51 protein-coding genes and 1 pseudogene (2 of these 52 cut by a window edge) are annotated in these 57,671 nt (G+C 43.2%); 23 read left to right on the forward strand and 29 right to left on the reverse strand.

Going from position 1 to position 57,671, the window contains the following annotated elements; genetic code table 11:
- Window positions 1-979 carry the 5' portion of a S9 family peptidase gene (locus tag L1286_RS00210; RefSeq protein ID WP_235404876.1) on the reverse strand. Its footprint begins 1,082 nt before the window's first position, so 979 of the gene's 2,061 nt are visible here — the first part of the coding sequence; it begins with the start codon at window positions 977-979; its stop codon lies off the left edge, out of view.
- Between the two features lie 38 nt (window positions 980-1,017).
- Between L1286_RS00210 and L1286_RS00215 the strand changes: the two genes are divergently transcribed.
- Together L1286_RS00215 and L1286_RS00220 are read left to right on the forward strand one after the other, a co-directional pair.
- The gene (locus L1286_RS00215; RefSeq protein WP_235404877.1) at window positions 1,018-1,632 is read left to right on the forward strand and encodes a DUF2975 domain-containing protein; all 615 of its coding nucleotides are present in this window, start codon (window positions 1,018-1,020) and stop codon (window positions 1,630-1,632) included.
- Window positions 1,633-1,634: 2 nt separating this feature from the next.
- The gene (locus L1286_RS00220; protein ID WP_235404878.1) at window positions 1,635-1,844 is read left to right on the forward strand and encodes a helix-turn-helix domain-containing protein; all 210 of its coding nucleotides are present in this window, start codon (window positions 1,635-1,637) and stop codon (window positions 1,842-1,844) included.
- 81 nt (window positions 1,845-1,925) lie between these two features.
- Here the strand turns inward: L1286_RS00220 and L1286_RS00225 are convergent, their stop codons facing one another.
- The gene (locus tag L1286_RS00225) at window positions 1,926-5,195 is read right to left on the reverse strand and encodes a two-component regulator propeller domain-containing protein (protein WP_235404879.1); all 3,270 of its coding nucleotides are present in this window, start codon (window positions 5,193-5,195) and stop codon (window positions 1,926-1,928) included.
- Window positions 5,196-5,647: 452 nt separating this feature from the next.
- Here L1286_RS00225 and L1286_RS00230 point away from each other — a divergent pair, with 452 nt between their 5' ends.
- The 9 genes from L1286_RS00230 (at window position 5,648) to L1286_RS00270 (ending at window position 16,330) form a co-directional block, all read left to right on the forward strand.
- Window positions 5,648-6,391 carry a MipA/OmpV family protein gene (locus L1286_RS00230; RefSeq protein WP_235404880.1) on the forward strand — a complete coding sequence of 248 codons (744 nt, stop codon included), beginning with the start codon at window positions 5,648-5,650 and terminating at the stop codon, window positions 6,389-6,391.
- Entirely contained in the window at window positions 6,381-7,472 is a 1,092-nt protein-coding gene (locus L1286_RS00235) for an efflux RND transporter periplasmic adaptor subunit (RefSeq protein ID WP_235404881.1), read from the forward strand. The genes L1286_RS00230 and L1286_RS00235 overlap by 11 nt, the downstream gene beginning before the upstream one ends.
- On the forward strand, window positions 7,462-10,500 hold the full coding sequence (locus L1286_RS00240) for an efflux RND transporter permease subunit (protein ID WP_235404882.1): 3,039 nt from the start codon (window positions 7,462-7,464) through the stop codon (window positions 10,498-10,500). The genes L1286_RS00235 and L1286_RS00240 overlap by 11 nt, the downstream gene beginning before the upstream one ends.
- A gap of 17 nt (window positions 10,501-10,517) precedes the next feature.
- On the forward strand, window positions 10,518-11,183 hold the full coding sequence (locus L1286_RS00245; RefSeq protein ID WP_235404883.1) for a response regulator: 666 nt from the start codon (window positions 10,518-10,520) through the stop codon (window positions 11,181-11,183).
- Entirely contained in the window at window positions 11,180-12,556 is a 1,377-nt protein-coding gene (locus tag L1286_RS00250; RefSeq protein ID WP_235404884.1) for a sensor histidine kinase, read from the forward strand. The genes L1286_RS00245 and L1286_RS00250 overlap by 4 nt, the downstream gene beginning before the upstream one ends.
- A gap of 36 nt (window positions 12,557-12,592) precedes the next feature.
- On the forward strand, window positions 12,593-13,051 hold the full coding sequence (locus tag L1286_RS00255) for a GNAT family N-acetyltransferase (RefSeq protein ID WP_235404885.1): 459 nt from the start codon (window positions 12,593-12,595) through the stop codon (window positions 13,049-13,051).
- Window positions 13,052-13,234: 183 nt separating this feature from the next.
- Complete coding sequence (locus L1286_RS00260) at window positions 13,235-14,362, forward strand: glycosyltransferase family 4 protein (RefSeq protein ID WP_235404886.1); 1,128 nt, start codon at window positions 13,235-13,237, stop codon at window positions 14,360-14,362.
- A 124-nt stretch (window positions 14,363-14,486) separates the two neighbouring features.
- Entirely contained in the window at window positions 14,487-15,164 is a 678-nt protein-coding gene (locus L1286_RS00265) for a hypothetical protein (RefSeq protein WP_235404887.1), read from the forward strand.
- A 170-nt stretch (window positions 15,165-15,334) separates the two neighbouring features.
- Complete coding sequence (locus L1286_RS00270; protein WP_235404888.1) at window positions 15,335-16,330, forward strand: substrate-binding domain-containing protein; 996 nt, start codon at window positions 15,335-15,337, stop codon at window positions 16,328-16,330.
- 63 nt (window positions 16,331-16,393) lie between these two features.
- Here L1286_RS00270 and L1286_RS00275 read toward each other — a convergent pair whose 3' ends face one another.
- The 8 genes from L1286_RS00275 to L1286_RS00310 form a co-directional block, all read right to left on the reverse strand.
- Window positions 16,394-17,254, reverse strand: a complete 861-nt coding sequence (locus tag L1286_RS00275) for a 2-phospho-L-lactate transferase CofD family protein (protein ID WP_235404889.1) — start codon at window positions 17,252-17,254, stop codon at window positions 16,394-16,396.
- Between the two features lie 215 nt (window positions 17,255-17,469).
- Window positions 17,470-18,792: a Na+/H+ antiporter family protein gene (locus L1286_RS00280; RefSeq protein WP_235404890.1), complete on the reverse strand. Its 1,323-nt coding sequence runs from the start codon at window positions 18,790-18,792 to the stop codon at window positions 17,470-17,472.
- Window position 18,793: 1 nt separating this feature from the next.
- Window positions 18,794-20,743: a transglutaminase family protein gene (locus L1286_RS00285; RefSeq protein WP_235404891.1), complete on the reverse strand. Its 1,950-nt coding sequence runs from the start codon at window positions 20,741-20,743 to the stop codon at window positions 18,794-18,796.
- On the reverse strand, window positions 20,733-21,683 hold the full coding sequence (locus L1286_RS00290; RefSeq protein WP_235404892.1) for a DUF58 domain-containing protein: 951 nt from the start codon (window positions 21,681-21,683) through the stop codon (window positions 20,733-20,735). The genes L1286_RS00285 and L1286_RS00290 overlap by 11 nt, the downstream gene beginning before the upstream one ends.
- Window positions 21,683-22,594 carry an AAA family ATPase gene (locus L1286_RS00295; RefSeq protein WP_235404893.1) on the reverse strand — a complete coding sequence of 304 codons (912 nt, stop codon included), beginning with the start codon at window positions 22,592-22,594 and terminating at the stop codon, window positions 21,683-21,685. Before L1286_RS00295 ends, L1286_RS00290 begins: the two co-directional genes overlap by 1 nt.
- On the reverse strand, window positions 22,591-22,974 hold the full coding sequence (locus tag L1286_RS00300; RefSeq protein WP_235404894.1) for a response regulator: 384 nt from the start codon (window positions 22,972-22,974) through the stop codon (window positions 22,591-22,593). The genes L1286_RS00295 and L1286_RS00300 overlap by 4 nt, the downstream gene beginning before the upstream one ends.
- Window positions 22,975-23,174: 200 nt before the next feature.
- Window positions 23,175-24,065, reverse strand: coding sequence for a hypothetical protein (locus L1286_RS00305; RefSeq protein ID WP_235404895.1), 891 nt, complete (start codon window positions 24,063-24,065; stop codon window positions 23,175-23,177).
- A gap of 103 nt (window positions 24,066-24,168) precedes the next feature.
- Window positions 24,169-25,482, reverse strand: coding sequence for a dicarboxylate/amino acid:cation symporter (locus L1286_RS00310; RefSeq protein ID WP_235404896.1), 1,314 nt, complete (start codon window positions 25,480-25,482; stop codon window positions 24,169-24,171).
- A 199-nt stretch (window positions 25,483-25,681) separates the two neighbouring features.
- Between L1286_RS00310 and L1286_RS00315 the strand changes: the two genes are divergently transcribed.
- From L1286_RS00315 to L1286_RS24275, 5 genes and pseudogenes are all read left to right on the forward strand, one after another.
- The gene (locus L1286_RS00315) at window positions 25,682-26,197 is read left to right on the forward strand and encodes a hypothetical protein (RefSeq protein ID WP_235404897.1); all 516 of its coding nucleotides are present in this window, start codon (window positions 25,682-25,684) and stop codon (window positions 26,195-26,197) included.
- A 202-nt stretch (window positions 26,198-26,399) separates the two neighbouring features.
- Window positions 26,400-26,591 carry a hypothetical protein gene (locus L1286_RS00320; protein ID WP_235404898.1) on the forward strand — a complete coding sequence of 64 codons (192 nt, stop codon included), beginning with the start codon at window positions 26,400-26,402 and terminating at the stop codon, window positions 26,589-26,591.
- Window positions 26,592-27,015: 424 nt separating this feature from the next.
- Complete coding sequence (locus L1286_RS00325) at window positions 27,016-27,591, forward strand: hypothetical protein (RefSeq protein ID WP_235404899.1); 576 nt, start codon at window positions 27,016-27,018, stop codon at window positions 27,589-27,591.
- Window positions 27,592-27,837: 246 nt separating this feature from the next.
- Window positions 27,838-28,392, forward strand: a complete 555-nt coding sequence (locus L1286_RS00330; RefSeq protein ID WP_235404900.1) for a hypothetical protein — start codon at window positions 27,838-27,840, stop codon at window positions 28,390-28,392.
- 83 nt (window positions 28,393-28,475) lie between these two features.
- A pseudogene (locus L1286_RS24275) lies at window positions 28,476-28,691 on the forward strand (Mor transcription activator family protein); the annotation flags it as partial.
- A gap of 181 nt (window positions 28,692-28,872) precedes the next feature.
- Here L1286_RS24275 and L1286_RS00335 read toward each other — a convergent pair.
- The 3 genes from L1286_RS00335 to L1286_RS00345 form a co-directional block, all read right to left on the reverse strand.
- Entirely contained in the window at window positions 28,873-29,169 is a 297-nt protein-coding gene (locus L1286_RS00335) for a hypothetical protein (RefSeq protein ID WP_235404901.1), read from the reverse strand.
- Between the two features lie 602 nt (window positions 29,170-29,771).
- On the reverse strand, window positions 29,772-30,080 hold the full coding sequence (locus tag L1286_RS00340; RefSeq protein ID WP_235404902.1) for a hypothetical protein: 309 nt from the start codon (window positions 30,078-30,080) through the stop codon (window positions 29,772-29,774).
- Window positions 30,081-30,518: 438 nt separating this feature from the next.
- Window positions 30,519-31,418: a LysR family transcriptional regulator gene (locus L1286_RS00345; RefSeq protein ID WP_235404903.1), complete on the reverse strand. Its 900-nt coding sequence runs from the start codon at window positions 31,416-31,418 to the stop codon at window positions 30,519-30,521.
- Window positions 31,419-31,527: 109 nt separating this feature from the next.
- Between L1286_RS00345 and L1286_RS00350 the strand changes: the two genes are divergently transcribed.
- The gene (locus L1286_RS00350) at window positions 31,528-31,836 is read left to right on the forward strand and encodes a monooxygenase (protein WP_235404904.1); all 309 of its coding nucleotides are present in this window, start codon (window positions 31,528-31,530) and stop codon (window positions 31,834-31,836) included.
- 4 nt (window positions 31,837-31,840) lie between these two features.
- Entirely contained in the window at window positions 31,841-32,212 is a 372-nt protein-coding gene (locus L1286_RS00355) for a hypothetical protein (protein WP_235404905.1), read from the forward strand.
- An 840-nt stretch (window positions 32,213-33,052) separates the two neighbouring features.
- On the opposite strand, the gene L1286_RS00360 is transcribed toward L1286_RS00355, so the two are convergent.
- From L1286_RS00360 to L1286_RS00380, 5 genes are read right to left on the reverse strand one after another with little or no spacing between them, the layout of a single operon-like run.
- Window positions 33,053-35,863 (reverse strand): hypothetical protein, encoded by a 2,811-nt coding sequence (locus L1286_RS00360; RefSeq protein ID WP_235404906.1) that lies wholly within the window; start codon window positions 35,861-35,863, stop codon window positions 33,053-33,055.
- A gap of 5 nt (window positions 35,864-35,868) precedes the next feature.
- Complete coding sequence (locus tag L1286_RS00365) at window positions 35,869-42,321, reverse strand: phage tail protein (RefSeq protein WP_235404907.1); 6,453 nt, start codon at window positions 42,319-42,321, stop codon at window positions 35,869-35,871.
- Window positions 42,314-42,781 (reverse strand): DUF6950 family protein, encoded by a 468-nt coding sequence (locus L1286_RS00370; protein WP_235405213.1) that lies wholly within the window; start codon window positions 42,779-42,781, stop codon window positions 42,314-42,316. The genes L1286_RS00365 and L1286_RS00370 overlap by 8 nt, the downstream gene beginning before the upstream one ends.
- Window positions 42,762-43,349: a hypothetical protein gene (locus L1286_RS00375; RefSeq protein WP_235404908.1), complete on the reverse strand. Its 588-nt coding sequence runs from the start codon at window positions 43,347-43,349 to the stop codon at window positions 42,762-42,764. Before L1286_RS00375 ends, L1286_RS00370 begins: the two co-directional genes overlap by 20 nt.
- The gene (locus tag L1286_RS00380) at window positions 43,349-43,882 is read right to left on the reverse strand and encodes a hypothetical protein (RefSeq protein WP_235404909.1); all 534 of its coding nucleotides are present in this window, start codon (window positions 43,880-43,882) and stop codon (window positions 43,349-43,351) included. Before L1286_RS00380 ends, L1286_RS00375 begins: the two co-directional genes overlap by 1 nt.
- Before the next feature lie 393 nt (window positions 43,883-44,275).
- Between L1286_RS00380 and L1286_RS00385 the strand changes: the two genes are divergently transcribed.
- Both L1286_RS00385 and L1286_RS00390 read left to right on the forward strand, forming a co-directional pair.
- Window positions 44,276-44,962: a hypothetical protein gene (locus L1286_RS00385; RefSeq protein WP_235404910.1), complete on the forward strand. Its 687-nt coding sequence runs from the start codon at window positions 44,276-44,278 to the stop codon at window positions 44,960-44,962.
- 21 nt (window positions 44,963-44,983) lie between these two features.
- Window positions 44,984-46,444, forward strand: a complete 1,461-nt coding sequence (locus L1286_RS00390) for a HEPN domain-containing protein (RefSeq protein ID WP_235404911.1) — start codon at window positions 44,984-44,986, stop codon at window positions 46,442-46,444.
- A gap of 54 nt (window positions 46,445-46,498) precedes the next feature.
- Here L1286_RS00390 and L1286_RS00395 read toward each other — a convergent pair whose 3' ends face one another.
- The 11 genes from L1286_RS00395 to L1286_RS00445 are packed head-to-tail and all read right to left on the reverse strand — an operon-like array spanning window position 46,499 to window position 55,029.
- The gene (locus tag L1286_RS00395; RefSeq protein ID WP_235404912.1) at window positions 46,499-49,441 is read right to left on the reverse strand and encodes a tape measure protein; all 2,943 of its coding nucleotides are present in this window, start codon (window positions 49,439-49,441) and stop codon (window positions 46,499-46,501) included.
- Window positions 49,401-49,802: a DUF1799 domain-containing protein gene (locus L1286_RS00400; protein WP_235404913.1), complete on the reverse strand. Its 402-nt coding sequence runs from the start codon at window positions 49,800-49,802 to the stop codon at window positions 49,401-49,403. The genes L1286_RS00395 and L1286_RS00400 overlap by 41 nt, the downstream gene beginning before the upstream one ends.
- On the reverse strand, window positions 49,763-50,089 hold the full coding sequence (locus tag L1286_RS00405) for a hypothetical protein (RefSeq protein WP_235404914.1): 327 nt from the start codon (window positions 50,087-50,089) through the stop codon (window positions 49,763-49,765). Before L1286_RS00405 ends, L1286_RS00400 begins: the two co-directional genes overlap by 40 nt.
- Before the next feature lie 5 nt (window positions 50,090-50,094).
- Complete coding sequence (locus L1286_RS00410; RefSeq protein ID WP_235404915.1) at window positions 50,095-50,991, reverse strand: hypothetical protein; 897 nt, start codon at window positions 50,989-50,991, stop codon at window positions 50,095-50,097.
- The gene (locus L1286_RS00415; protein ID WP_235404916.1) at window positions 50,988-51,149 is read right to left on the reverse strand and encodes a hypothetical protein; all 162 of its coding nucleotides are present in this window, start codon (window positions 51,147-51,149) and stop codon (window positions 50,988-50,990) included. Before L1286_RS00415 ends, L1286_RS00410 begins: the two co-directional genes overlap by 4 nt.
- The gene (locus L1286_RS00420) at window positions 51,146-51,583 is read right to left on the reverse strand and encodes a phage tail terminator protein (RefSeq protein ID WP_235404917.1); all 438 of its coding nucleotides are present in this window, start codon (window positions 51,581-51,583) and stop codon (window positions 51,146-51,148) included. The genes L1286_RS00415 and L1286_RS00420 overlap by 4 nt, the downstream gene beginning before the upstream one ends.
- 14 nt (window positions 51,584-51,597) lie before the next feature.
- The gene (locus L1286_RS00425; protein ID WP_235404918.1) at window positions 51,598-52,020 is read right to left on the reverse strand and encodes a phage virion morphogenesis protein; all 423 of its coding nucleotides are present in this window, start codon (window positions 52,018-52,020) and stop codon (window positions 51,598-51,600) included.
- Window positions 52,021-52,023: 3 nt separating this feature from the next.
- Entirely contained in the window at window positions 52,024-52,494 is a 471-nt protein-coding gene (locus L1286_RS00430; RefSeq protein ID WP_235404919.1) for a phage protein Gp36 family protein, read from the reverse strand.
- Window positions 52,495-52,550: 56 nt separating this feature from the next.
- Window positions 52,551-53,483: a capsid protein gene (locus L1286_RS00435; protein WP_235404920.1), complete on the reverse strand. Its 933-nt coding sequence runs from the start codon at window positions 53,481-53,483 to the stop codon at window positions 52,551-52,553.
- A gap of 11 nt (window positions 53,484-53,494) precedes the next feature.
- Entirely contained in the window at window positions 53,495-53,875 is a 381-nt protein-coding gene (locus L1286_RS00440; RefSeq protein WP_235404921.1) for a hypothetical protein, read from the reverse strand.
- Complete coding sequence (locus L1286_RS00445) at window positions 53,875-55,029, reverse strand: hypothetical protein (RefSeq protein WP_235404922.1); 1,155 nt, start codon at window positions 55,027-55,029, stop codon at window positions 53,875-53,877. Before L1286_RS00445 ends, L1286_RS00440 begins: the two co-directional genes overlap by 1 nt.
- 147 nt (window positions 55,030-55,176) lie before the next feature.
- Between L1286_RS00445 and L1286_RS00450 the strand changes: the two genes are divergently transcribed.
- The 3 genes from L1286_RS00450 to L1286_RS00460 form a co-directional block, all read left to right on the forward strand.
- Window positions 55,177-55,629: a hypothetical protein gene (locus L1286_RS00450; RefSeq protein ID WP_235404923.1), complete on the forward strand. Its 453-nt coding sequence runs from the start codon at window positions 55,177-55,179 to the stop codon at window positions 55,627-55,629.
- 284 nt (window positions 55,630-55,913) lie between these two features.
- Window positions 55,914-56,264 carry a hypothetical protein gene (locus L1286_RS00455; RefSeq protein WP_235404924.1) on the forward strand — a complete coding sequence of 117 codons (351 nt, stop codon included), beginning with the start codon at window positions 55,914-55,916 and terminating at the stop codon, window positions 56,262-56,264.
- Window positions 56,265-56,398: 134 nt separating this feature from the next.
- Window positions 56,399-57,671, forward strand: the 5' portion of a protein-coding gene (locus L1286_RS00460) for an ATP-dependent nuclease (RefSeq protein WP_235404925.1). Its footprint extends 425 nt past the window's final position; 1,273 of the gene's 1,698 nt are visible here — the first part of the coding sequence; its start codon is at window positions 56,399-56,401; its stop codon lies off the right edge, out of view.

Genomic DNA, 57,671 nt, shown 5'->3' on the forward strand with positions numbered 1-57,671 from the left:
TTTCTGTCAATGAGTAGTTTCTTAATCGGCCCCCATAGTAAGAAACAATGAGTGGCTGATTGTCTTTTCCAAAAACCACATGATGTAAGTCAGATTGCGCAAGAGGATCTGTGTGTGCCGTGCTTATTGCATTGGTATTCAAGTCAATCAACAGCAATTCTTGCTTATCTCTACCTTGAATATCTGCACTGATGTAGGCTGTATTGGCAGCTTTATCATAATGATAAAACTCAAACGTTTCACCTGGCTTTGTCGTCATGACTTCAAGCCACTTTTCATCTGAGGATTTTAACAATGTACTTGTGTTATCACGATTTAAATTTGCCCCCAGCACAACTAACCCATCATCACTTACCAGTTGCTCATTGAACCCAAATTCATTAACAAACACATTAACCATATTTTTGGTCGTCATATCCAAATGGAATAAGTCGATACGACCTCTATCTTGATGGTTTGCTGCAACAACTAATATATCGGGGTTACTGTTAAGTTGCGATTCAAAGCCGTAGTTCACATCATCGTAAGCTGTTAACTTGTCGATAGAAGGGGCTATGCTTAGATCGTGTTGGAAACTTAGCCTAAAAATTTGATTGTTTTCATTGCCTTCATGATCTCTAAAAATAAACACCTCATTTCTATTTTTAGACCAACGAAAACCATCAATACCATCCGCGTAATTCGTCAGTGGTAATGCCTGCTCCAACGAACCGTCACGTGGAACAACAAATAGATTCTGTGCCCCCTTATGAACCTTCATAAACGCAATCCATTGGTTGTCTTGTGATATTGACACACCATAAATTTCACTTTTATCAAATATTGCTTCAACTGGCACAAGTGCATGGGAATCAACAGGCGTTTGCGTCACGACTTGCTGAGTTGCATTTATAGGTGTGCCACAGCCTGAAAGTAATAGCCCTGAGCACATACCGATGCTAATAATCGACTTTTTAAACAATGAATATTTATTCGTCATAGTGAGATACTCCATAATCAACTTGAAAACATCATTACATGGATATTTATTATTGTAAAACGATAATTTTATATTTTTTTGCAGAAATTATTTTATGTGTTACCATTCCACTATCAGATTTAAGGAGTAAACAGGCCATGTCGCCGTATGCATATAAAGTTCAAAAGCTTAGTAAAACTACACGTCTGTTAATGCTGGCTATATCAGCCATCATACTAAGCTTCATGGGGTTTCAGCTGCTTGTTAACCAGCAAGTAAGCTACATTGATAGCAGACCATTTTTAGCGTTATGGGCAAGTGGAGAGGTTAGCCAACTTGTTCTTTTTCTTGCTTCTGTACCTGCGTTGCTTTTAGTAATCTTAAGCGTTTATTGGATGAACAAGCTGCTGCTGGAATTTCAAAGCGGCGATTTTTTTAGTCATACGTCTTTTCGTTGTTACATAGGGTTTGTCTGGACTAAGATTGGCGCTATCCTTTACGCGGCATTGCTTAATTTTGCTATGGGCATGTGGCATTCAGCACTTTACGAGTCTACGGAGCTCATTGTAAAAATAGAATTTGGTTATCTAACAACCCTGATTTTACTCGCCATTGTTGCCCATTTACTTAAAGCAGCAAAGGAAATCGAAGACGAAAACAAAGAGTTTATTTAAGCATGGAAATTATTGTGAACCTTGATGTGATGATGGCCATGCGTAAAGTATCTTCAAAAGAACTCGCCAAAGCCATAGGCATCACTGAAGCAAACCTATCTTTACTAAAACGCGGTAAAGTAAAAGGGGTTCGGTTTGAAACACTGGCAGCAATTTGTAACTACTTAGATTGCCAACCAGGAGATATCTTGGCCTTCAAGGCTGAGACGTAAATTGCGCTTTAACCCTTCCTCGTTCGAGCAATGGCGTGCCGTATGACACTAACATAGTCTGCGGCTTTTGCTAAACGTACTTCAAGGCAAAATAGGCAGAGTAATCGATACTTTTACGCCCCCCAATTCACTGTGTGTTGCAATAATATCTCCACCATGTCTCGCCACCAAGTCTTGACAAATTGCCAAGCCAAGTCCGGTACCTCCTTTATAGAGCGATTTGTTTTGCTCACTTTGATACATACGCTCAAAAATTGTCTTTAACTCACTCTCCAATACACCAGGCGCACTGTCCGAAATCGACAATACAAGCGCATTTCTACAGGATTTAGCGCGAAAATGTATGTTAGCCGGGCAGGCCGAATAGCGAATACTATTAGACAGCAAGTTTGTTAACACTTGCGTTAACCGGTCTATATCTGCATTTATCTTTAAGGTGTCTGCAACATCTATTTCGTATTCGAAGGTATAGCCACGACGCTGTGTAATACGCCCGTTAGCATCGGCTATCCATGCAAGTAACCATGATTTTACTGGCACGGGCGCTAGATTAAGGATCCGCTCTTCCAACTCTGTGCGCGCCAGTTGGTCAATATCAGCAACCAGTAAGTTAATGTCCCCAATGCGCCTATGTAATAACTCGTAGGTTTTTTCTGTGTCTGTTGTCAAATTGTATTCTAACCCTTCAATTGACATTTTAAGAACACTTAAAGGCGTGCGGATTTCGTGTGATACCTCTGCCAGCAATTGTTTTTTACGTTCCAGCAATGCTTCAGAAAATTCGGCGCGGTCTTTTATCCTTTGCTGTTTTGCTAAGAAGCTAAATCGCCATTTTATAGCCTGATACATCAACATTAGAATGGTGAATAAGGCGATGGTATACGCCCACCAAGTTCGCCACCAGGGAGACAAAACAGTAAACGGATAACTGATGTGATCACCCACACTCCCTGAGGCAAATGAACGCACCTGAAATACGTAGTGACCAGGCGCTAGTTGATTGTACGTAATTTCGCTTGACGTAGAAGGTTCGCTCCAATACTCACTGCTGCCAAGCAATCGAGACTGATACATCACACGCTCTGGGTTTGCCCAGTCACTATGACTGACCCGAAACACAATTTGTTGTGTTTCGGGTGAGAATTCAACGTCGCCATTGAGCGGCGCATGATGGTGTTCACCCGTGTGGCTCAAAGAGGCTACTTCCAAAATACTCGTGCTTAAATTAGGCTCTAGCGTAATTTCGTTGGGATCAAAATAGATTACACCACTACCAGAACCCCAGAAAAAAGTATCGTCGATAAACTCAGCTGTATTAAGGGTAGCATCCACTGCCAAGTAACCGTTGTCATAGACGAACGAATCCATTTCAATTGGATACTGAAGATCAAACAAGTGCGCTGTACGTATTCGGTTATTACCATGCTCAGTGCCGACCCATAACTCCCCGTGTAAGATTTTTAACCCAAGTACGATATGACTACTTAGCCCATCATCTGTGTTGATGTGTCGACCTAACCACGTATCTTCTTGCCTTTTAAGTGCAAACACACCGTTTCGGGTACCTAGGTACATTGTTGTATCCTTGCCTTGCTCGATACTATATGCCCAGTCACTGGGTAATCCATCAGACTGATTGAATCTGTACACAACATGGTTTTCAATAAAATAACTGCCGCCACCGTTAGTGACAAACCACACGTTGTCCGTATGGTCAATGAATACGTCAATCACATATTCGGCTGTATTCAACTCTAAAAATTGCAACTTGCCGGCACAGCTTCGATACAACCCGGCTTCTGTGGCCAAATACATACACCCATCGCGCGCACGCGCGATTTGATGAATAATGTTCGCTGCTAAGCCATTGTGTCGCCAAATATGTAAGCTCTCTTGATTTCCTAAAATGCTGACTCCCTGCCTAGTGCCTACCCATACTCGGCCTTCGCTGTCCTGAGCTAAAGCATGGACATATGAGTTAAACAGACGCTGTGCCACAGTCAGCCACTGGCCTTCGTCAAACACTTGAATACCAGTCCCGTACTGGCCGAGCCATAATTGACCCTCTATATTTGCCATTGCACTAATTCGTTCGCGATGTAACCCACTACGTTTAGTCAGTAAACGAAAGCCACCATCTTTAATGCGATTTAACCCAGCGCCATAAGTCGAGGCCCAAATATGCCCCTGCCCATCTTGCATTAAACCGCGTATGTGTTGGTCACTTAGCCCGTTCTTTTTATTAAATGTACTAACGCGGTCACGATCGATTTTGAAAACCCCTTTACTATCATCGCCAACCCAAACGGCGTTATCCATTTCGTCAATGAGCAATGCGGTGACATTCAATGACGCTATTCCTGTCTTTAGGTAAGCGCGCTGCTGGGTTTTATCGACCATACAGATACCAGAACCAACAATAGAAAAAGCAATCATTTCTTTTGAACTGGTGACAGAGGATGCTTGACCTTGGCAATGTGTATCGAAATTAAATAAGGTGAGTGCGCCAGCATAAAACTTGTATAAGCCTGTCTGTGTCGCAATCAACAGTGTATCTTGGTCGCCATGCATATCATTTATTGAACCGACACGCTCGCTGAGCGACAATTTTTCCAGTGTTTCGTGGTGATAACGATACAGCGCAAGGCCCGTTGAGAAATACAAAACATCAGATACAATCGCGATATTGCTGACTTTATCCTCAAACTTCTCGCCTTTTATGGTGAGGGTTTTAAACATATCACCATTGAACAGATTTACTCCTTTATCTGTTGCCAAAGCAAATTCACCACTGGCCATTTGTTCAATGTCCCAAACACGATTATTACTCAGACCATGTCGATCATTAAAGCACCTAAAATGTTCTGCGATATACTGACAAAGACCTTCGCCATTTGTAGCTAGCCATAGATGGCCTTTGACATCCTGAACGACCTCGTAAACGGACCCTGTGGGAAGGCCTTGCCGCGGAGAAAAATGCCTGATATCGGACAATGTATTTAGCTCGTATTGAGTCGGTTTTACACGGCGCCAATGGCTAAACTGTGGGTTGACAGTTTGGTGTTCAAAACTTGCTTCTAAAATGTGTTCATAAGACAACGGCAGGTTAATTTCGTCAAAACTTATTGCTTCTGTCGTGTCGATAGGCCTCGACATATCGGGGTTCACTTGCGTTGACTGAAGTAATGCTGGTTGACCGATTGGCAATCTCAATTGGGAGACATTTTGCCAGTTTGCAGATTGTATTTGCTTGGCTTGAATCTCGACCAAAACACGCTCAGGTGAAAGTTCATTACTGTGTGACTCGAATACAAGCGCGAGTGTCAAAAAATAAAAGATTATTCGAACCAAAGACAGAGTTCCTAACGAAGAGTTTGGGGGAGTGCGCCTGTGAAACAGCCACGCCTTTACACTTAATTTTAGTTTTAAATTCTTAGCGCATACCTGTACGCAATTCAAACGTATGATAATGTTACTATCAATCGCAAGTGATAGTTTATCGCAGTCGATTTTAACACACTTTGTAAGTAAGGAAACGATAAGGCAGAGGAGCATGTTACTCGCAAACGGTGAGTATCAAAATGTTCAGAATAAACCAAATACATAGCATCACGTTCGCCCTTTAGTTTTCTCTAACAGCCTTATATTAATAAACAACACCTATCCAATTACTTAGCTTATTTTCTGATGATTGCTCTAATAATTTACAACCTTGTAAGTTTCGAGAAAGTTTGTCCCCTTAATATTTAAACCATACACAGAATTAGTCGACAACAAGACCGAAAAATAACGAAGGAAAATTCATGAGAAAATCAATTATCGCTTTGGCTTCAATCTTTGCATTCAGTGTTTCGGCAACGGAAAAAGACCAAGATGAGCTCAAGTTTGGCCTAGGTGGCGCACTCATTACGCAAGATGAAGGTTACAAAGACGTTGGCAGTGAAACACAATTTGTACCGGCAATTGCGATTGAGTATGGCAACTTTAGACTTCTTGGCCCTTACGCATCCTACACCTTTTTCAAAACCGAGCGAATCGAACTTGCTGCAACGGGGATGCTGCGCCTTGATGGGTACGAGCAAGACGACAGTGATATTTTTAAGGGGATGGAAGACAGAAACATGAGCTTTGATTTTGGTATTGAAGCTGAGGTAGATACTGATATTGGTGAGTTCGGATTAAAATACATCCAAGACGTCACCAATACACATGATGGATATGAGGCGACGCTGTCATACGGCATTCCACTGCGCGTAGAGAAAGGGCAGGTCGTCCCTTATGTTGCTGTGAGTTTAGCAAGTGAAGATCTCGCCAACTATTACTATGGTGTCAAAGCCGGTGAAGCGACAGCAGATCGCTCCTTTTACCAAGTAGACAGCGCAACCAACTTTGAAATCGGTATTAAAAGCGACTGGTTTTTCGGTAAAAACCATATGATTAAAGCGGATGCAAGCTACACATCGTTTGACAGTGCAATTAAAGATTCACCACTAGTTGATAAATCCGGCTCTTTTCAGTTGCTTTTAGGATATGTGTATGTCTTTTAATTACCCTCTAAAAAACAGGCTGAACTTACTATACTGCGTACTTTTGACCGGATTGATCTCAGGCTGTGAGGACACATCTCTCGTCACGCCACAAAAAGCGCTCGTGACACAGACAAAAGCGATAACTTACGCAGTACCTGTATCGCCTCCTAGTAAGGTATTTTACGGCAAAGTTCAGAGTATTACTGGTTATGATATGGCGAGCTTTAATGATGGACGAGTGGCGACTGTAGCGGTTAAGGAAGGGCAAATAGTTGAAAAAGGCCAACTACTTGCAACTCTATATTCTCCGTCTTTGGATACAATGGTTTTGCAAACTAAAGCCAAACTGAACGCTGCAATTGCAGCGTCAGAGGAGGCTGAAGCAGAGCGAAAACGTATTGCTAACTTGTACATTCAAAACCTCGCGTCTATATCGTTGTTAGATAACGCGCAAAAAAATGCGAAAATTTCTGCTGAGAACGTTCGCCAAGCAAACGCGCAGCTAATAAAAGCAAAAAACGACTTAAAAGACATCTCAATATATGCACCTGAGGCAGGGTTAGTTGCCAAGCTCTATGCAAGAACAGGACTATTTGTCGCGGCCAGCGAACCAATATTGAGATTCGAGCAAATGGGCAACCAAAAAATTACTTTTTCTATACCAGAACAAGATGCCATAAAGTTAAATATCGGCGAAAAGGTAGAGATTTTTTTGCGTGCCTTGAACCAACATTTACAGGGTCGTATAAGTGAAAAGGCGCTGCCAGATATCACCGGTCCGTCTTTATTTACCGTCACCGTTGACCTAGACAAAAATGCGCCATCACTACTTGGTTTAACTGCCCAAATGCGACTCCCACTCACTAACCAACCTGTGTTTGCCATAGATTCAGATGCGGTACGTTATTCCACCAAAGGCAAGAGCTATTTACTAGATAACCAATACCAGCACTACTCGGTAACATTATTGGCATCGCGTCAAGACAAACTCCTTGTCAGTGCCGAAACCAATTTAGAGAACATCGCGTTTAGCACGACGCCTGAGCCAACGATTAATTTGAATCTAATGACAGCAAACGAGGGTGTATATGACCAGTAAGCGTGATTTCGACGTACCTTGGCATCAAAACCCAAGGCTCATTTTAGGGATTACCTGTCTATTTGTTTTGGTCGGTATCGCTGGGTGGTTCAGCGCCAGTGAACAAGAAGACCCCCAGTTTCCTTATCGAAATGGTTTCATATCTCTACATGCACAAGGCTTAACGATTGAGCAAATAAAAGACAAAGCGATTATTCCCATTGAACGAGTGCTCAGTAAAATTGACGAAGTCAGTACCTTTCAAGCGAGAATAAACAATGGCCATGCAACCGTTGATATCGAACTCAACGAGCAAATTTATAACACAGACACCGTTTGGCAAAGAATAAAAAGTGACGTGTCAGCGATACTCCCGCAAATAGCGCCCATTGAAGCACTGATTAATGATCGCGCCCAGGATACACAGGGGATCGTCATTGCAATCACGCAGCCATATCGCTTAAGTGAAAAAAGAAATATTGCGCTAAAGCTACGAACCAAATTAGAACAAATCCCTGAGATCAGGTCGGTCAGCTTAGTTGGCGATCCGCAGGAACAAATCGTCATAGATTATCGACACGAGCGTTTACGAGAATTTGGCGTCTCACCATCTGCTATCGCTGATTTGTTTACTAACCCTGATGGAACCGCGACAACATTGCGCGCAAGCGGTTTATCTACCCATGTCAGCCCAATTGGAAAAATAGACCATATTGATAAAGTCAAAGATACACAAATCGCGCTTGCCGGTGGTAAATCCGTACCGATATCGAGCATTGCACAAGTGTATTACCGTACAAACCCTGCTGCTGAAGAACACTTCATTTTAAATGGTGAACAGGTTGTAGGGCTCGCAATCTCGTTGCCGGCGAATACTGTGAGGGTCACGGATGTAGGTAACGACATTAAAAACGTAGTGGCACAATTTAATCAAGGATATGCATCTGCCCCTGCCGAAATCGTCTTATTTCAACCTAAATGGACCGCACAAAGAAAGTCCGGACTACTGCGTTCACTCGCGACTGGTTGCCTCGGTGTTGCATTGGTATTAATGGTCATGATGTCGATCAGAACAGCATTTGTCGTGGTTTTGTCAATTCCAGCTATCGCATTGAGTGCACTCGGATTTTTTACTGCTGGGGCAGGTGTGATACATCAAATGACCATCGCTGGGCTCGTCCTGTCCCTTGGTTTGATGGTAGACAACAGCATTGTCATGGCTGAAAAGATCATTCAGTTAATAGAATCAGGGCAATCTAAATTTAGTGCCAGTAAAAACGCTGTAAAGGGGCTGTACAAACCGCTCGCGACAGCCACTCTGACCACCATTGCCGCTTTTTTACCTATGCTTCTTGCAAAGGGAAATGTGGCTGACTTTATTGCATCTATTCCTGTTTTAGTTATTTTGTGTATCAGCTTAAGCTATATCATTGCGCTAACATTGATACCAGTATTAGCTAAATTTGCATTTACCACTGAGCAATCTAAAAGGTCTTCAAGCAGTCGATTTAATACTTTGGGCCTAAAGCTAACTTCATACTCACTTAAAAGGCCCAAAACGGTCATGCTGCTATTTGTGTTAGGTTGCATTGCCACCCTTTTATTGCCGGCACAGAGCGGCGAGTTTTTCCCTAAAACGAGTAGAAATCAAGCATACGTGGATATTCAGCTACCTTATGGTAGCGACATAGAAAATACATCAAAAGTCACCAAAGAAATAGCAAGGCGCTTATCGACATTCACAGGCGTCACCCGCACATTTGCATTCAGTGGCTCCTCTGGCCCGAGATTTTATTACAATTTAGTTCAACAACCAGGGGAAAGTCACATTGCCAGGGTTGTATTCGAAGTTGACATGGGTACCGACTTGCTTGCGTTGACCCAGCACATGAATAGCTCCTTGAGCGATCTGTACCCTCAAGTGTTAATTACGGCCAGAGAATTAGGTCAAGGTCCTCCGATCGAAAGTCCTATCGTACTGAGAGTGATAGGAGATGAACAAGCAAACATGTACAACGCGGCTGAAAAAATGCTGGCTGTATTACAATCCGCTCATGGCACACAAAACGTTAGACGTGCATACAGCTATGGCACCCCTCAATTAAAACTGAACATCAATGAACAAGCGTTAAAAATAGCTAACCTTAATAAAGAACAAATCAGTGACTATATTGCTTGGCAAGGGAAGGGACTGCATGCCAGCACCTTGCGCTATAAAACGGAGCCAATCGAGCTGGTTGTTCAGGACTCAGCGTCAACACAAGATATGGAACGGGTTTTATCGTTAGAAATATTGAATGAAAGCAATTCATTTGTCCCGCTATCCTATGTCGCACAAAGTGAACTAGTTGGTATGAAAGGCGTCGAAATGAGGCGTAATGGTCGAACTGAAATAAGTGTACTCGCGGATGTTAGACCTGGCCAAGACGAGGAGGCTATATTGCGGTCTTTAATGGCTGAACTCATACTTATCGCAGGGCAACATAATGTAGTGCTTGAATTTGGCGGGGAGTTTGAGGAATCCCAAGAAGCAAATGGTGCATTATTACTGGCGTTACCAGCAGGCATTATTTTGCTGTTTATCGCCTTGATATTGCAATTTAACTCTTATCGATTAACGCTGTTGGTGATGTTCAGTTTGCCGTTCGGTGCTTTGGGGTCACCAGCACTGCTCGCAATCGTTGGCGTACCATTTGGCTTTATGTCATTACTTGGTGTACTTGCACTCACAGGCATTGTCGTTAACACAGCAATATTACTCATTGATAGTGCCATTGAAGCGATAAAAAATGGTCAATTAAAAGAAGCCGCGATTCAATATGCAGTTGAATCTCGGTTTAGAGCCATTGTATTAACCACAGTGACCACCATCGTCGGAATGCTGCCATTGACGTCATCCCAAAGTCCACTTTGGCCACCGCTTGCCTGGGCTGTCATTGGCGGTTTAATAACATCAACCCTGTTGATGCTGATTGCTATGCCAATCTGGATGAACTGGATAATTGATCCAAATCGGTATATTAAACGAATTAATGACTGCAAAAAATAAAAGGACAGCAATAACTAATGCGTATATTAATCACAGAAGATAACAATCAACTTGCGCTTTTTATTCAACAAGCCATATTACAAGACGGTCACGCAGCTGACATTGCCCACAGCGCTGAACAAATGCAAAGTTTGCTCACTGGGTGGCAATATGATGCCATGATACTCGATTTGGGCCTACCTGACACTGACGGAATTGACGTCATCAGTGCACTGCGTGCAAAAAACAACCCAATTCCTATTTTGATATTGACCGCACGTGGCGGTGTTGAAGATAGGATAAAAGGTCTTGATTTAGGTGCTGACGACTATCTAAACAAGCCTTTTGCCATTGAAGAACTTAAAGCGCGTCTGCGCGCAATCCTGAGAAGGCCGGCGGAATACGCGGGTAACACACTATCTCGCGCGAACCTCTCATTGGACACTAAATCAAGACGCGTGCTGGTGGATGAAAAAAATATCAATATGGGTAAAACCGAGGTTGCCATACTCGAATACATGATCAAGCACGCCAGTTTAACTGTCAGCAAAGAAGCTATTTATGACGCCATTTATGCATTGGGGTTTGAAGTCACAGATAACGCGATCCAAGTTGCGATGCATCGGATCCGAAAAAAGCTAGAACAAGCAGGTGCACAAACAGAGATCAAAACAATTCGTGGGATAGGGTATATTTTGTCATGAAAAATGCAACGTTAACAAATAACAACTCTCTTGCTAGAAAATTGTTCGCACTCTTTAGTTTTTTGGGCTGCGGTGTTTTCGCGTTAATCGCAGGTATTTTGTTTTTGTTTTCGATTAATTTTGCCAACATCGCGGTAGAAAAAAGCATGCATGGCATGGCGGAAGACATACCCGATACTTTGCATTTTAACAAACACGGTACGCTCATCTATTCAGCGACAAACATGGCAAAAAAATGGGGCTATGATGCATTGTTTAATAACCTTGCATTTAAGGTGACTGACAGCGAAACGAAAGAAGTGTTGCTGACTTCAAATCCACATAGAGCAACTTCAGCAGCCCTATTAGCACTACCTACAGATATGCCTCAAGGGTACTCATTTTTGAACGGGATCGATAGATACCGACTCACTGCCGACATTGATGGCAGGAGACTGTATGTTGACCTTGCCCGCGATGATATGATTGGCGAGCTTGCGAATGAAGCCGTCCTGCCTATGCTCGGTCAAGTACTGACACTGACCATGGTATCGGCATTTCTGATTTTTATTTTTGTCGGCTATATCTCAATCAAAGCCGTCGTAAAGCCAGTCAATAATGTGGCATCGCAGCTTGAAAGTATTAAGCCGTCGCAACTCGATAGACGACTTGATAAAACAGGTGTCCCAAGCGAAATGCTACCTTTAGTCAGTGCCTTGAATGAAACTATGGACCGTGTCGAGACGGGCTTTAACGAACAAAAACGGTTTGTAGCTAACGCAGCACATGAATTAAAAACCCCACTTGCAGTATTAAGAACACGGCTAGAGCTCGCCGAACTGCCCGATAAAATCGGTTGTGAGTTGATGGGAGATATCAACTACATGACGCGTGTTGTTGAGCAGCTCCTCGATTTGTCGCGAGCGCAAAATCAGAATAGTTATCTACACAAACCAGTCAATATTTCCGACATTGCTAAAGACGTTTGCATGCTCTTGGGGCCTCTTACTTTAACGTATAAAAAAGACCTCGCACTGGAAGAAATAGACCAAAACTCGACGGTAATAGGCGATCAAGCCGCACTGATAATTATGCTCAAAAACCTCTTAGAAAACGCCTTGAAACATGCAGATGAAGGCGCTCAAGTCATCGTTGAAGTTGCCAAAGATCGATTGTCCGTCAAAGATTCAGGGCCTGGTATTGACGAAGAGGATAGGGTCAAGTTATTCGAGCGCTTTTGGCGCAAAGAGCAATCAACATTGACAGGGAGTGGTTTGGGGCTGGCCATCGTCAATGAAGTGGTGCTTGCGCATAACGCTCGGATCGATGTAGAGTCTTGTAATGAATTGGGAGGCGCCACATTCCATATTTATTTTTATGACAAACCGAGTTAATTCAATTCGCATCAATCAGTAGTAAAGGAAATTAAAATGGAAATTAGATTAGCAAATCACGGAGACATTGCGCTAATAACAGATTTGATTTCAGCAGTATCATCAATAGACGTACTTCCACATTTTGGCGCTGCCGGAAAGCACGAATACATGCGAAGAGTACTTCCAGATATAGAGAGCACATTGAATACGACTTTATTCGATGCCTTTATTGCCTTAAAAAATGGCCAGATAATTGGGTTTGCAGCGCTCCGTGAAAAAAACTACATCACCCACCTTTTTGTTGCTAAATCAACTCAAAGACAGGGGGTAGGTAAAATATTACTGAATACATTGCTCGCTCAAACCCGCGCCGCTCATATCTCCCTTCGTGCATCCGTCAATGCGCGATGTTTTTACGAAAAAGCGGGGTTCAAAGCAACTGAACCTGAAGGCCAGTTTTGTGGAATCCGATTTATTCCGATGGCGTTAGAGCGCGGCCAATTAGTAGGTTAATGATGTGCTTACGCAGCGAGTCTTTTTTAAATTTTCGTCCCAAATTTACAAATCATAATGCAATGCAATGTGCAAATCACGCGCCTTTGTAGATTGCCCACCTTATAACCTATTGATTTTAAATAAAGTATAACTGGTGTGATTCTTGATTAGTCTACTTTGATATAATCAGGAGCATTTTCTATGAAACACATCGCTATTTATACAGACAGTAAGGATTTACAAGAAGTCGCCATTTTAATCAGTGAAGCGAATGCCCTCGCAGACGTCGGGCATCAAGTGACAATCATAAGCCACGTTAAGTACAAAAATGTCCGAAATCTCAAGCCGGCTGTTTCGATTAAATATATAGACTCAAATGCGATGTTAGGTTTGTTGGGTCTCGCCTCCAACTTTCGAAGTTTTATTAAATGCTTATCTATTTGGTACAAATACAAAGCCGTTAACTTATATACTCTCATAACGAACGGTTTAGCACTTGCGAATATGCTCAGGCAAGCAAACGTAGAGCATGTTCACACAGGCTTTAAAGAAACGATGTACCCAGTTAGTCTAGCCAGCGCGACTTGCGTAGGGGCATCCATCTCTCACTTTTGTAATAATCGTATTACAAAAAGTAGTGCAAAGTGTATTGCTGAAACATGCAACGTGTCTTTTCTAGAATTAGATCGCGTTCCTTCTGCAAAAAACTCAAATACGATTGTATTAAAGCGAGGCTTAGACTTAACACAATACAAACCCACCATCAAAAACAAACGTTTTGTCAAACTGGTGTTTGTCGGTAATATTGTAGAAGGCGCAGGGCTATTCACTCTGTTGAAGGCTCTGGCTGCATTGCCATCACGCGCTGAAATTCAACTAGACGTTGTGGGAACTGGCCCTATTAAAAAGAAGCTGGTCAATGAGTTAATCAAGTTGCGCCTAAACCAAAAGGTACACTTTTTGGGAGAAAAACCAAGAAAGTGGATCGTACAAAACCTGTCAAAATACAATGCCATGATTTCTCCATACAACTCTGACAGTGCCGTGATGGAAGTAAACAACATCAATTACATCAAAGAAGCCATGGCCTGTAGTTTACCGATACTGACCTCAAACATAGAGACATGCGAAGAACTGACAAGTTTAGGCACAGGTATGAGATGTCCCCCAGACAGTGTTGACGCACTAAAAAATATGCTCTTGGCATTTGTTAAGTTAGGGCCATATAACCAGCATTTACTTGGCGAAAGTGCCCGAAAATACGCAGAGAAGCATTATAACGTAAAGCATCAAGCCAGAGCGCTGTCTGACTGTATTCAAGCGTTATAACATGAGTTTTGGACTACACTTAGTATGAACGCATTTTCAAGATAAATGGGTATGGGTCACAACCGTTTCCCTTACACAGCGCATCAGCAGTAAAGGAATTGCTATCTCATAACAAGGAGAGCCTATGTCCGACTCTATATATCGTGCGTTAAAAGGTCTAAGCAGAAAAGAGCACATTAACCACAACACGCATTCAAACTTACCCAATCAATTTGAAATCAAGGTCTATTGCACCTATTTAACAAGCATAATTGTGGCCATTATTGTCGCATTTTTATGGCAGATCACCCAATTAGAGCCATTTAAACTGACTTCTTTGATATTGCTCATGCTTGGGTATATTGGAATTATCATTCATCCCGCAATTGTGTTTTTTCTTCGCCGAAGAGAGATTAAAGACAGCATCAAAAATCCCTTAGCTGTGTTGTATAACAATGCCAAAATGAATGATTGTTATGATAAAAAATACATGGGCTTTTTACACTCAAAAAGTTTAGACGATTTAGAATTTACTTTGCTGGAAGTAAAAGCTGAAAAAATCGCATTTGAAAAGCGGACAGCCTTGTTAGTTGGATCAATTGAGCGAGTGGGGTTTGCCCCCGGTGTCTTAGCACTGCTCATATCACTCGACAAACTTAACGAAATTGAACTGGATTGGGTCTTGTCCATAGCGTACGCCATACCAATTCTTTATTTTTTTGGTGCATTCAGCCATATACTTGCGACCAAAATGAGTCGACATATTGCGATTCTTGAATTGGTGATCGAAAAGAAAAGACATAAACACGCTGACACCATCTAATTTAAAAAGAAAGCGACCAAGATATAAGGTGCTGAACGTATTATGATAATAAACAATCACCGCTAGAAACTTGATGTTATAAGAACAGTTTTTAATTGCCTTAGTCCCAGAAAGAGTTAAACTCAATACACATGACGCAAGCTTATTGCAAACTTGTCAAGGACTTAGCTTTGAACTTTTGGTTTACTCATCTACCTGGTTGGTGTGCACTAGCTGTGCTAACTTACAGTGCTAATGTCAGTGCTCAGCTTAAATTCGCTTTAATTGGAAAGACTAAAAACGACTCTTTTTATCAACAGTCGCTCAAAGGGTGTCAAGCGTTCTCTCGTACCATTCCTGATTTAACCTGTGTCTATGATGGAGCAGACGACTATCAGGATGTGCGAACGCAAGTGCTCATCGTTAAGGAGTATATAAATAAGGGCATTGACGGACTGTTAATTTCCACAACAGATTCTCGCTTTTTGGTTTCTGGGGCATTACAGCTGGCAAAAGAAAAAAATATTCCTGTTATTACTTTTGATTCCGATTTATTAGAGCAACATCAAACTTATCGGCTTGCCTATGTAGGAACTAACAACTTCGATTTTGGCGTCGCACTAGGTAAAGCCGCACTTAAATACAAAACGTTTGACCCACAACCTTTTTGCATTCAGTCTGGTCACCAAACTACACCAAATTTAAATAAGCGGATAGAAGGGGTTCGGTACGCACTTTCTGGCAGTGCCTCAACTCGATTAAATGGACAATCTGGCTGGATTGAGTACGACCGATGCCCACTTTATACAATGGGAAGGCGTGATGATTCACTAAACCAACTTTTGACAATACTAGATTACAAGCAACCTCCGATATTCCTAGCAGTCGCAGGCTTTGCCCAATTTAACCCAGAATATTCGATTAAACTTCTAGACTACAAACAGCGTATTAAGGCTGGGGATATTACAATCATCTCAGCGGACACAGAACAAATTCAACTACAAGCGCTAAGCAATGGACTTTCAAGCATTAATATTGGTCAAAACCCCCACGAAATGGGCAGATTAAGTGCTGAGTTGCTTTATCGTTATGTTAAATCAGGAGAAAAGCCTAAAAAGAGTACGTACTATCTTGATTTTCACTATTGTAATCAAGAAAACGTTGCAACCTGTACCGTCAACTATTGAAAAACGGCTAACCCAATAAGATCAGCCGCACACGCACGCACCATAAAATTCAATGGACTTTAATTACGGCGCCAAATTAATTCCCGATTGCTTGACCGCATTCAATGTTGCGAGGGTAGGCACTTTAAACAACTCATCCATCATATCAAGTGTGTTATTAGTGCTTATATCCTTTGGAGAGTCAGATTTACTCTCTCTGTAGTGGAAACTTAGTATGTCCGTAAATTGATTGGAAATTGCAACATCGAAAAACTGATACCCTATTTGTGACTTCATCCACTCTAAATACCTAGACGCGCTGCACCCTTTGAGTAGCAAACTCCCAACAATAGGGGTTTCAATGAGTAAGCGACTGGCTGATGTCTCTAATACAGCATGCTTGATGTCGTCAATTAAGAGTAGCGGCAACAAATCCGTCACCGGATTACATGGACCAAAAATGAGCAAATCAGCGTTTGCAATCGCTTTAATCGCGCCGGCAGGTGAAGATACGTCTTTCGACAAGAACACTTCTTGTGGCAAGTCCGCCAATTCATCAATATTTTTCGTGCCTACTACGGTACTTCCACATTGCGTAATTGCCACCAAATCTGTCGCGTAATCGGACATAGGGAAAATACAGCTTGTACTGTCGATTGACTTGTTAAAAATGCTAATGGCTTCTGATGGCGTATTGCACATGAGAGACAATAGTGCCAAATTCGCTGTGTGGCGCTCTTGTAGCCGTTCTTTGTTCGAGCAAAGTGATAGGCTCATGTTCTGTAAAGTTTCTAGCTGCGCATAAGACAATAACGCGCACTTGTTATCTATGTCAAAGCTCGCCTCAGGCGTTGCACAAATTGCGCTCATAGATTGGCATAAGGGTTTTAGCTTTTTCATTATTCCTAACATCTCTTGGCCTGCGCCAATAAAAACGACATTCATAGAGTCACCTTCGGTTAAAATTAACTTACCTCCGAAGAGCATGATGTGTGCCAAATCATATGTCGTTGATTTAATGTATTTTAAAGTTTTATAAGGGTAAGCTTATCGCAAAGTGCATAGCAATTTGAAAATGTTTTTTTCAGTTTTAAAAAACCACAACGAGGTCGTTAGAGGTAAGGCATAGTAAAAACAGAAAGAGCCCAAGCGGGCTCCTTTTAAAGTACCATTGCAGCTATCCAACCAAAAATAAGCAACGGAATATTGAAGTGAATAAATGTCGGCACTACAGAGTCCCAAATATGGTCATGCTGACCATCTGTATTGAGACCGGAGGTTGGCCCAAGTGTCGAGTCTGAAGCTGGCGAGCCTGCGTCGCCGAGTGCGCCAGCGGTTCCAACCAACGCCACCGTGGCCATTGCAGAGAAACCAACTTCCAAAGAAAGCGGCACAAACAAAGTCGCAATAATTGGAACAGTGGAGAAAGAACTTCCTATACCCATTGTGATGAGGAGACCAACAATCAAGATAACAGCGGCTGCAACCGGCTTGCTATCACCAATTATACCTGCACAGGCAGCGACTAAAGACGCAACATCACCGGTCTCTTTCATAACGGATGCAAAGCCCTGAGCCGAGATCATAATAAACCCGATCATTGCCATCATGGCTACGCCTTTGGTGAACACATCAGAGCTTTGATCCCATTTGATAAGCCCAAACATCGCAAACATCATCACGCCTACCAAGCCACCTAAAATCATAGAGCCACTCACGTTTTGCGCCAACAACGAGCAAACAATAGCAATTCCACCAGCGATGAGCACCTTTTTTTGATCTTCTATTTTTATGTCGACGTCAGACGCAGACTGCACATCGTTTTTATATTCTCTTGGCTTGCGATAACTGATAAACACCGCAATGATCAGGCCAAGTAACATTCCCAAGGCAGGGATAATCATAGCGTAGGGGACAGCGGTGTTGACAATTTCAAGACCGTTATCAGTCAAGTTTTTATGCAAAATTGAATACAGATAGATGCCGCCAAAACCATATGGTAATACCATGTATGAGGTTGCAAGACCAAACGTCAAAACGCACGCAATTGCCCGCCTGTCCATCTTCAGCTTATTAAATATAACGATTAACGGCGGAATTAAGATAGGTATGAAAGCAATGTGAACAGGAACTAAATTTTGAGAGGCGACTGCGCACCCCATGATCACGACAAGGATTAACATACTTAAATAGTTTGCGGAGTCCTTGTTTTTACTGTTGACCAACCCCAGCAGTTTACTGGCAAGTATGAGCGTCAATCCTGACTTTGAGATTGCAACTGCAAATGCGCCAAGCATGGCATAGCTTAGCGCTATTTGCGCCCCACCTGAGAGTCCATCATTAAAAGCATTGAGTGTATTTTCCAAACCAAGGCCAGCGGTAAGACCGGCAGCCAAAGCGCTTAACGTCATCGCGACAATCACGTTTACCCTAAACAGGGATAGGCCAAGCATGAGAATGACCCCAACAACTACTGCATTCATATTATTTTATTTTTGCCTTTTTTATTATTCGTCTATTTAAAAAAGAAAGTCTCTTATACTGTTCGCGAGAAAGCGACTCTGTGTTGTATCTAGCAGACTCGAACAGGGTATAAAACTCACTTAACTCAGCTTGCGCCCGAGGAAACTTTTGCTTAAGCAACTCAATTGACTGTTTGGGTGTTAGGCTGCTTGCCTGTACTTTACCAAAATCTAACAACCGATTGTAGAGCCTGATTTCTTTGGCTTGTGATTTCCATTTACGATAATTTAAATACGCGAACCATCCACCAAATGTCGCTATCAGTATCAGTACAACGGATAAAGCGGGTAAAAAATTGTGTTTTGCCCCAAACAAAGCTTTGAGTAATGATGACTGTTTTTTATCATCAAAATTGAGTACCCATCGAGTCCAGTGGAAATCAAGCTGCTCAAGCTGCAAACGTACCCAGTTAATGGCTCTGATATTAGAGAAAGACGCTAAACTGATCCCTAAATTGTCTTTAAATTCTTGTTCTAGTTCCGCTAAATCGGAGAGTGAACCAAACATACGATCCGGTGCAACCCATGCTGTTGGATCTAATCTTAACCAGCCTTGCTGTGGCACATAATATTCAACCCAAGCGTGCGCATCATATTGATAAACCGCGTAATAGTTACTTTGCTGGTTAAACTCACCACCTAGATAACCAGAGACTAAACGTGTTGGAATACCTGCTGTGCGCATTAAAAATGCAGCCGATGATGCATAATGGCCGCAAAAGCCCGATTGCGTAGAAAATAAAAACTCATCGACATTATGTTTGTTTCTAATCGCCGGTGGTGAAAGACTGTAATTAAAACCACCTGTAACAAAAAATGACTTCATTCTGGTGATGAATTCTTGTGTACTACCGGTTTCAGAGTCCCACTTTTTTGCCAATTCTATGGCTTGGGGGTTATAGCCTTCAGGCAACTGCACGTTGATAGCGTATTCCCAACGCGATAGACGCGCATCGTCTAGATCGACAGGGGATACTTCATATTGAACGGGCTTATTGGACAATTTTTTTTGAAAAATGGTACCAAAGTGATTCACGCCCATCCCCTTACTTGCAGGGATGCCATCGCCTAAGGTAAATAACCAACGTGTGTTAGAAGGCTCAGCAATTACAGAGTATGTAGGTCCCATAGGTTGGTAGGTTCGCTGTAAACCGACCCCCTGCAAACGCGACATTTGCCATTTTTTCCCATCAAACCTGTCATGCACGATGGCACGCCAATAGAATGGTGGCTGAAATATGTCTGCAGCGGGTAGCAATGCTCTAAATGCGAGCTCAGAAGAACGAGACAGCTCAGTTATCTCGAATGGGTCAACATCTTCGGATAACCCCGTATTTGCAGACTTGGCATTAGGTAGTTGCCAAAAAGGGGGAAGCTTTGGTACTAAAAGCACCATGGCAACGGCCAGAGGTAAACTAAAGATAAACTTTTTGACCGAACTTTTATATGATGTTTTTATCGGTAAGTTGTGTGACACACTAAAAAGCTGCGCTAAGTTAAAGAGCAATAGTCCCGCGACAAATGCGAAAGCTAATATGTTTTGTGAAAACAAATAAAAACACGGATAAGTGAAAAAATTGAGAATGTATGCAGAGGTTGCTTGTTGCGCCGATGTCACTTGTAGCATTTTTAACGCGCACGCACCTATTAACATTGCCACAAACATTTCTATTGTATTTTTGAGTCCTAAGGACAAAAACACAACAACGATGACCGTTACCGCGAGCAAATTGACCACCAGCTTGGATGGATTCTTCACCGCGCCAATTGTTGTACTCACTTTAAAAATAGTCACCAGCACAATGGACACACAGAAGACATATCCCAAGCTTTGAAAGAGCAGCAGAGATATAGCGCAATAAATAAGAGAAGTAATTAATGTATTACGCTTAACCAATGAATTAGCACTCACTTAACGCCTCCAAACACGCCTTAACATGCCTTTCTCCACTGTCCATTTTCAAGTACACATTTGGAAGTCGCAGCGCGAAATCGTGACCTTGTTTATCAGCCTCAATCACCTGATAACACAATTTTGAAAGTTTTGTTTCTTTCGCACCTTCAACTTTATGAAAGTCCAGTACATGGCTTATTGACTGTTCTTCACCTTCATAGTCCTTTACTAATAGCGTTTGGCTTTTAGCAAAATGACGCCATGAAATTCGGTTTTTACTCATCCCTTTTTGATATTTAGACAAACTACTGAAATCTTCGAAACTATCAGCGCGATTAGATTTCATCCCCGTATCTGTATCAGCTTCCAATGAACTATGAATATCTAACTCACATTTCATCGGGGCAGGGTACACATAGAATGACTTATCCGGGATTAAATAACTCCAAACGTTGACCAAACCAAACGGATAGCCACTTTGAACCTTAAACTTACCGCTTGGATACTTTCCTCTTTTTTCTAATAGTATTTTAATGACTTCATTATGTGTTTTGGCATCAAAGTGTTTATTTTGAAAGTCTAAATGAGAAAAGTCCGAATGATAAATATTGAGTGAGTAAGCATCAGAAGAAGGCGTGACGCGAAATTTAGCTTGATTATGATGACCCGCAAAATTACTAGTGATGTCCAACAACTCAAGCTTAAGGCCATGTAGATTCATGTAACCATAAAATAACGCCGATATTTGCAACATCAACATGAGATAAGACACGCCCAAGATCAAATTGTTTTGATAGTTAATACCAATAACAAAATTAAGCAGTGCAAAGAACAAAAATAAAAACCCACTTTTTGATGGGACAACGTAGATATTATCGTGACTAAACGTCATGCTATTGTTCGAATGCTTCTTAGCAAGAATATTGTTTAGCCACTCTTTGTATGATCCCGAAATCATCACATAGGTACCGGAACTCGACTAAATATGCTTTCTACTACTGGCGTTTGTTCATTGCAAGGCACATTAAGTCGATGTCCTGCTACTGGGCCGAATACGGCTTGAACGTCGTCTGGTAGCACGTATTCTCGTCCGCATATCAAGGCATAGGCTCTGGCAGCAAGCCCAAGCGCGATACTCGCCCTCGGTGAAAGGGGGTCGCCAAATTCGCCTGAGTCTCTAGTAAAGCTGACCAAATCGATAATGTACTGTACCACGGGCTCTGACAGTGTGATAGACATGACTTTTGCTTGTAACTCAGAGAGTTCTTCGGCTGTTAACGCTAAATTTAGGTCTTCGAGCTTAAATGACCGATCATTACCAGCCATGATTAAGCTTTTTTCTGCTTCTGTGTCTGGGTAACCAAGGCTTATACGAATGAAAAACCTGTCTAGTTGAGATTCTGGCAGTGGGTGAGTGCCGGATTGGTGCAACGGGTTTTGCGTCGCAATAACAAAAAACGGTTCTGGCAGCGTATGGGTAGTACCGTCGACCGTAACTTGTCCCTCTTCCATAGCCTCTAGCAGCGCACTTTGGGTTTTAGGGCTTGCTCTATTTATCTCGTCAGCTAGGAGTACCTGACTAAAAATAGGCCCAGAATGAAAGTCAAAACTATTAGTTTGCGTGTTGAAAATGCTTGAACCAGTAATATCTGCAGGCAGTAAATCACTGGTAAATTGGACACGTTGATAACTCAAGCCAAGCACATTTGCTAAACCATGGGATAACGTCGTTTTACCCATGCCGGGTAGGTCTTCTATCAGTAAATGACCTTTGCTCAATAAACAACATAACGCTAATTTAAGTTGTTCATCTTTGCCAAGAATGAGTTCTGATAGTTTTGAAATAATATTTTGGGAAATTTGATTCATGCAATCATTTCTAATCGTTTCATAACCGTATCAACCTTTTTAGCGTTAAATGGTTTTGCGATAAACCCCTTGGCGCCGAGCTCCCAAGTATTTTGTACGTTCTCAAGGCTATTATGACCTGAACACATAATCACGTGCGTGTTGGGATACGTGTCGTTCACGTACTCTAGAATTTGTGTGCCGTCGGTGTCTGGTAACTCTATGTCTAAAAACAATACATTGGGTGCTTTTGACTGGAGTAGAGGTTTAGCTGACGAAAAGTCCTTCGATTCATATATTTCTTCGAACCCAAGGTTTTCTAAGATTTCAATTAAGTAACTACGTACTTCTTCAACGTCATCGATGATGAGGATTGGTTCTAAAGGTCTAACAAGTTCCATATTGTAATGCTATCTATAAACAACTCGTTTAATACTATGTCATGGCGCCAACGAGAACAATGTTTTATTTACATCTAAACGAATAGAGAGAAACAGACTATCACTTTGGTATAAAAGGCGAATACAGTATACAAATTACACTTACATTATGTTAAAGCCCATATGTTTAGCTTGTCGATTGATGCATTACTTTACTGACGTTAACTATTACTTTTGATTACGGTAGTTTGGTAATACGACTTAATATAAGCATCGAGGGCATTGTGTTCACTTGCCGGCAAAAAGTCTGTATGCGCCTCAACAAACTCCTGACTCAAGTATAGATCCATCAAAACGTCATTTACTTTATCGATGAATTTTTTACTCTGCGCGTTATCGTTGCACATGATATGCCCGATCACGACTTTTGGGGCACCAGCAATATGGTAAGATTTGACAGGTAATACCTGATTGTTACTGTATCGATGAAATTCTGCGGGGTAGCTCAGTAAAAAGTCCACTCTGCCTAGAATGAACATTCTATGGACCGTTTCATAGTGGTCACTTCCTCCTCTAACAACTAAATTATGGCGATCGACTTGTTTTAACTGCGCATCTAAAAAATCGCCATAAGAAAAGTTGTCTGCAATGACTATCACCTTATTACGAAACTCTTTAAATAAGTCGGGTAAAGACTTTATTTCTCCACGAGGGTTAAGTGTTGCCGCCATATTCGCAATATTATTGTTATATGTGTACAACTTATGAGACCAATAAAAATTTACAGGCAAGCTAAATAGAAATTTAGATTTACGATGGCTGGTACTGATTTTATTGACAGTGCATGCAGGGTAGTTGACACTTTCCATTAACTTGATTGTGCGATTTAGACTTGCTTTGGCGAACACGACTTTTGTGCTGTCGCCCAGACTAGAAAATACCAGCTTGTTGGTCGCCCCTGCTATATTTTCTGGTGTGCTATTTGAATCACTGAATAGCTCAAAATCGAGCTGGTCATCTAAGTAAATATGTACTTTTTGAGCAGCATGCGTATTAAAACAAATACAAAACAGCACCACAGTCATTCGCTGTATTTTGTCAAACCATCCCAATCAAGCTTTCCTCTGTACTAAAATATTCCACCTTAAGTGTAGTGTAAAAACAAAAAAGGTGAACCAATTAAGCGCCACCTTCAGATGCGAACGCACGTTAGCACTATAGCGCAGTGCTTGCTTTATCACACTCTAATTCAACATGTTTATCAAGCCAACGATTCATCACGACACAGGCCGTGAGGTCACCCGTGACATTTAATGTTGTTCTACACATATCTAAAATACGGTCCACCCCGAGTATCAATGCAATCCCTGATGGGGGGATGCCAAAGCTAGCAAGGACAGAAGCCAGAATAACAATGCCGACGCCAGGCGTACTAGGTGAGCCGATAGAGGCGCCAACCGTAGTCAGCATGAGCATCGCAATTTGACTATCACTCAAGGTAATCCCGAAAACTTGTGTCAAAAAGAGTGCTGCGATTACTTGGTATAGCGCAGTGCCATCCATATTTATGGTCGCACCAAGCGGCACAATAAACTGTACGATCGGTTTTTTAACGCGTAGCTTATGCGCTGCAATCTGCATAGATAGCGGCATCACAGCCGCAGAACTGGATGTTGAAAAAGCCAGTAGCTGTGCCTCTTTAACCGACTTTATGAATTCCCAAGGATTTATGCGACCGAAGACGCTCACCAACAGCAGGTAAACCAACAGTAAAATAAGTAGACCGACTATCACAGTGCCAACATATGCGGATACACCCACCAAGGCATCTATACCAATACGAATGGTAATGTCACACAACAAACCAAACACGGCCAAAGGGGCAAGGCGCATCGCCCAATTTACGATTTTAAGTGACAATGACTGTACAGCTTGCGTCAGATCGAGCAGCAGTCGCTTTTGTTTTACCACGAGTGTTGTTAACGCGACGCCAATAAAACCGGCGTACATCACAACGGCAAACATGTCTTTATCCAGTGTCGATTGGGTAAAGTTAGCTGGTATCATCGCCGCAACTCGTTCAGGGATACTCACGGTCACAGCAGACACCGAGTTAATGTCATGGGTGCTCACGCCCAAATTGGTTAGTAGTTGACTATCGACATACAAGCCTGGGGTAAACACACTCACAACCATCACGCCAATGGTCACAGAAATTATTGTCGTTGCCACAAAGTAGGGAAAGATCCGCAAGCCCACTTTCTTTAAAAACTGCGTATCTTGATTGCCCGCAATACCCAATATGATTGATGACATCACTAACGGAATCACCACCATTTGGATCAAAGCCAAAAATAATTTGCCTGGTAAAGCGACCCATTGCGCAACTTGTTCTGCCTCTTGTTGTCCGAGAAACGCAGCTCCCTTAGGAGACAGCGTTAGCCCAATTGTAACGCCCAACGTTAATGCAATCAGAATCTGTAACCAAAGTAGTTTTTTATCAAATAGCACACGCTTTAATCTTTGCATGACTCTGTCCCTTTAGCCTAGTTCTCCGTGATCTTAACAGCTGCACTCTAGGTAAAAATTGATGATCATCAAATCTTTCACGTTATTCACAATGCCAAAATATTACAATATATTAACGTTCACACTGGCGAATTTATGAACTCTTTGTTTAGTTATATCCGCCCCCTGACTTAATGAACAACTTATATACATAAGGAAAATGATGAAATTTAAAATGTTATCACTCAGCATGCTGCTTACTGCACCGACTTTTCTTTTGGCCAGTGATTTTGTGGAAGGCACCGTAATGGGTGTGGTAAAGCACAGCCCTACACAAAGCAATCCACCCGTATTTATCAACACTTATACTGGCGCGGGAACGGTCAAACACCCAGAAGGGCAATGGTCACAAGTGGATGTATCAGACATTGTGCCAGCTGATACGACTGCAATTTATCTATCTGGTAATTTGTTGATTACCCATGGCACTCAGCCACAAACTTGCAATTTAACCATTGCATACAGGAATGCCGGCGAAACGCATAATTATGGATACATCGGGCAAACCATTGAGGCGGCACTTGGCTCTGGTCAGCGATCCGCACACTCAACTTGGGTTCCTATTACAAACGGTAAGTTTGAAATAAAGTGGGAAGCAAATACTGCACATCTTGGTACTTGGCCGAACCACTGCTCTTATGGCATAAACCTTTCTTTGGTTTCCTATTTACGATAAAAATGTAGACATGTTCGTGTCGACTTTAGAAAATAACGCAAGTCGGCGCGGTTAGAAACATCCGTACAGAAATACGACCCGAGTAAAAAAGCGGTAATAAGCCTTGTCATGCCATTAAAACTGTTCGAATATGCAATATTATTGACATGACGCGGCATCGTTTAATATTGTATTAATTGAACTTTTAGGATTAGGTTTATCAATGGACTATAACAATGTTTTAGATGGCATTATTCTCTTAACCAGTGGCGTAACAATTTCTTTGTTTGGCTCAGGTAAATTATTTCCCACCCTTGGCAGTCGTGAAAATACCAGTATCATGAAGCTGGTGGTCACTGCTGGTTTGCTGATGTCCTTTGTGGGAATCGTGCAACTGGTAATGCATATGTTGTAATACACACTTTGCAAGCGACCTAAAAACATGGCTTGCTTTCACTTTTTATTTTAAGGTGCACGGATGTTTTGTTAACGACCTACAATTTGGGTTTATTTTATACAACTCACAGATGCAAAGTTAAACCCGACTAAAAATTATACACAATGCCATTTGTGCATTTTGTCACGCAGTTTAATCACATTGCGTAGCGTTTTACTATTAAACAACACTATCATTTGATTCCAGCGCGTTGCTAACCATACGGCCTCATGTTGCAACTCATACCGATATAGCGCACCATTTTCCATAACTATAGTAGGCACAAATCGCTAGGAAGTTAGTCATATTCAAATAAGTTAATTCATATCAGCACGAAATATGAAGAGAGTGTTTACAAAGATTTATCGAAGTTTATTAAGCATCATAAGCCAGGAGGAGTTAGATGAAGCTTTTATTCATTCCAATAGTAATGCTATTAGCTAGTTGTTCTACCACACAAATAGACTGGGACTGGGAGCCAAACGAGACTGGTTGCCAAAACAAAGCGCTATTTTGGCCTTCTATTGCGTACTACAGCGAGATGCCGGTGTCCAGTGTAAGGTTCGGATATCAACCTGATAATGGGAAGGGGCCAGCATTTTTGGTCACAATAAGTTCTGGAATGGACCTGATTTCACACAAAGGTGAGCCATACTTTTTGGTTGCGTATGGAGATAACGAAAAGTCTTGCGTTATTAAGATGTCGATTAACGAATGCTCAGGCGCAAAAAAGCTACTCGCAACACTATCAAGAGCTCAGATCCCGCTGGTGCATGCTTTTGACAACCCAGAGGGCGTAGTTGTATTGCACGGTACTCGCTATTATTTAAGCTCAAAGGATGGCCAGAATAATTTTAATGCTTGGTCTTTTTATGGGTATGGACATCCAATGATTGAACTCATTAAACAATCTAAGAGAAAAATAGAGCATTGCACCAGCAAAGCCTTAACGATGTACAAAGATTTTAGCGTTAATTAATTCAGAAATATGTAACAAGCGATTTAAAGTTAAAACCATTTAAATCATGCACAATATTTTATTTTTAAGTATCGGTTAACTTTAAATGTCTGCAATAAGTAAAAAACGTTTTTCTACTTCAATTAGTTTATACTTCTTGTTGTCTGGTTTAGAATGCTTTTCTCATAGATCGAATCTTTATTTACCGTAGTTGCAATCTTACAAAGTCTAGTTAACAAACTGTTATATTTAATTTCGGAGCTGGTATTGAATTACAAGGAAATTGAATCATCAAGGGAAATCGGCATAGACATGCTCAAAGGGGGGACATTTTTATTTGTATTGTTCTCATCGTTTCTCCTATACATATGCAATGTAAATGGAACACTCGAAATTATTGTAGAATCTAGTTATAAGATGGGCAAATTCTGGGGTGCATTCGCTTTATATTCATTTTTCCAACTATTTATTGTTTTATTTTGCGGGCTTCTTTTCCATCGAGGAATCAAAGAAATTAGGGCTAATGCAGATTGGGTCATCTCAGTAGAGAGTGGTGTTATTAAGTTCATATCACCTAGTGCAGAGCTTCAAGAAAGCTATACCTTAAATTTAACCGATTTAGTGCTAATAGAAAAAAAAGTTAAGGATGCCGGAGATAGTGACGAAGATATTACTTGGGCGTTTATCTCCAATACTCAGCCAACTCTGTCGCTTGAATATTTTGGTTCAATGTGCCTTGACAGCTTGTCGTCATACTTACACTCCGTACATAAAATCGAATATAACGTAATAAATATCGATAAATTTGATAAACCAATATAACAAAACAAGTATGGCATGACACCAACAGCATGGCAGGCGTTAGTTTTAGACCCGCGTAATCATAAAGGTGTTGTAACCATACGGGTAGTACTTACCAAATACCAAAGTTGGACAAGATTTTAATCCAGCTAAGAAACATCAAGATAAGACAGGAGTTTAAGCAGGGCGCTTCAGTCCAAAATTTAGTAAGGCGCTATAAGTTGACCAGACAAATAATCAACTTAATAGTGACCTCCGAAGCTGATGGTGTACCGATTTTAGTTGGCGATGCGCATAAGCAAATGGAGTTGAAGTTGTAGATTAGTGATCAGCCTTCGTTGTTAGGTGTGGGGGCTGTTTTCTTTGATTCTTACTTGAGCCAGAAGCGGTCGTTCTTAACGCCTTTGTAACAAGCATTTGTTGCGTAGTGGAGTTTTGCGGTAGAGTGGCGTAGCCACCGCAAAACGGAGTGTAGCAATACATATCCTGTTGACAAACTTGTTATGCATTTTTTATTTCTTTTGGGATGAGTTTTGGCAAGCCCATTTCTGAGCGAGCGTTGTCCCCAAGCCACCAGTATGCTTCCGGCCCAAAGTATATATCATTCGCCCAGAACACTTCATCCTCGTGGTAAATCAATTCTTCGTGGCCTCCAATACTTTCTATGTGCGCCCACTGAAAATTTACCCTGGCAATAGCCTCTGCTTCAGTTATGCCAAATAATGAAACCATTTCATTGACAATTTTTTCGCAGAATTCCTGAGCTTCTAAATTTAAGAAATTAAGACTAAATTTCATTTCTTACTCTTGATGTATAACTCACGCCTAAGCGGCGTAAAATGCTTGGCTAAAATTAGCGACGAAGGAGCACTAGCCTGCTGCTTAGCGTCCTTTTGTTTAAAGCGTTTGTTATACGGTGTTTTTATAAACCTATTAACCTGATTATACCTTTTAACAACTTTATTCCTATCAATGTCTCTACCACGATTTAATTTCCCTTTAGAAAACTTGAATATAAACTCATAGTCATCTGAACAATCACCCGATATTTCATCAATTATGTTCTTTTTAATATCATCATATTTTTGATACACCTCTTAATTTTTTAATATTTATTTCTTTATAGAGTAAACAGTGAGCATTTCCTTTTTTTATGAAACGTGTTGTAAAAATTGATATATACAAAAATAAAAATATTAAAATTACTAGAAAAAACGAAAAAACAGCTATCTGGCTAGAATAAGTTTAAATAGTATAAGGAAGAAAAGTAACCCGCCCAGATCAAACAATACAGTATCCAAGGTAACTTATCATAAGTTACCCTCAGTTGGGTTTCAGTAATTTCTGGATACATCTATAATCGTATAACGTCCAATCCTTTAACTGCTTGTTATGAGTACTTACAGCTTTGGTGAACTTGAGTCACAATATACCCAAATAATTCCAAAATCACCAAACACCTCAAAACCATTATCAATTGATTTTACATATTCAAATTCACCTAAACTCATTGAGTACCTCTCAGGATCGAAAAGCATTGCAATTGATAAATGAGAGAAGTCGATTGTGATTGGTGAATTGTCAGAGTTATAAAAACGAACATTAATAGTATCGAAATCAGTATCGTTTTCAAGTACGACAAACTTGAGTTCACTTCTATCTTGAGGTGCTTCAATTTTTACTACGTTGTTGCCGAATAGTCTATTCATTCATGTACTCATAACAATTTAATAACGACCCAATGGGTCGTTTTCTTGACTATAGAAGAAACACAAAACAACTGGGCATAAGATAAGTGCTTTAAAAATAATTTTCTAATGTCCGCCATTCTTTGAGGCATTCGACTAAACACATTTTGGGGCAAGGAATGAGTTAGCCAAATATCCAATTTGGAGCATTGCTAAACATTGTAATCGAAAAACGAGGGTTGCGGCTGCCTAATTTTTGCTTTAGCCTAATATATCGGTTTTGCCTCAAAGCACCGTCAAACATTTTACACCTAACTTTCCACTCCTAATTTACCAGACTAGCTGTAAAGCGCGTTCTGAAAATAGATAAAAAGCATTTAAAATTGGACTTGGTTGGTTCAGTACTTTTAATGACTTTTCTTTTTAGTATCAAGTCAGATTTGAGTGACCAACGGCCACTCAAATACCTAATTGGCGAGATGCAGCACTAGCAAGTAATGTTTGATATAGCGCTCTAGTTGCCAAACCACTTTTTGCAGCTTTGGGGAGTGTGAGATGCAGTCCAACTTGGTATTGATTGGAGTACTCAAGGTTTATGACCTTAATCTTTTTGGATTGACGTTGCTGAATAAGGTGTTTAGGAAGACGACAAAAGCCAGCCCCTTGCTCAACTGCTCTGAATGCATGATCAAAGTTATCGACCGTTACGCGTTGATGTGCTCTCAACCAGCCAACATTTTTCTTTAGTCCGTCTAATTCACCCAAATCTCGCACTACAATCTGGCTGATAGTAGCAAAATCCCCAATTGATACGCTTTCTCGCAATGCTAAAGGATGATCAGCAGCAATAACGGGTAACATGGTCGTTACTCCGAACGCTTCAGCAGAGAAATTGGTGATAGGGACATTAATAATAGCTATGTCTGCAATTTCATTCACCACCATTTCTGTCGTTTTACTCAATGAGGTTTCAACAACTTGCACTGACGTTGTGCTATTCTTAGCTAGGAATTTGCCAAGCGGATTATATAACCAAGTAGGGTCGCATAGGTGGTCTATTGCAACCGTAATTTGTGACTCAACGCCGCTATTTAATTGTTCACTAATCACTTCCAATTCACGAGCCTGATCTAGCATGGATTGAGCTCGCCGTAACATAGTTTGACCGTATTCAGTTAGTCTCGCTTTACGTCCTTTAACTTCTATCAATTTTATACTGAGTTGGTCTTCAAGTTTTTTTACTGAATAGATTAGCGTAGTGTGACTTTTATTGAGCGTAATAGCTGCAGCTTGAATGCTGCCAGCTTCCTCTATGGCTTGCAATGTTTGCCACTGTTCTAGAGTTGTTTTTAATCTCATGGTCAGTTTTTTAGACAGTTATTGGCAATATTATGAACTGTGATGTCGATTTAATAAAGATAATAATGAGCCTATCTAAAAAGAGTCAATAATTTGTAGGAGAATTAAAATGACTAAATTACTTCAAGTAGATTTTGAGTTTGATGGGCCATTTGGCGAAGATTTGTCGAACAGATTGGTAGAAATTGCAAAGTCTATTAACAATGAACCCGGTATGATCTGGAAAATTTGGACTGAAAAGGCTGCAGAGAAATTAGCCGGTGGTATCTACCTTTTCGAAGATGAGGAATCAGCGCAAGCTTATTTAGAAATGCATTCAGCACGCTTAAAAAAAATGGGGATCGCTGAAGTACGAGGGCACATTTTTGATATTAACGGACCATTGACTAATATCAATCAAGGTCCAATTGGAAGGTAATGTTATGACTAACCGTAATTTCTTAATCGTTCATGGCATTATATATATGATGTTTGCAATTGCTTTGTTCTTTGTTCCCACAATGTTGTGGCCTATGTATGGGGTGCAGATCAACGACCAGTATGCCCTGTTTCTTTCCCAGCATACATCAATCTTTTTAGGGGGGATTGCAGCGGTTAGCTTTATGCTACGTGACATTGAATCGGGTAAGTCAGCCAAACAACTGTTCAAAGCACTACTACTTACAAATATATTGGGTGTGTTTATCACAACATATGCTGGTATAACAGGCGCGTTATCGGGTTTTGGTTGGAGCGACCCCGCATTCTTTTTATTAGTTAGTGTTATCACTTTTCTTCAATTAAAAAAACAATAATATCATAGCCCACGAGGTTGATAAGTGGGCTTTATCATTTCGAGTGTGGGATTGTAACAGTACTAATTGAATTTTTAGGTGGAAACACTTTACTCAATAGCGTTGCTCCAATCTCTCACAGAGCGAGCACAGATATGAATCGAGTTGTTGCGGTTAAACAAATCGATGTTTAATGCTTATTCAAAGGGCGTTTAAACACTTTTAAAAACGGCGAATATTGGTCTAATTCTAAACGTATTGTAAGCAGGAATGAGCGGGGTTTGTCTAAAAACAAAAGTGTTCTTTGTTTTTGGGATTTTGGCTCGAAAATTTATGAGGTCCAGTATTTATGGGGCTTTCAGAGGAATTGAAAGTTGAGTTTCATAATTGGGTTGAATCTAGAAATAAACGGCCCCTTACATTTATCGCTTAAGACAAGTTGTTACACTTTTGAAAAGAACGACACTGGTGTAACGCGCGCTTTGAAACTGGATAAAACAGCGCTTGAATTTAGACTCCGCTAAATTTTGCTCATTACCTGAAGCGTTAATTACAAATAAGGATAGCTTCAGGCTTGTTATGAATTGCTTAAATAACCAAATTGCCAATGAGTAATTTTTGGACTAGTTTCATTAATTTATTTAACGAAGCTGGATTTTTCAAAGCATCTCGTAAACAAGCTTGACTTGAAGGACGCCAAAGTAGGCGTCTTTTCTTATAGTATCGATTAAATAATTGAGTTTAGTCATTGAGCGGATCATGTTATTAAGTTTACTAATCTGACAGTTCAAGCTCATACAAATACTAATTATGTTAAATATCCCAAAATTAAGCATGTTCAGCGAATTAGTTACACTAACTTTAACTCTTTAACCATCCCAACGTCTCAACCGTTTGTGCAGTGCCAAAGACAACATTCGCTCCATTACTATCTACCATTGTGCCTTGCCCATTTGTGATATGAATTTGCCCATCATCGCCCCAATCAGTGCCATTGTGGCGTAACTCCGTAAAGGCATAATTAATGAAAGCTTGGCCATTCTCTTCAATAAAATAGTTCAATGCTTTGAAACCACTGGCACCCGCATGGCCGCTCATACTACATGGCGTGTGTTTAGGTGCTACAAGCGCTTCGCTCCACAAAGACCCCCAGCTAGGTGAGACAGTCGCAGTGGTGAGCTTCTCGACTCGATATATATCACCAGACTTTCTGTTTGGGCGTTTACCTATCAAGTTGTGGCAAAGTAGGCCACCAAAATCAGTTCTGTTCCATGCGCCCATCGTAACACTGCCAATGCCTAATTCGCCGCCGTACACAATCCCAGATGCGGATACTGGCACAACCATCGCTGACTGAGATATGTATGCCTGAATCGCCACCACACTCGGCGCAATGCTAGATATATCTTGGTTCTCTACTGCATCGATTGTTGGGTTAAATGATTGCCAAGTCACACCATTGTCTGTTGTAAAGATACGAGGGTAGTGGTTGAGATAAGTCTTAGACAATGTATAACCCGTCGAATTGTCAGGCAGTTTAGCCACAAAGCCACCAGTCCAACCAAATTTTAAATCATCATACTGTAGAATATTTTCAGGCTGGCCAATCACGTCTATATGCGTATATTCTCCAGCAATAGAGGTTTCGATATAGCTTGGCAACCAGTATTCAGATGCTATCGCCGTAGCAGCTGACGCACCATCGTGAATTGGATGGCTTTGGCCATCAAGTAATCTGGCCGTGATATAAGTTGGATGGGCGCCAGTTATTATTGCAGCATAAAACTTGCTGGTACCAACTGGCTTTGTCCAGATAGGGTCCCCAATCTTCAAAGCATTGCTATCCAATATATTTGAACCATATACGATAAAGTCAGGCTGATTTTCATCAGAGAAATATACGTTGCTACTCAGCGATTTGGGACCAAACTGGCGTACTTTTTCAACTCCTCTAAACACGCCAGACTTCACCTTTAAATCTAACTTGGCCATCTCAGTCAGGGTAACTCCATGCGCGCTGTAACGCATATCCCTGCAAACACCACCGTAGCCACTTGCATATATTACATCGTAATACCGCTCATCTGGGCGACCGCTTGTTGCGCTCGCAATTGTGCCAGCTCCCAACTGAATAGCAGCACTATTAAAGCAATCTGCTGTGTTTGCAAGCACATGGCCTGTACGTTCGTAGGATTCACCATCAGCAGCCAAAGCAGCGCCAAAGGGGTTGTGTGAAATATGATAAACACCGGTGTTCAGCCGGTTTGCAGTGCCACACACCAAAAAACAGCCGTTTGAATACCGGTCATAAAAAAGTCCGTTTGAGTTATACTCATTCGTTCTGTTGTAATTGGCATACACCATTGAGTTATAACCATGCACCGCTGATTGAACAAACGTAGGTACGTTATCTCTATGCCCCATAGGCTGAACAATAGATACGGGGTACTGAAAACTCAAATTGTTGCCCTCACCGATTAAGCCTTGAGAACCCAACCACTGCCAGTCACCATTGCCTGCACCGGCAAAGCTGCGACCGCGCAAGCACCACTGATAAAAAGTCCCCTTAGTGTCATCAAAGTAAATGTTATTTTTAGGGTCGCATGCAATCGCTCGGCGTTCTTCATCTGTTGCCGTCATCCAGTTAACCCCTTTACCTCGACTGCCATCATCGCCTTCGAACCAAGCAAAATATGGGTCGGGCCGAACATTATCAAGGTTGGTTGATACACCGTTAATTTTGCTTGCCATGCTTTGAACTAGACCGTATTGATAAACAAATGGATCTTCATTTGTGATTTCGCGGGCAAACGCTTCAAAGCCCCACATATCAATTCGCGTAATGACCACGCGATTGGTCTGTGTCTGGGAGGCAAAGGCCACACTCGATGAGCTATGTATCACTATCGAGCCTGTCGTGCTATCGTAAGTACGGCAGCCATCCTCAGCGGGGGGAAACTTAATTAGACTGCCCACATTACTGTTACTAGATATATTGACTACATCGAACATAACGCCGCTCATGACTAATCTTGGGTAGTCGGTTTTTGAGCTATTAGATAGAACTGAGCCATGTGCCCCTAACTCTAAACAATTTGGATTATCTGGACTTGTTGATAGACCGCTTGCAATGGATTTTCTAGGGGGGTAGGTATTGTGATTGCCCATAGAAACAAAACCACTGGCCACATACCTGTCTAAATTTTGCTGCCGTCTCGCTTCAAACTCACTTTTGCGCATGGCCCACGGGTAGGGGTTGGCGATATCTATCTCACTTTGCATTTGGTGCAGTGTTTTAACGCTGTGCGTGTTGCCTTCCAAATCGCTGAACTCAACAACCCCCGTTTTCGTTTGCCAATCAATCATGGCCTTGTAATTGTCGTTGACCATTTTGGAGGCATTATTGAGTGCTAAAACCGCCGCATTAAAATCCCCTGAGGTGGGTAGAACCACGCAAGGCACTTGGTTTTGGGTGGCATTGGGCCAAGGTTTTATGAGCTCGACAAACGTGCCATGTGTGGTGATATACGCTTTGGCGATTTCAACGGGCGCGAAAGCACCGAGCACCAGCGCATCACTTGCACGAATGTTGGCCACACTTTGATTGTCGTTGATTTTGACGATGTTACTGCCGTTGGTGGCATTTGAATTAGCAGAGTTAAACCAGGTCATTGTTATTATCCTCGTAAGTAGATGACTGCAATTTTTTTGATGTGTGTTGATGAGGTGAATGTCACGCTGTGGCGTGCTTGAGCAAGGGAGTAGGGGCGCTCAACACTCTGGTCAGCTTGACGCATGCCTTTGCCTGGCATATCGCTAGAGCAGAGATAATCGCCCGCTTCAATATCGCCGCCTTGGCCGCACACATTGAGTACACCTTCACCTAGGGCGTTAAACTCGATGACGTCATGGGTGGCTTTGAGTGTATTGAACCGCTGCGCGCCCTTAAAACCGCTCAGCCCCGCGGGTAAAGTGTCTGCGGTGAGCGCTCTGCGTGCGATAAACACACCACGTACAGTGCGCTGATTGGCGTGTGTTGCACGTGCCATTTCACATATGGCATTAGACATATCGGCAATATTAATCAGCTTGCTATCACAGACGATGTCGCCTGGTACCAGTTGAGTGCCTTTTTGTACCAATCCTTCATGCATTCCCGTAAACGGGGTGTAGCCTTTGGCTGCATAGAGTTTTAGCGGTGTCCAAAGGGCGGTAGATGTCGTGTTGTTTGCCCGCACTTCGATGACATTGCCTGTGCCTGATGCACGAATAGCATTAAAACCACCGCTGACTTCAAGGCCATTGCCATGTGTGCTATTGAGTGTCAGCGCAGTGGCCATGGTTGAGTTGCCAGAATTAAAAATCATACCGGCTCGGCCGTTTCGGTGCGTTGCGATATTGATTAAGTCACTCTCGGCATTGGGGGCATAAACGCGAATACGCCCGCTGAAAGTGCCAACGGCGGCAGCCAGTTCATTGGCAATGACTGTACCATCGACCAATTGATTGCCATGAATATGGAGCGCAAAAGCCTGCCAACGCTGACCGTCCCAGCTTTTGGTGGTTTGTATGCTGGGGTCATCGACTTTGTAGAGCGTCACCACATCGTAGTGTACCGCATGACCACCTGCACAGGCTCCGTGGGCGAGGGCGTCTGACCAAGCGCCTGTTGATGTGGCACTGACAAAACGTCCCGCACCGCGTGCACCTGGTTCACCCTGTAGACCGTCTTGGCCTGCATCGCCTGTCTCGCCTTTGTCACCAGGAATGCCTTGGTCGCCTTTGAACTTTGACCAGGTGTAATCGGCGGGGTTAGTGGATTCTGTGGCAGTGGATTGATTGACCGCGATGCCAATATACTCGGTGGTGTCATTCGGTACTTGATACATACTGGCGCCGTTTGCATATTGGCTATAGGCTACCCAGGTATAGAGGCTTTGGCCGTCTTCACCACGCTCCCCAGGAATACCATCCGTGCCATCTTGGCCTTTATCCCCTTGGATTTTTGACCAGATATAATCGGCAGGGTTATCAGATTCAACGTAAGTGGTTTTGTTATACGAAAGCCCCATATACGTTTTGTTAAAGGGGCTATCGCTTAAACCTGCCCCCTCTGCATTGTCGGCGTATTTCAGCCACGTATATTTGGTTTGCCCTGGCGGCCCTGGTAAGCCATGTTGACCATCTTTTCCGTTGAGGCCATCTTTGCCATCAAGTCCGCGAATATCGTCTTCGGACTCAACCACAAAATCACCCAGCTCTAAGCGACCACGAAACACATGTACGGGGTTTTGTGGGTCGCGGTTGTCAATATAGGACGTAGGTACAAACGACTCGCCGACCATCACACCTTGGCGAATGACATCGCCTATCAAATCAAGGTTGCCAATTTGACCATCGTTTAACCCCACAATACCCGTTGCACGCCCTTGGTTGTTAATCAAAAACCCGCCGCGTGCGATGAGTCGGCCATCCTGTGTTTCAAAGGCTTGGCGTATATCTGAAATACTGGCTGTGTCACCGTTGGCATTTTCAATTTGGAGTTTGCGAATAAATTCTGCGAGTGGGCCATCAACCCAGTTATGGCCTGCAGCAACACACAGGGTCGCATCGGTCTCATTGGTGAGATTACCTTGTGCATCGATGCAATAACCCACGGCAGCGCGGGTATAGGTAATGGCACTGGCTAAAGTCGCCGTGTCGTCTTGTTCAATTTTGGCCACTAAGTCTTGGCGCTGGGTCGCCATAGCAGAATCGAGATTTGATATTAGCTGGGTCGTTTCCTCAAATGCTGCGTGGGTTGTTTGGGTATAGGCGGCAAAGCGTGCATCCCGCGTGACATTGGCTTGTTGCTCATTGGCAAAGGCCATGGCGATGGACGAGATAACCGCGCTGTTTTGTTGATGTATTGCCCCCAGCTCTAATGTGTGGCTGGCAACACTTTGAAGCTCATCGGTGGTGGCTTTGAGCTTATCTTGGGCCAGGGCGAGTTTAATATCTAATTGCTGCAGCTCGTTGTTTTGAAGTAGGGCGTTATAGGCACTGATAACTTCCGCTAAGCTCTTTGCTTGCGCCCCAAGTTGTAGCCCTTGGACTTGCACAATACTTTGGTTTATCTCGCCTTGAATGGCATCGAGTGTGCTCGATACATTGGCAAACTGCTCATCCACGCCATCTTCTTGGGCATTAAATACGATAATTTGGTCTTTGATATATCCAGCAGCGCCGGCGATAAAACGCTCGGCGGCGTTGGCTTTTTCCAGTGTGCCATTGTCATAAAAGGATTGCAGGGCGGCGGTGATACCGTAGACAGCATCAAAGGTGCTAATCGCCTGGCTTACTTGACTGGCGGTTTGATAGCCTCGACTATCTACAATCAAAGTCATTAGGCTCATTGAGCGTGCTACCACCGGCCCCTCTACCCAAGTGTGACCAGCCAGTTCGCACGCAACCGCATCCAGCTCATCGGTTCGATTGCCATCGCTGTCTACACAATATCCCACCATGGCACGGGTAAAGTCTTTAGCCTCTGCAATGGCTTGTTGGTTTGCTTGGATGAGCTCAGCGCGCAGTGTTTCGGTGTGCTCGCTGTTTGCTTGGCGCGCATTAGCAAAGGCTTTGCCTAATATATCGATACTGGCCGCGCTTTGATTGTGTAGCGCGATAAGCTGGGTGGATTGTGAGGAGAGCGCACTGACCTCATCGGTGACTGCGGTTAGCTTGTCGCTGGCATGGGCTAGCGTCATTGCGTGCTCAGCTAACGCTTTGTCACGTAAAAACTGGTTGTAGGCCTCTAATACCTGATTTAAATCTTTGTCGGCTAAATCAAGGTGTATACCTTGTATTTGCGTGACGGATTGCTGTATTTCCCCAGCCAGCGCATCAATGTGTTGCTCAGCCATGGCCAGCTTTTGATTTACGCCATTCTCTTCATTGAGATAACTGATAACCTGATTTCGAATGGTGGCATTTGCGCCATCTACCCAAGTCTGCGCCGCATTGGCTTTGACGATGATGTCATTGTCACTGAGTTCCTGTAGGACGGCACTAATACTGTATTGCGTATTAAATGAGTCTATGAGTGTTTGGACGTTACTTTGAGTTTGGAAACCCTGATTGGCTACCCACGCCGTGGTGGCATAGTGCGCCATCCTTCCTGTGCCTGCATCGAGCTCGTGTTCGATGGTAGTGGTGCGACTGGTGATGTCTTTGAGGGCCAAATCATTGGCCCCGCGTTTGCCAATTTCAATAAAGTCGATGTCACATGGGCCCAGCTCAAACTGCAGCCACGTGAGCAAACCACTATATCCCGCCGTGTCCGTTGCCTCAATTTGGATGACCTCCCAATCAAAACTTACAGGCTCGGGCAAAAACAATGCGCCACCCTGAAATTGAATGCGGCCAAGCCAGGTGCTGTTGTGGTGTTTGCGTACGCGCAGCCTAAACATGGGGTTGTCGATGGTATCCAGCGAGAGGGCGGGGCTAAAGAGCGTACTTTTACACACCAAATACCCCAGCGCATGGTGACTTTCAAAGCCTGCAAAACCCTCACTGCTGCTATTAAACTGCCAGCTGTAGGCAGGTGTAAGCGCCGCCATGGCACCGGCAATTTGGGCGTTCACTTCACTGAAGGTGGCGCGCTGTAAAATCTGGCCTGCCTGCAGCGCGATTTGCGCACTGGCATCAATCAATTTATCCTCTGCTTGTTTTATCCTACGAGACTCAAAATTAATGCGCGCATGGGCGCCATCTACCAAAGACACCGCTTCACTAAATTGCGTATCGGTATATGAAAACGCCCGATTTACAATGGTGCCAGACTCCGCATCCACAAACACCGCCGCATCAATTAAACGCTCATTGTTTAACGTCCTGCGCTCATACTCATTCCTAAAGTTCGTATAGCCTGCCGTCACATCAAACACGCTTTTTTGCATGTCGGTTACCGCCAACGCAGTTTCATCCAATTTGACTTTGTTCAACACAATTTGCGCCGGAATGCCCTCAATAATGGTGTCATCCAAAACTTTGGTGATGTCTTCCAAACCTTGTATTTGTGCAATGTTTTTGGCAACCAGTGCAGGGAGGTTGTTTTCAGTCTCAGGGCGCAATCTATCCACTTGGGTGTTTAAGTCGCTTATTAAGTCCTGCGCTTCTTGGCTGAGCTTCGCCAGTGGCATGTCGTTAATGAAATCTGTTAAATCCACATCGGTTGTGGCGGCGGATATCTGCACCCAATTACTGTGGCCTAGATGGTTCACCGCACGACATTGAAAGTGATAGTCGGTCAAAGGCTGCAGACCAATGCGGGTGTAGATTTGCGTAAATACAGCGGGACTTTGCTCTGGCATAGCCGTCGTGCCCAAGAACTGCCATTCGAACTGGGTACCAATCCCCATTGCAGGTAAGGTCGCGGTGAGGGTCAGTTGGTTATAGTCCGCCACCACAGAGAGTGCGGGGTTAACCGGTGCGGATACCCTAAATTGAATGGCCACTGGCGCTGCGCGCTGACCAAAAATGTTCCTGGCATACACTTTGGTGGTGTAGGTGCCCAGGGCGAGCTTTGGAATTACGGCCTGCGTATAGGTCACATTTTCATGGTAAATACGTAGGCTATTTTGATAGTACTCTACATCGTATTCGTGCACGGCCAACGGGGTTGGGTGGCTCCACTTCACAATGCCATTGCCATCTACATCCACGACAACTTGCACATTCATGATGGGCGAGGGCGGTCCTGTCACATAGTCACTGTTCGGGGTGATATCTGAACTTCCAGGGATTAAGTCATCGGCCCAAAGTAGCGGGCTGTCTTCAATACAGGTGAGGGTAATACCGCCATCTAAACGAAACTTACGTCCCACCACGCGATACACCTTTTTAGTGATGTGCTCTTTGGGTAAGTCCACATACACGGTGCGACCCACAGCCGCTTGCAGCGCTTTATGCTTGAGTGGTAACTCGATGGAACCCAGTCTCGTTTGCTCTAAGTGAATTTTAGCCAAGCGCTGGGCGGTCGTGGCACTTCTTACAAAGGGCAGTGAAATCGTTGCTTCAAGCAACTGATTGTCTTTTGCAATATAGCCTTCTGCCCGTATTGGCGGGGCATCAGTGCGCTCATAATGCTGGTTAGGGTCGGTAAAGGTGGCGCGCACCATATTGGCCCTATCGCGCAAGTCTGCATGCCACTTGATTTTAACGTTACCCATCACATCAGAGTGGTTAATCGTATAGGTGGGATTGCCATACCAGGCACCGACGCGCACAAACCATTGGCCCATCTGGCGAAAAATCTTGCCTGCAAAGCAGCGCTCTAACTGATTTAAAATCTCAATGGGCTTACTGGTAAAACGAAAGGTGCCATTACAGGTGTAGCGCGGCTCATACCTATCCACCCCATCCGCATCTTGATATAAGGCATGTTCGTCGCAGACATTGGCTGCGGCTATCCACCAATTAAGCGGAATGCGATGATAAGGGACTTCGTGCGCCCCATAAAAACGAATATAGTGCAGGGCACACAGCACCGCATTTTGAGACCATGCCCAAGTAGCAGAGTCATCGGGGTGTTGCTGGCTGTCGCGCGGGTCCCAAAGACGGGTGCCACGAATTAAAAACTCACAGTCGGATATCCCATCAGGGAATACCTCTCGGTTGTTTTCAAGCTCAATAAACACATGAGCCTGACCAAACCCCACGTGTGCTTGTGTCCAGCCTGCCATTTTAGACACCGCCAACGCATTGGCAGTCATTTGATTACCATCCGAGAGGGCATAGTCCCAACTGTCCTCGGGATAGTCAGAAAGCGGCTTGTTGGCAATGTAGATTGCTTCTAGCGCATCAATGGGCGCACCATTGATTAACACAATGAGCTGCACCCATTTCTTTTCATCACGCTCCACGGTGGCTTGATGGGCAATCACGCCACCTACGCGGTCACGCCCAAAGGTGATACGCCGAGGCTGGTCAATGCCTTTTTGTAGTCCCTTAGCCAGTGTTGCATAGTCGGTTTCTGGCACATCTGGCGACAAGCTATCCCACAGCGCGCCCACGGTTTCATCCCAAATCTTTTCGCCTAAACCAAAAATCGGGTCCGCCAACTCATTGGCAATGTCTGCAACCTTACCCATGCGCACCGCCCAAATCAGGTAACACCTGAGCATAACAAGAACTGACCGCGCTCATTTCTAGTGTACTTAAGCCAATGTTGGTAACGCAGTACACGATGTTCATACACACAATGCCGCCCACCAGCTCACCTTCAAATTCAACCAAAGCAATGTCACCGCGCTGGGCATAGGCAACTTCAATGGGCTTTAAATGGTGTTTAAACACACTTTGAACATCATTAAAACCCAAGCGTGTTAACCGCCGCTTAGCGCCAATGGCGGTTTTATACCGCCCGCGAAAATCTGCGGCCACGTCCACGCCATTGACCACATTCAACCAATCGGCCACAAACAAACAGCAATCAAATGTGCCCCAATTAAACGCTTTGTCTTCGCATGTATCTAAATAACGCTGCAAGGCAAGGGGGCGTGTATTATGAGTTCCAGATTTAGCAAACGCATTAGGGCAGGTGGACACCATCACGGCCTCCCACTGGGGAACCAGGTTGGGTATCGGGTAATACCGTACTGGTTGCCGCACTGTGCTCACTAAAGAACTTATCGTCTGGATATAGGGCGATTTGTGTGGCGTGATTCCAACGCTGATGAACCCGCGATTGCTTCCAGCGCTCAGACTCGCCCGCCACAGATAACATCACTTTACTGACTTGGCCACGCTCAACATCACACGCCACGATATAGCCACTTTCTAAGAGCTGGGATTGATTGACCCGATAGTGCTTATCGACTGTCACCAAATAGATTTCAACGCCCGCACCAATGGGGTCGTTTTCGGCCACCTCACCCAAAATCGCATCACTTTGGGTGTGCAAAGACAAACGAATACGGGCCGCATCGTTTTTATCATTGGCAGGAATTTCCCCAATGCGCCCAAGCATGCCAAGACCAAGCCAGGTGCGACCCAAAAAGCGCCGCTCACCAACACCAGTATGCAATAACACATCACCACTATTAAACGCCAAGCGCACAAAGTAACGGGGGCGACAATGGACAAGCTCAGCCACCAAATCAGGTTTTAACGCTTCCATTAAAACGCCTCCCGACCTTTGATTTTCCAAGACGTCACAAAGCCGTTTTTAACCTGGGCCTCTGCTAAGCCTTGCTTGTTGTCCAAAAGACGAAACACGCCAGCAGGGCGTCTAAAATAGACGGGGGTATTACTGGCAGGGATTTGGCGCATGGGCGATTCAAACTCAAGCGTACACGCGCCATAACTATCAACCACCGCATCCGCAGTCAACACTTTAAGCTCCGCGTTTTCACCCTCACCAATCTGAATACGATTACCGGCTTTGGCATACACCCCATTCACAGGCAAACCAGATACGTTCAACACATTGCCATCTTGATAAGGCTCTACAACACGGGCAAAACTATCTAGCTCATCCTGTAGAAACCGATAGTCATAACACAAAAACTTGCCAACCGAACCACGACACTTGGCCAAGAACGCATCCAACGCCAAAGCATCAGACTCAGATACATTGGCAAGCTCAATCTCAAATTCCCAATACGCCCCCTCAAGGTCATAGACCTCAGAGGCATGATTGGTTTTACTCACATGCAAATGACTATTGGGAACCAGCCGAAAAACGCAACGTTTTGGGGGCTTAGGTAGGGGAAGGTGCTCCATATTTTTTATCGCTCTTTGCTTTACTGTGTGAGCGAGTTTAAAAAATTAGGCGCGGGAAATTAGGTGGAAAATGTTTTACATAGGTGGTGGAAAGTCAGTCCCACCAATATGTCAAAAGTATACATGAAGCCGCTTCGCTTTAATTTAACAGTATTTTCCCTTTTACTCTTAATAGCTTATGTTTACATATTTATTTTTTCATGTGATGATTGTGAGAATTTAGCTTAGCGTACTTTGTTGCTTTTTGTACGTTCAGAACTATAGAAAGTAGTCTGTTCTATTGCTCCCAAGAAGCGCTGTCAATTATAGGGATAATAATTTATGCAATTAAGTAAAACTGTTCAAAACGAGATTTATTCACTAGTTGAGGTTGGAGGTAAAATTCTTCAAAAAGCTTCAAGGGCCGATAACAATTTTGAAGGTGATGATTTGGCAGAGGTTTCTTCGTGGGTAACCAGACTCGGTCAATTGATAAGAAAACTATACGGTGAAAATAGCCAGCATTATTCTAATTTTGAACGCGCAATTTCTAGTGAAAGTTTTTATGTAATTCACAGTGATTGGTATGGACATATATCTCAAGTTCAAGGGATCGCCTTAACCGTTAAGCATGATGTCGAAAACGGTCTCATCGGTAGCATTAAGGGTTTGCTTCAGGCTGAAATTTTTGCAAACTTTTTAGAAATCGGTGAGCACTTATTATCTGAGGGCTATAAAGACGCAGCTGCAGTGACAATCGGTGCTGTTCTTGAAGATGGCCTTAGAGAGTTATGCAAGAAAAATGATATTGCTATTGTTAAGCCCAACGGGGCTCCATTGACCATTGAACCATTAAACACTGAATTAGCAAAAAATGAAGTTTATTCCAAGCTTACACAAAAGCAGATCACAAGTTGGGCCCATATAAGAAATAAAGCAGCGCATGGTCAATACGGCGAATACGATAAGACTCAGGTAGAAATGATGCTCTTGTTCGTACAAAGCTTCGCCGATCAGCATCTCGTGTAAACTGAAATATGGAGATTGTAAATGAAAGAATTCAAAGTAGAGTACCTGATTTTAATGGAAGATGACGGAGGATTCTGTAATTGTAAGAATACATTTAATAAACTCCTTCAGGCACATTCTGATATTAAGATAAGCAATAAAAAACTTACATATAAAGAAAAGTTTGAGGTTGAATACAACTTGCTATCAGGGGAAGTAGAGAACAAGAAACAACGGTTTTTCCAGCTCACTTTGAACGCAAAGTGTGAGGCTGATAAACTTGATATATTTGTACAATTGTTAAGAGATATTAATACGATAATACCAAAGTCTGGCGGAAAGCAAGAAACCCTAGTAAATGATATTTCTACTTTCTATTCACTAGAGTCTTACCCATTAATTCATCGTATTGAAAATACAATGAGGAGGCTAATAACCACTTTTATGCTCCGCAAAATAGGGACTAGCTGGCTAAAAGACTCATCACCTAAAGAGTTTAAGGTAGCCGTAGAAAAGAGTAAGAGAAAAGATGCACCTCAAGTCTACAAAGTAGACTTTATACATCTAGCTGATTTTCTGTTCAAACCCTACTCTATTCACGACACTAAAAGTCTGATTGATAAATTGGATTCCGCAAAATCTATAGAGTCTTTAAATCTTGAACAACTAAAAAGTTATGTTCCAAAATCAAATTGGCAAAGGTACTTCTCTGAAATTGTAGACTGTGAGGATACATTTATAAAATCTCGTTGGGAAAAACTGTATGATTTGAGGTGTTTAATTGCTCACAATGCAATTGTAACTAAGCAAGATTATGAAAAGATAAAATTATTAGTAGACGAAGTTAGCAATAGGTTGGTTAAAGCAATACAAGAAATAGATAAAATATCAGTTCCTGCTGACGATAAAGAAAGCGTTGCTGAAAGCGTAGTGTCTAATATGAACTCGCTTTATGGTGAGTTTATAACATCATGGAAAAAGCTAAATTCGATGATTTTTTCATTATCAAAGGAATTTGATATGCATGTAGGGGAAAGACAATCCCCAGATGGCAGTTCTCACCGAGTGAGATTACCCGAACATGTCATTTTTCGCAATTTAGCTCAATCTTCAATTATCACGCAAGAATTAACCGATAAGTTAAGTTCTTTACAGCGCTTTAGAAATGTTTTAGTACATTCGAATGAACCGCTTTCTAACCAAGATATTGAAGAAAACATCAGGTTGATAAGTGAGTGTATTCTAAATGTTGAAAATGCCTTTGAAAAAGCATTCGCGAACCATGTAATAGTAGACTTAGATGATGATGTACCAGAGTCAATGAGGGGAATAATTAGAGCAGGAAGGGTGGTCTTTGTTAAAAACTTTGATGAACAAGATGAAGAGCAAAAAGAACGAGAAGATTTGGTTGACAATAGGGAGTTCCATAATAAACGCGAACTTGTTAAATATATATCAAATATGACTGGTGTACCTTTTGATAATATCGACATTCGAAGCTGATAAGAAGTATAAAATGAAATTTGACTTTAGAGTTATACTTTGCATAGGCTCCAATTACCCAGCACTCCTTACCGCCCTAAAAACTGCCCCACGAGAGCTAATACTCTCAACCACAACAGCCTCAATCTGCCGAGCAATGTTTGCACCAATCATATTGCTTTGCTCGGCGTTCGCTGCACCTTCTACTGTGATCTGATTCGTAATATTAAACACCACATTTTGGCCAGCGGTTTGTCTGTTGCCTGCGTTGTAGTGCCTGGCCATATGGCTGATTTCGACGTTTTGTTTAGGTGACAGGACTCGTTCGCCGCGTTGTAGGATGTAGGTGCTTTCGTTTGGTACGTAGTCTAGGCCACCGTGCGCGATACCAGCGGGCTGCTGTGATTTAATCATCCGAACTTGTTGCATACCCATAGCAATAGCCGCAGCGGCAGCAGCCGCACCAAGGGCTGGGCCGACGATTGGGATTGGGGCCAATGCCGCAAATGAACCAGTTGCCGATTCATAGGTTTTGATTAGGGCTTGGGTGATAGCAAAGGCTTTGTAGAGTTTAAATGCGGTTTTACTTTGTCCTGCCATGGCTTTAAAACCTGCTGCACCAAGGCCGACTACTGCTGAGGTCTTCTCCCGAGCGTTTTTAGTCTCCCAGTTTGCGAACTGCAATAGGTGTTGTTGCATTGCGCCAGTGTTACGGGTGCGCGCCTGCATTAAACGTTCTTGATGGGCGTATTCATCTGCTTCACGTTGGCTATGAAAGCCTCTGGCTGCGTTCAGTTCTTGTTGGCGTTCTAGGTTTCGAATTTGATTGTCGGCGTTGTATTTGATTTCGCCAACTTCGTCGTTTGCAGCTAGACCAAGCATGCTCCTGCGTTTGGCATCGATGCGCGCTTGTTGTTTGGCTTCTTCAACGCGCACTTGGCTATCATAAGCGGCGAGTGCTTCGCGGTTAGCGAAGCCTTTGATTTGCGCAATGCGGTCTTCAAGTTCTTTACGCAGGTCATTGCGGCGTTTTTCTTCTGCTTGGTTTTGGAGGCGCGTTTTTTCAGCTTCGCGCTTTTTGATTAGGGCTTGTTGGTCAGCATCCAGTTTGGCATCGAGCTGCTTTAAAATCGCATCGTATTTGGCTTTGTTACCTAAGTCGATTTCTCGCGCTTGCATGACCATTTCTTTGCGCTTTTTATAGCTGGCTTTTAGCCTGGCTTCTTCACCTAGGAGTGACAGCTGCAGCTGTTGAATGTTTTGGGGCAGGGCATTTGTCGCTTGTTTGGCGTTATCTGCTATTTGTTTCCAGTCCAGCGCTTTGAGGTTTTGTTGTAGGTTTGCGGCTTGTGCGGCAGTTCTCATGGACTCGGCGCGGAGCTTTGCTTGCTCATTGATGTAGCGCTCAATGCCTGCAATTTGGTTTTGATACGTAAACTTAGCGCGGTCACTGCCCGCATTATTCATTTGCTGGCGCAGCTGCTTAATGCGTTTGTATGCGTTTTCAATGTTGTTTGTGTAGTTGATGGTTTGTTTTGAAGCCGAGGCAATTTGCGCTTTAGCGCTGATATTACCCACCGAGTTAAAGGCATCACCTAAATTGTATAGGTGTGTTTCAAGTCTTTTTGAGCTGGTACTGGCTTTATCACCTTGAGTAGCAAAGTAGGCAATGGCTAAACCAGCCGTCACGGCCAAGCCAACAGGCCCACCCATAAGGCGCAATACGCCGCCCAATGTTCTACTGGCAATTGAGGCTCTCGCAGCCGCCGCTGTATAGGCATTGGTTGCCGTTGTTAATGCTGTTTGTGTTACTGTCGCACGCGTATTTGCCGCAGCGAGACTTTGTGTGGCCATTTTTCTTACGTGCATGTTACTCGCAAGTTGTAATTGTCGTCTTGCAGCATCGCGATCTTGTATTGCTTTGGCGTGCTCTGTTGCGGCCAATTGTTGATTGGCTGCCACAAGCTGCAGGTTGGCTTGCGCTGCTTTGTGTGACGCAATGACTTTCGACCCCATTATAGCGGTCGTTTTTGCTATGTTCCCTGCCAATTTACCACCCATCACAACCGCCAACGCCGTTGCAGAGGTGGTTAACCCTTCAACCAATTCTTTGTTTTCGCGTAGTTCTCGCATCCCTGCAGTCACAGCATTGGCCACTTCAACCACGGCAAAGTTAACGGGCTTTTCATACTCGCGAATAAGGCGTTGATACTCGTTGCTCATTTCAGCGAACGAGGCATTAATTTTGCCTTCTGTGGCTTCTGCTGCACCTGCATACTCGTTAAGCGCTTTGATTAAATAGCGTTTAAACATTTGGCTGGTGATGCGGCCATCGTTGACCAGTTGTCTAAACCCACCTGCAGCCACGCCCGCCGCTTTATCAAGCTTTTGTAAAAGCCCAGGCAATGGTTCGGTTACTTGGTTGAGCTCTTCAGCTCGTAGTACGCCTGCGGTCATACCTTGTGTCATACCAAACAAGGACTGCTCAAGTTGTACATTGCTCGCGCCCGTTTTGGCGGCGGCATTCGCCATGCCTTCAAGGATTGCTTTGCCTTGTGTCTGGGTCACAATGCCAGCTTGTTGCAGGTTGAGGATTTTAGAGTAGGAATCTGCAAGGGTGGTGTATTGGGTATTGAGCCTGTCTGCGGTTTCAAATAGATAATTTTGTACTTGTTGATATTCACGCGTAGAATCGGTCAATCCTTGCAGGCGTATGTCTAATTGCTGCGCGGCCCCTGTATCGCGAATAAACATGGCGGCAGTGCCAATGGATGCAACACCTGCGAGGGTCACTCCCAATAACTCATACCCTGATTGTAATAGGCCAAGCTGTCTACCCATGGCGGTTTGTTGCTGCATTACTCTTGTTTGGCTTGCCCCTAAGCGCTGATTCGCAGCCACCTGATTTTGAATTGCATGAGGTAGGCGGTTTAAGTCCTGGACGTTTTTATTTGTGCCAGCGGTTACGGCTTTGCCGTCATACTTTAAGCGAAGCGCTAGGTTCAGTTGGTTTTTCATCGGGTCGCCTTAGTAATCCTATTACAGTGCGCTCTAAGAATTGGAGCTTGTCAAAATCAGTGGGGGTAAGGGCAATGTCGCTATAGCGCCAAGCTATTTCAGCCCTGGCATAGTCAAGGGCAAGCTCGATGCCATCTTTGCAGTATTGCCACTGGGTATTGGCCGTTGAGAGCGCTTTAACCGCAGTCCAATTTTGTGGGAGTACGTATAAATCTGCTTTGCTTTTTTCAACCTCAACTGGCGCACCAAAATGGGCTAAGTCATCGTCCAAGTGCTTGCTATGTGTTGCTAGGTCGCCCACAAACCACCTAGCAACGTCGATTAGTTTTTTTCCTGTACTCGATACTGCGCGTTTATACACTCAGCAGATAACCGCCCAGTAATGCCGCCAAAGCACAGCATTTCGTCCAATACGTCTTTTGAAAAGGTGATGTCTTTGCCTTCATCAATAAAGCCATCCCAGCCAATCAGGAGTTGCTCAACGATGTTTTTATCTGTTGTGTTTTTCGGGTCGGTGAGTTTTTCAATGTCGTTTTCAGGCACCAATTTAATGTGTGCGTTGAACTTAAATTCCACACCCCCATACTCAAAATGAATGGGTGCATGGATGGTGGCGTCTTTTAATTTAGATAACTTCTTTAATTTCATTTGGATCACTCAAATACTAAGGTTAATTCGTCATAGCCACTGTCTGAAGGCACAAGTTTTCCGTCCAGTTCGTAGCCTGTAAGCTCGCTTTCTAGGCTTGCATACTTGGGCGTGGGCATTTGAAAACGCCCTAAGAGCGTTACTTTGTTGCCTGCACCTTGCCCATGGTTAAACTCAAAAGGCTGAATGCTGCCAGCCAATTCAAACGGGTTGAAGATAGATAATGAATCACTGGTAACAGTGATGTTTGCGGTAGACTCATGACCCGTAATAAGGATTTCTTCGTGATTAATGGCGCGGTCAAACACCACGTTATTACCCACATCGATGGTCAATTTATGTAAGGTGCGCGCAAGGCCATTGAGCTTAAACGCACTGCTATTGGTCACGCCAAGCGTTGAGGGCTTTTTCCAACGGGACCAATCCGTGGCAGGCGGGGCGCTGGATTGTATGGGCGCACTAAACAAGCCCTTAAACTGCCAGTTAATCATGGGTTGGCCTTTTTCAAGGTTAATGCTGAACGTGCCTAACATCTCAGAGATTTGATGTGTGTTTTGCCCAAAGCGCATTAAACACGTGGCTTTAGTGGCAGCGCCTTTGGTGAAAGTAACCGCATTGGCACTGGAGACTTGCACCATGCCGCACGCTAACAGCAGTGGCGCAATGGTGGGGGCAGAGCCCGCGCTGCCACTCATAGCCAAGGGCGTTTTAAAGTTCAGTGTTACATGTTCGCCATAGATAATCTCCATGCTTGCGCCAGAATACGCGCGCTCTATGTCGTCTTTTTCGGTTTCGGCTTCAATGTTAAATTCCACTTCATTGGCGTATATCGCGTGGTTGCCAGTGAGGGTGGTGCCAAGGGAGTCGGCCATAATTAGCCTGTCTTTAAATCGCCAGCTCATTTGCTTGCTCCTGGTTTAATGGTGTCGCCATCAAGTACAAATGCACCGGCGGCATTACTGCGATTGCCACTTTGTTTAAGGGCGTGTTGTACTTGCTGTGCAATCTCTGTTGGGCTACTCGGTTTGGGTGGTTGTTCGGATGCTTTATTGGCTTTCATGTTGGTTCCTTGGTGTTGATGGTTATGTGCCCACTCACTGAAAACTGGCACTGGTAAATGAGGTTGTTGGTTTGGACGTTGAGTTCCACCATGCGACCTCGATGCAGCTTAATGGGCTCATAGGGCGCAAAAGTAAGGCCAGCCAGTGCCGTTTTGACTTGCTCGCGGAGTGTTTCAATGTGTTGGTCGGTTTTTCTATTGGCGCTAAGACAAGGGATAACAATCATCACGGCAAATAGCTCCGTTACGGTATATTCGTCTTGGCCTGTAATGCTGTTGGTTGGCTGATAGTCTTCATCGAGCGGTAATACATACAATAAAGGTGCTTGCACGGGTTTACTGCGCGCCTGGTTAAAGTCTTGCGCAAAACCCACTTTGGCAATGCGCGCGTTATTTAAAGCCTTTTCAATGTGGTTTAAATCAAAATTAAACATACTTTAAACTCCGTTTAAACCAGCCAGCCGGTGAGCGTTTCAACAATGGCACCGGCTTGATATTGTTCAATACCAATGATTGGGCGAGCAGGGAGTGTGACGGCATGGCCTCGGCCTGTTTTACCCCCAAAGTGATGTATGGCAGCGTATTCTTCACCCAAGCCATGCACCAATTCATCGCCTTCAACCTTGTGTGTAACAGAGCCAGCTAAGTTACGTTGGTCGGTCAGCGTTAATCCTTTACGCGTTTTTGCGGCTTCGGATTGTTCCCAGCGAGTGCCATCTGGAGCCAGTTCGTTTAAAAAGCGGGTTGTCACGTCCATATCTAAAAATGCGCCTATGTCATCCAGCACATCTTCAGGCACTTGGCTTTTACGATTGAGCACTTGCAACTTTTCTAACGCATCGCCCGAAATATCAATGAATACGCCCGCCATGACTTAGTACCTTTGCCAATCAAAGTTACTCGCCAAAGGCTTGGTTTGAATAGGCCCAGAGGCCATAGGTGAGGGCGCCTTAATTTGAATGGTCCCCGCCTCAATTTTGCCAAGCTCCAGCATGGCGTTTTTACGCCTGGTCATTAGCCCTTCGTCGGTATCGTTGTTACATAGCTCATAGCGCATCAAGTCGGCGGCTATACCCAATAAGGGGGAGGCATCCACTTCAGCCTGTGTGAGTTCAAGCTTTGCCACATAACCCATAATAGTGTTATTCACATTGGTTGAAGCGGTGTTAAACCAGTTTAAAAGCGTGGTTTGAAGGTCAGTTTCAGGTGTGGCTAACAGGGCTTTATTTAAATCATCTTCAGTGATTTGCTGGGCATCATACGCAATGGCAAATGTGCCATTGGCAAACTCCAATAAGCGGCTTAACCCAATTGTACTGACTGTGTGCTGTGCATTTACAAACATCGTGTTGTCCTTAGATAAAGGGGCCGAAGCCCCACAGGGAGTTAATGGCTAAGTGGTTAAGCGGTCAGTACATCAGTCAGTAGCACACCACACCCTTTGGCAATGATTTGCTCTTCAACTGATTCACCCACAATGACTTTGGTACCGCCACGCAAACCCGCAGATACCGGCTTACTACCCGATTCACGGTTCTTGTAACGGGCAGTGAGTCCAAAGGTCATACGTTTATTTTCAAAACTGGCCAGCGGGTCATGGTAGGTAAGCGCTAGGTTGTCGCCCCATGCACGTTCAAAGACTGGGGTTTTACCTTTTTTAGCGATGTTTAACCGTGCTTGGCCAATATTGATATGCTCTATTTCAAGCGCTTCTTTGATGTAAGCCCAAGGTACTAAGCCCTCATCTCCAGTTGTGCCGTTATAGCCTTTTAGTAACTTTTTGTTGGTCCTAAGTGCGGTTGCCACTTTAAATGACATGGTCATGCTGTTAGGGCGCATTAATGGCTCGTCGAGTAAATTGAGAAACCAACGCAATATATCTAGCTCAGGGTCATCCAGTTTTTTTAGGCCTGCCGTGCCTAGTTTTTTGTGCATACCAAAGTTATTTGGGTCCGAGAACTTTTTAGCGACACGTATTTCGCGGCCAAGCAATACCAAGTCCGTAATGTTTTCGGTCGCCACATTCAAAGGGCTGTGGTTTGGTGGCGCGTTGGTGATATCGTCGTTTGGTACAACATCAGATAAACCATAGTCAGTCACAGAGCCAGTTCTGTCGTCATAACCAAACTCAACTTGGTTTGGCTCTGACTTACGGCCAATCTTGGTATCTGGTACCGTGAACTTATCCGCTAGATTGTACTCACCCCATTTGTATTCGCGTCTGTTCACAGACGCGTAGGGCAGTAACCTATCGGCTATTAACTGACGATTGGTATAGGCAATTGCTATCGCCGTTTGCTGCACGTCGGGGGTAAATGGCATACCATCACTCATGGCAACTCTCCTTATTTAATAATCACAAATGGGGCGATATGAATATCGACAATGGTGCCCGCGTCGCCTTTTTCGAGTACCTTGCCAGCTACATGGATTTCGGTATCGTCTGCCAGAGCTGTTGGGTCTAAGGGTATGGCGCGGCCTTCACTGTCACTTACCGCATATTCACCGCCAGAAAAGTCGCCGCCCAGTTCTATGGGTGCAAGCTGTGTCATGACCACATCAACGCGCAGCTTTTTATCTGTACCTTGCTCGGTGACTCCAAGAATAGGGCTGTTAATACCCGTGGCTTTGGTTGCCATAAAGTCACCAATATCAGCCGCAACAAACCGGTTTGCAGGCAATGGGGTGTCAGACTCAAAGTTTCTAATTAATCCTGGTATAGCCATTAGTTTGACTCCTGCGTAACGTGGTCCATCGCTGTACTTAAACTGATTGTGAAACCTTTACTTGCTTGCGCACTTTGATACTCCACAGCTCTTTGAGCCAATGCATCAGCTGAGTTATCAATCTCGGTTTCTTCGTTGTCGTCTTTGCGGCTGAACTCTTTGGTGAGTCCAGTTCGCTCCGGTAAAGAGAGCAGTAGACCTTTAAAGTATTCCGCTGGTTGCGCAGTAGCAGTTTGATTACCATCACTCGCAGCGAACTCAAACGTGCTTGCTGCACCTGTTTCAAGGTGGGCCATGAATTCGGCCAAGCCGTCTGTTTTGGTGATACGCGGGGCATTGCCACCATTGACCTTGGTATCAATAAACGTTTGCGCATCAAATTTACGTTGGTTGAATTCATGTTCAGCGTTACGCTTGTTCGCCGCGTCCAGTTGGGCCTGCAATGCTTTCTCGGTGTCGGTGGGTTCGTTTTTAGTTTTGTCACTCACTTCTTGTTCCTCGGGGTTATTAGAAGGGGCGCTAAAGGCATGGTCGCCAAAGCGCTGTTTGTCTTGTTCGTGTTCAGCGATGATGGTTTTGCGGTTAAGCCAGTCGGCTTCCCAATTTGGAATGAGGCGGTTTGCGGTCTCTAGATCATGCTGCTCAATTACCCAATCGCGTAAGTTACCCATAAAGTCGGTAACTAAACGCGCGGTTTGCATGGCAACATCTTCAATACGCTCGCTTGCTTCATTGGCTGCAAACTCAAACACTGCGCCTTTGGTGTCTTCGTTAAATTGCCAAGGCATACCCGCAACAGCAGGGGGGTTGCCACCTAAGTAACCAACGTGACCTAAAAAGTAGTTACCTGGTTCACCCTCTAAACGCACACTACGATTGGGGTATCGCTTTGCTTCAACCGCATCAGCAAACTCAGCGGCCACATCTTCGGCTTTGGCAAACAACTTACCGTCTTCGACTTTTAAGTCGCTAACCCAACCCCATGCTGGGTCGTTAGTCTTAGGGTGGCCAATGACTAAAGGGCTGGTCTTAGGGATAAAGTTTGTGACCACAGAGTCTAAATCTGCGGCAGTAAACTCCTGTGTATTGCCGTTTGAGTCGGTGTGGGTGCCAGCGGTAAAAATCTCGTACCAGTCAAACTCTGTGTTTTCCATTGTAGGTGCTCATCGTTGAATCAATGAGCTCAGAATAGCGGGGGAGGAACAAGAAATTAGGCGTAAAATGTTTTACATATTAGTTGGTTAAAGCTCCCAACTTGTGTAACTATTATGCTTAGCACAAATAAGAATTCAACAAGTGATATGAAAATCTATAAATGGACTAACCCCAAAAAAATAAATCTTCAGCAGCCATTTCTTTACCATATTTGTATTAATACAGGCCAAGCAGAGTTTAATTATATTGGTAAGGCGTCTAAGAAGTCTCGATTGAATGAATACCGCAGAAATGTTGCCAAAATCTTAGCAGGTAAAGCAAGAAGACCGAAGATAAAGCGCAACGGTGAACCGCAATCACTTAGCAATCTGCGCTATCGTTACGTGCACCTAGTGTTAGCCCTAGCACACAAACAAAACTGGGATATAACACATTACCCGATTGAAAATGTAGAAAAGGACAACCTAAACGACAGGGAGCAACAAGTGATCAAGGAGCTCAATACAACCTGCGAAAACTTTGGCCTCAATGAAAAGCAAACTTGGGAAATCGAAGAGCTGGACGCCTTATCGCTTGAACTCTTACAAGGCCTAAAGTAATTGTTTAGGTAACTTTTACCAGTGAAGTTACCTCTCAAATTAGATACCCGGCTTTAAAGTAGGTTGGAACCATGTTTAAAACCGTTTTAAAAACGCTTCAGCTTGTTTAAGTCACTTAAAAATTCACCACTGTACTAGAATCTAAATAAAACCTGGCACAAAGCCATACAGCGCTGCTCTATATTTTCATGAAAATAATAACTAAATCCATAGCATATAGTTTTTACATAAATGTTACTTTGCCTTACAATATTGGAATATTTTATTACGAATAACAAAGAGAAATGAATAAGACTGTTGTTTTAACGATGATAGCTTTGTTTGGTGTAGTAATTTTCACTCGCGAAACCAAACAGGAAGATAACTCCCCCCAAATAGTTCCAGCAGCCAACGTTTCTAAGAGCAAACAGAAAACCACATCCATCAGTCAATCGACAATTAGTGAATGTATAAACAAAGTAGCAAAAAATACTTACTATTCTATAGACAGGTTAAGCTTTATTGGGACAGATGAAGACAATGCATTGGTGGTTTTATACAAACGAAAAACCTCTGATGGTACCCATAAGTTCAGATGCGTGGGATCTAAAGTAGAAATGTGGGCAAAGGGCGGGGCAGTTTGGATTTCAATGTAAGCAAAAAGCAGGCTAATGGATTGCAATGCTTAAGATAGCTTGTCACATAAGCATGATCGTTCGTAAATATAGAACAGCACGTACAAACTAAATATAGATTTCAAAACAATTTATAACTTCAAAAGGAAAACAAATTGATAATCAGTAATGTACACTTAATTGGCTTCAGAAATTTTTCTGACTCGATAATCAACTTCAATCAAAACACTCTTATAATTGGTGCAAATGATGTTGGAAAGAGCAACCTACTCCATGCTCTAAGAATATTGTTGGATAAAAGTTTATCAGAATCCGATATCGAGCCAAACGAGCTCGACTTTCACGTAAGTAATAAAGGCACTAGTGATTTAATTTCTATCACCATAGAGTTTGCAAATATAGAGGAAGATGCAGTTTTATCCGTGCTGAAAGGCAACGTGAGTGAAGACAATAAAACCTATTTAAGATATGAAGCGATAAGAAATGAGCTAACCTATAAACTTTATATCGGGCAATCCAGAGATGACTTAGAAGAGATTGATAGTAGGTTTTATTTGCGCCGTATGCATATGAAATATATAGAGTCTCAACGCGATCTTGAAAGGTATATTAGAAAAGAAAAGCGTCAACTATTAAAGAGCACACAAAAAAACCTTTCAGACGCCGAGAAAGCAGAAGATGACGATTTGCTTCGTGAAATTGGCGGCGATTTGACCGCCCTTAACGAGAAAGTGTCTCAGCTTACATATGTCGATCATGCAACCAACGACGTAAATAAAGAGCTGAAGGAGATGGCCCACCACCATTCTGAATATGAAGTACAGCTAGATACAGGAGCTATTCAAGTAAATGACTTTATTGAAAAGCTTCAGCTAGGAGCCACTGCAAATGGTACCAATGTCATGCTCGGTGGAGATGGTAGAAATAATCAAATTCTCTTAGCCTTGTGGAAAGCAAAGAGCGCTCGAGAGCATAATGTCGATAGTCAAGTGGTATTTTATGTGGTTGAAGAACCTGAAGCTCACCTTCACCCACACCAGCAGAGAAAATTAGCAAAGTACTTAATTAATGCTCTACCTGGTCAAACTATAATTTCTTCCCATTCACCACAAATAGCCGTTCACTTTTCTCCGAACTCCATCATTAGGCTTTTCCAAAGAGAATCCTCAACTATTGCGGCAAGTGATGGTTGCTCAGATGTTATTAAGGAGGGTTGGCAAAATATGGGTTACAGAATGAGCGTAATACCGGCTGAAGCACTTTTTTCAAGCGCAGTGTTTCTAGTAGAAGGTCCTTCAGAATTGCTTTTTTATCACTCTTTAGCTGAAGCCCTCAACATCGATCTAGATTTCCAAAATTTATCCATATTATCTGTAGATGGAGTTGCATTTGAAGTTTACATTGAAATATTAGATGCAATGAATATAC

Origin of the sequence: Pseudoalteromonas sp. SMS1 (assembly GCF_021530565.1) — a bacterium.
In the GTDB taxonomy this organism is placed as follows: domain Bacteria; phylum Pseudomonadota; class Gammaproteobacteria; order Enterobacterales; family Alteromonadaceae; genus Pseudoalteromonas.

What these genes read in the sequence shown, in the direction of transcription:
- L1286_RS00230 (WP_235404880.1), top strand. Translation starts at nt 5,648, where the DNA reads ATGAGAAAATCAATTATCGCTTTGGCTTCAATCTTTGCATTCAGTGTT.
- L1286_RS00365 (WP_235404907.1), bottom strand. Translation starts at nt 42,321, where the DNA reads ATGGGTAAGGTTGCAGACATTGCCAATGAGTTGGCGGACCCGATTTTT.
- L1286_RS00395 (WP_235404912.1), bottom strand. Translation starts at nt 49,441, where the DNA reads ATGAAAAACCAACTGAACCTAGCGCTTCGCTTAAAGTATGACGGCAAA.
- L1286_RS00275 (WP_235404889.1), bottom strand. Translation starts at nt 17,254, where the DNA reads ATGAATGTCGTTTTTATTGGCGCAGGCCAAGAGATGTTAGGAATAATG.
- L1286_RS00415 (WP_235404916.1), bottom strand. Translation starts at nt 51,149, where the DNA reads ATGAAAGCCAATAAAGCATCCGAACAACCACCCAAACCGAGTAGCCCA.
- L1286_RS00315 (WP_235404897.1), top strand. Translation starts at nt 25,682, where the DNA reads ATGATGAAATTTAAAATGTTATCACTCAGCATGCTGCTTACTGCACCG.
- L1286_RS00295 (WP_235404893.1), bottom strand. Translation starts at nt 22,594, where the DNA reads ATGAATCAAATTTCCCAAAATATTATTTCAAAACTATCAGAACTCATT.
- L1286_RS00355 (WP_235404905.1), top strand. Translation starts at nt 31,841, where the DNA reads ATGACTAACCGTAATTTCTTAATCGTTCATGGCATTATATATATGATG.
- L1286_RS00360 (WP_235404906.1), bottom strand. Translation starts at nt 35,863, where the DNA reads ATGACCTGGTTTAACTCTGCTAATTCAAATGCCACCAACGGCAGTAAC.
- L1286_RS00430 (WP_235404919.1), bottom strand. Translation starts at nt 52,494, where the DNA reads ATGTTTGTAAATGCACAGCACACAGTCAGTACAATTGGGTTAAGCCGC.
- L1286_RS00370 (WP_235405213.1), bottom strand. Translation starts at nt 42,781, where the DNA reads ATGGTGTCCACCTGCCCTAATGCGTTTGCTAAATCTGGAACTCATAAT.
- L1286_RS00235 (WP_235404881.1), top strand. Translation starts at nt 6,381, where the DNA reads ATGTCTTTTAATTACCCTCTAAAAAACAGGCTGAACTTACTATACTGC.
- L1286_RS00240 (WP_235404882.1), top strand. Translation starts at nt 7,462, where the DNA reads ATGACCAGTAAGCGTGATTTCGACGTACCTTGGCATCAAAACCCAAGG.
- L1286_RS00310 (WP_235404896.1), bottom strand. Translation starts at nt 25,482, where the DNA reads ATGCAAAGATTAAAGCGTGTGCTATTTGATAAAAAACTACTTTGGTTA.
- L1286_RS00280 (WP_235404890.1), bottom strand. Translation starts at nt 18,792, where the DNA reads ATGAATGCAGTAGTTGTTGGGGTCATTCTCATGCTTGGCCTATCCCTG.
- L1286_RS00440 (WP_235404921.1), bottom strand. Translation starts at nt 53,875, where the DNA reads ATGGCTATACCAGGATTAATTAGAAACTTTGAGTCTGACACCCCATTG.
- L1286_RS00350 (WP_235404904.1), top strand. Translation starts at nt 31,528, where the DNA reads ATGACTAAATTACTTCAAGTAGATTTTGAGTTTGATGGGCCATTTGGC.
- L1286_RS00265 (WP_235404887.1), top strand. Translation starts at nt 14,487, where the DNA reads ATGTCCGACTCTATATATCGTGCGTTAAAAGGTCTAAGCAGAAAAGAG.
- L1286_RS00390 (WP_235404911.1), top strand. Translation starts at nt 44,984, where the DNA reads ATGAAAGAATTCAAAGTAGAGTACCTGATTTTAATGGAAGATGACGGA.
- L1286_RS00215 (WP_235404877.1), top strand. Translation starts at nt 1,018, where the DNA reads ATGGATATTTATTATTGTAAAACGATAATTTTATATTTTTTTGCAGAA.
- L1286_RS00345 (WP_235404903.1), bottom strand. Translation starts at nt 31,418, where the DNA reads ATGAGATTAAAAACAACTCTAGAACAGTGGCAAACATTGCAAGCCATA.
- L1286_RS00375 (WP_235404908.1), bottom strand. Translation starts at nt 43,349, where the DNA reads ATGGAAGCGTTAAAACCTGATTTGGTGGCTGAGCTTGTCCATTGTCGC.
- L1286_RS00220 (WP_235404878.1), top strand. Translation starts at nt 1,635, where the DNA reads ATGGAAATTATTGTGAACCTTGATGTGATGATGGCCATGCGTAAAGTA.
- L1286_RS00385 (WP_235404910.1), top strand. Translation starts at nt 44,276, where the DNA reads ATGCAATTAAGTAAAACTGTTCAAAACGAGATTTATTCACTAGTTGAG.
- L1286_RS00320 (WP_235404898.1), top strand. Translation starts at nt 26,400, where the DNA reads ATGGACTATAACAATGTTTTAGATGGCATTATTCTCTTAACCAGTGGC.
- L1286_RS00420 (WP_235404917.1), bottom strand. Translation starts at nt 51,583, where the DNA reads ATGTTTAATTTTGATTTAAACCACATTGAAAAGGCTTTAAATAACGCG.
- L1286_RS00300 (WP_235404894.1), bottom strand. Translation starts at nt 22,974, where the DNA reads ATGGAACTTGTTAGACCTTTAGAACCAATCCTCATCATCGATGACGTT.
- L1286_RS00445 (WP_235404922.1), bottom strand. Translation starts at nt 55,029, where the DNA reads ATGGAAAACACAGAGTTTGACTGGTACGAGATTTTTACCGCTGGCACC.
- L1286_RS00290 (WP_235404892.1), bottom strand. Translation starts at nt 21,683, where the DNA reads ATGATTTCGGGATCATACAAAGAGTGGCTAAACAATATTCTTGCTAAG.
- L1286_RS00250 (WP_235404884.1), top strand. Translation starts at nt 11,180, where the DNA reads ATGAAAAATGCAACGTTAACAAATAACAACTCTCTTGCTAGAAAATTG.
- L1286_RS00335 (WP_235404901.1), bottom strand. Translation starts at nt 29,169, where the DNA reads ATGAAATTTAGTCTTAATTTCTTAAATTTAGAAGCTCAGGAATTCTGC.
- L1286_RS00410 (WP_235404915.1), bottom strand. Translation starts at nt 50,991, where the DNA reads ATGAGCTGGCGATTTAAAGACAGGCTAATTATGGCCGACTCCCTTGGC.
- L1286_RS00405 (WP_235404914.1), bottom strand. Translation starts at nt 50,089, where the DNA reads ATGAAATTAAAGAAGTTATCTAAATTAAAAGACGCCACCATCCATGCA.
- L1286_RS00435 (WP_235404920.1), bottom strand. Translation starts at nt 53,483, where the DNA reads ATGAGTGATGGTATGCCATTTACCCCCGACGTGCAGCAAACGGCGATA.
- L1286_RS00455 (WP_235404924.1), top strand. Translation starts at nt 55,914, where the DNA reads ATGAATAAGACTGTTGTTTTAACGATGATAGCTTTGTTTGGTGTAGTA.
- L1286_RS00260 (WP_235404886.1), top strand. Translation starts at nt 13,235, where the DNA reads ATGAAACACATCGCTATTTATACAGACAGTAAGGATTTACAAGAAGTC.
- L1286_RS00325 (WP_235404899.1), top strand. Translation starts at nt 27,016, where the DNA reads ATGAAGCTTTTATTCATTCCAATAGTAATGCTATTAGCTAGTTGTTCT.
- L1286_RS00245 (WP_235404883.1), top strand. Translation starts at nt 10,518, where the DNA reads ATGCGTATATTAATCACAGAAGATAACAATCAACTTGCGCTTTTTATT.
- L1286_RS00255 (WP_235404885.1), top strand. Translation starts at nt 12,593, where the DNA reads ATGGAAATTAGATTAGCAAATCACGGAGACATTGCGCTAATAACAGAT.
- L1286_RS00450 (WP_235404923.1), top strand. Translation starts at nt 55,177, where the DNA reads ATGAAAATCTATAAATGGACTAACCCCAAAAAAATAAATCTTCAGCAG.
- L1286_RS00425 (WP_235404918.1), bottom strand. Translation starts at nt 52,020, where the DNA reads ATGGCGGGCGTATTCATTGATATTTCGGGCGATGCGTTAGAAAAGTTG.
- L1286_RS00340 (WP_235404902.1), bottom strand. Translation starts at nt 30,080, where the DNA reads ATGAATAGACTATTCGGCAACAACGTAGTAAAAATTGAAGCACCTCAA.